Consider the following 57,671-nt stretch of genomic DNA (forward strand, 5'->3'; position numbering starts at 1 on the left):
TGTGGCACGGGCATCTTGCCCGTGGAAGGGAACAGGCAAGATGCCTGTTCCACAAGATGAAAATTCATCTTTTGTGGAAGGGAACAGGCAAGATGCCTGTTCCACAAGATGAAAATTCATTTCTTGTGGAACGGGCATCTTGCCCGTTCTTAAGAATAGTACAACATCTCAGATTCAATAAATATGGGTAGCAAAAAGACAAATAAAAGTGAACAAACCCTAGAAATTCATGCCGAAGCCATGCTGTCTGACTACATAACTGCTGTTACTTGGTCGCCGGATGGCAAAACTTTAGCAGTCTGTTCTGCGGCGGGGGAAGTGATGCTGGCGAAAGTAGGGGCAGTTAATGAATTGTCCTTGCAAACGCTACAAAGTGCTACGGAGAAATCAGCCGATTGCTTGTCTTTTTCCCGCGACAGTCAATTCCTAGCTGCTGGCGGACAAGATGGAAAAGTGCGAATTTGGCGCGTTAATTCTGGTGAATTAATTGCTGATTTGGATAACCAGCGCGTCTGGGTTGATAAGTTAGCTTGGAGTCCCAACTGCAACCAGTTAGCTTTCAGTATGGGCCGCTACGTTCAAGTCTGGAATGCTGAGGATAATGTTGTTGAAGTAACGCTGAATTTCGAGTCATCATCTATTCTCGATTTAGCATGGCATCCGATGGTTCAATATCTGGCAGTTAGCGGCTATCAAGGTGTCAAAGTTTGGCATGGTGAAGACTGGGACGAAGACCCGGAAATTTTATCAGTACCCTCTGCAACCGGTGCCGTTTCTTGGTCGCCACAAGGGGAATATTTAGCTTGCGGCAATATGGACAATACTCTAATTGTTAATGAATGGGGTAATTTTGAACCGTGGGTAATGCAGGGTTTTCCGGGGAAAGTTCGGCAGTTAGCTTGGTCGGATAAAACTAATTCCTTGGGGGCGCCTTTGTTAGCGGCTGCGAGTTCGGAAGGTATTTCAGTGTGGGAAAAACACGCTGATGAAAGTGTCGGTTGGGATTCTTGGGGGTTAGAAGTGCATGAAAATGTGGTAAATGCGATCGCCTTTCAACCTACCACATTTTTATTAGCTTCTGCCGCCGCAGACGGTCAAGTTTGTTTGTGGGAGGAAGCAGAACAATTGCTGCAAATTCTAGAAGGCGCAGAGGGCGGTTTTTCCTGTCTCGCATGGCATCCCGAAGGTCAGTTTCTCGCCGCTGGCGGCTGTGGAGGCGAATTGCTGGTTTGGTCATAAATCTATGGGCGGCAAAGGGTTCGGGCGGCGCTAAGTTCGCATAAGCACCCGTTTGACCAAAACATAAACAATTGAAAACTTTAGGACTTACCCACGGGTATCCAGAAACCGGGTTTTTCGAGGGTCTACTTCGTTGCAGACTGCATCGAGTAAAAAACCCGGTTTCTAAGCGTCGAAGTGCATCCAGGAGTGTTATCCTCTCTTTCTTGTCAAAATCCCTTGACTGGGACTGAACAGCAAAGCTACTAAAAATAACCCAAAAACAACTAATACAATTGCCGCACCTGACGGCATATTCAAATAATAGCTTAGATACATACCGCTCACGCTAGCTGTAATCCCAATAATTGCTCCTAATCCCATCATTAAATGTAGCTCTTTTACCAACAAATACGCCGTCATTCCCGGCCCGATTAATAGGGAAATTACTAACAGCGCCCCCACAGTTTGCAAACTCGCAACAATCGTCAGCGTAATCGCCGAAATCATCCCCAAATAAATCCAGTTTACAGCCAAACCGCCGGCTTGCGCTCCCAACGGGTCAAAAGTATAGAATAGCAGTTCTTTATAAAATATTTTAACCGTCGCCAAAATAATCAAAGTAATGACAAAAGTCTGTTGCACGTCAGCAGGCGCAACTGACAAGATATTCCCAAACAAAAACCCGTCTAAATCTAATTTGGTTGTCCGCAATAGGCTAATCAAGGTGACGCTAATTGCTAAGAATGTAGATAAAATTAATGCCATGATTGCATCAATTTTGAGGCGCGATTGGGACTGAATCCACGCCATAATCACGGCGCTGATAATTCCCGATATAAACGCGCCGATCGAAATATTGAAACCTAAAGAAAAAGCTACGGGCAATCCTGCTAATACTGAATGGGCAATCATGTCCACCATCATTCCCATTTGCTGTACAATTAAATAGGAACCAACAACGGCGCAGAGAATTCCTAGCAAAATGCCGACGGCGATCGCATTTCGCATGAACTCGAATTGTAGCGGCTCAATTAGAAAATTTAACATTGAATTAGGTCAATAATAGGATTTTTTTAACTACAATCAACTGCACAGGCGGGATGGCTGTGCCACATTCAATTGCACAGGCAGGATGCCCGTGCCACAATCAACTGCACAGGCGAGACGCCCGTGCCACAATCAACTGCACAGGCGAGACGCCCGTGCCACAATCAATTTTAAAGATAAATCTTTTTTTGCTTATGCTGAAACTAAACTTAAATCGTATCCATAGGCTTTTTGAATATTGGCTGCGGTGAGAACTTCTCGGCAGGAACCAGTCGCAATTAATTGCTTATTTAGCAACAATAAATTATCGTACTGTTTTAAAGTTTCGCCTAAATCGTGGCTGATTACTAGCAATGTTTTATTTTCTGCTTTTAGTTCGGCAAAAATATCGAAAATAATTTCTTCGGTTGCTTTGTCGATCGCGTTAAAAGGTTCGTCGAAGAAGAATAAATCGGCTTGTTGGGCGATCGACCTTGCTAAGAAAATCCGCTGCTGCTGTCCGCCAGACAGTTCGCCAATTTGCTGATCGCGCAAATCCCACATTCCTACCCGCAGTAAAGCAGCTTTTACCAATTCTTGCGACTGCTTCGAGGGACTGCGAAACCAACCAGTCTGGACGGTTCGCGCCATCATTACCGCATTCCACACCGTAATCGGATAATCCCAGTCAATTTGCGATCGCTGCGGCACATAAGCCACCCGCGACAACTGTTCCTTCAGCAGTCGCCCCTGATATTTCACCAAACCCCGACAGGCCGGGATCAATCCCAGCATCGCTTTCACCATCGTGCTTTTCCCCGCGCCGTTGGGGCCGAACACACCGGTTAATTGCCCCGATTCTAAATGGAAATTGACGCTGTTGAGGGCCGCAATTCCTCGATAATTGACAGCTAAGTCTTGCACTTCTAGCATAATTAGAGATTTTGAGAACGATTCTTGTTCGTAGCTACTACAATAGGATAACTCAAAAAAGTAATAACGATTATCGTTCCAAAGGTGAAAATGTTAAAGAACTGGGCTGGAAAAAGCGGCAGATTGTGCGGTCTGGCTGTTTTGGCAATTGGCTGGGGGCTGGTTGGCTGCAGTGGAGGGCAGAACGCAAGCAATGGGACGCCAGAGAGTCCGGCCGCAACTCAAACTCAAGCCAGTCCCGCCGCCAACTTGCCCAAAGTCGTCGCCACGACTGGCGTTATCTGCAACCTAACTAGAGAAATCGCTCAAAGTTCGATCGACACCACGTGTCTAATCAAGCCGGGAGACGACCCCCACGCCTATCAAACCAAGCCGGAAGACCGCAAAGCGATTGAAACGGGCAATCTGATTTTATACGGTGGCTACAACCACGAACCCAGCATCATTAAGTTAATTGAATCTAGCAGTAATTCCGCACCCAAAATTGCCGTCCACGAACTCGCCGTTCCCAAACCGCTGATGGGCAAAGACGACCACGAACACGGCGAAGAGAAAGCCCAAAACCAACCCCATGCAGAAGGCGAAAAAGTCCCTGACCCTCACGTTTGGCATAACCCTCAAAATGGCATCCGTATGGTAGAAACAATTCGGGATGAATTGATCAAAGTTTCCCCCACCAATGCTCAACTTTTTACAAAAAATGCAGCAAGCTTAACAGATGAGTTGCAAAAAATAGATACTTGGATAAAAGCTCAAATTGCGACTATTGCAGCAGAAAAACGCAAGTTAGTAACCACTCACGATGCTCTGAGTTACTATGCCGATGCTTACGGTTTGGAGATGGCTGGAGCTTTGCAGGGTGTGACGACTGAAGAACAGCCCACCGCCGCAAGAATTGCCGAATTATCCTCTGAAATTAAGACCGCAGGAGTGCCGACAATTTTTGCCGAAACTACAACTAATCCGAAGTTGATGGAGACTGTGGCGAGGGAGGCAAATGTCGAAATTTCGGACAAGGAACTTTACAGCGACGAGTTGGGCGGCCCCGGCACCGGTGCTGATACATATCAGGGAATGCTGAAAACTAATACTTGCGCGATTATTTCTGGCCTCGGTGGTAATTGTACTTCCTTTGCAGGAGAAACTGCACCAACTCCCAAACCATAGACTTTCTAAAGTTCGCCTAGCAAGCACCTTATATTTCAATAGGGTTCAGTTAAGCTTGATCCCCCCTAACCAAGGGCGGGCACGGGGGCACCGCCCCTACGAAGGGGGGGACAAGAACTTACTCAAAGTCAACCCCTACTCCCCTTCTTAAGGGGGATTTAGGGGGATCTCCGAGGAATAAATAGTTTTAACCCAAGCGTATTGCCTTACCTTTGCTGGGTACGCAGCAAAAAGCAGCGTTTGCAATCGCAGGGGTTTTCGATTGCAAACGCTGCGTTGACTGAGATGACTTTAAGGTGAATGTGGCTCCTCGGTACTGGGGGGTTTTTGGCCAATTCCCAATTGTTTCTTAGAGGATTTTAGGTCTTTCCAAAGCATCTTAATATCTTTATAGGCTTTCTCAGCGCTAATTTTCCCCCCTGTTTCCAGCGAGCAAATATAAGTTATTTTTTGAGCAAACTCCTGCAAGTTGGCATTAAACGCCAAGTTTTCTGGCGTGAAATCACCGTAGTAGCGATTGCGAGGATGTAAAAAATCTTCCCGCTCTTTCATTGCCCCCTCCTAATTAAACTTTTGGTATTCAACTTTTGGTTCGGTCTCTGCTGTTAATAGCACTATTTGTACTCAGTATCGCGGCGCTAACTTGCTTCTATTGTATTGCGTAAGTAGCAATTGTGCTTTTTCGCTCTGTATTTAGTCTATTAATGCAGTCTTAACCTTAAGTTAGCTTTATTTTAACTTTTCTTTAACCTAAAAGCAAAAAAATTGGGAAATGCGCGGTTCGCATCTCCCTTTAGAGATATTTGGCAGTGGGTGATTAACCTTTTCTGAAGCCGAATATTTATTTGTGGCACTCGCAGCCGGTGTGGCCGCAGCCTTGGCCGTTGGGGTGGCCGTCAGCGCAAGCACTGGAACAGTATGTTTTGCCGTCTTTTTCAATGGCTTCGCTGGGGCTGACCACGCACGAACATGAAGGACAGGCACATTTTGTTTGGGTGGCGGTAGTCATTTGAGCTTCTCCTGGTGGGGTTGTTTATCTCTACTAATATCTGAACACATATTCAGATATTAGTCAAGGGAATGTAAAAGTTTTGTTACAAAAGGTTTGTCGATCGCACTAAAATGAAAATCAGAATTAAAACAAGCCTTGAAAAGATGTCACCCAACTCTGCTGTTAATGGAGCGATAAGTCAGCCTTACCAACAAAACGATACACCAACGTGCGATCCATCGCACCTAGTTGACTGTTTGCGGGCCGGGGACATCCAAACACAGGTTCTCAACACCGCCAAAGCTCAGCGGATGGCTGAGTTTTTCAGTCTTTTGGGAGATGCGAACCGTCTGCGGCTGCTGTCGGTTTTGGCAAAACAAGAACTGTGCGTGTGTGACTTAGCTGCGGCGTTGAGTATGAGTGAGTCAGCAGTATCGCACCAGTTGCGGGCATTGCGGGCGATGCGGTTGGTAAGTTACCGCAAGGTTGGGAGACAAGTTTTTTATAGTTTACTCGATCGCCACGTTTTTGAACTTTACCAAGCAGTCGCCGAACACTTAGACGAAGAATAATCTTTTGGGCATTGGGCATTGGGCATGGGGCATTGGGCATTGGCCAAACAGGGCATCGGCCAAACAGGGCATTGGGCATTGGCCAAACAGGGCATTGGGCATTGGCCAAACAGGGCATTGGGCATTGGTAATGGATTTAAAATTCTGTAGGGGCGGGTTTTACCAATAATGTCGGCCTAATACCAATAATCTTGTAAACCCGCCCCCACCCAACTAGATATAGCGGTTCTCAAGCGTGGTGAGGTATGCCCTATGCCCTATGCCCTATGCCCTATGCCCATGAGTACCTCATCTTTCTGAGAAAGGCTATATCAATCTTGGACGGTGTGGCCCGTAGCAACAACCGCCTGTGTAATTGACTCTTCAGAAGCTTGAGCCTCAACCGTAACAGTCTTAGCTGCGACATCCACATTGACAGTAGCTTCGGAGTCAACAGTTTTGATGGCTTTGGTAATTGTATCACCGCAGCCGGAGCAGACGATCGAGGGAACGTTAAGTAGTATTGCCATAATAAAAGCCAAATATTGTAGATGACAGTATTGATTGTGCTTTTATTTTAATCTAATTTCGCTTTCCAAGCAAAAGTGCGTCCGCATAAATTCTGACTCTACAAAAGCCAAGTCCTGCGGCGCCGACTAATGACTAATGATATTATGTCCGAGCGAGCGATTAAAGGGGCGGGTTTTTGAGATTGTTAATTATTGGCAGATATTGTTGGTGAACCCGCCCCTACCGTATTAGGGGTAATCGACCGGACATAATATGACTAATGACTGATGACTAATAACTAATGACTAATGACTAATGACTAATGACTAATGACTAATGACTAATGACTTAGTATCTGGTATGCACCGGCCAACGGCGGCGGCTACAGGCCACAAACTCGCAACTAAATCTACCATATCTGCTAAAGAAAGAGCTTGCCGCGCATCAGAAACCGATTTTTCTGGTTGCGGGTGACACTCAATAATTAATCCGTCTGCACCGCAAGCAACCGCTGCTTTGGCTAGGGGTGCGACTAATTCTCGCTTGCCTACTGCGTGAGAAGGGTCTACTATTACTGGCAAATGAGTTAACTGTTTCAGTGCTACGACGGCACCTAAATCTAATACATTCCGGGTGTAATTGTCGAAGCTGCGGATGCCTCTTTCGCAGAGAACTACATGAGGATTTCCGTGACTGAGAATGTATTCGGCGGCCATCACAAATTCTTCGATTGTGGCTGATAAGCCGCGTTTTAGCAGGACTGGTTTTCCGGCTTGACCGATCGCCTTTAGTAACTCGAAGTTTTGCATATTCCGACTGCCTAGTTGCAGCATATCAGCATAGGTGACAACTGGATCGATTTGGGCGATCGACATTACCTCTGTCACTACGGGCAAACCGTAACGCCGGCTGACATCGGCTAAAATTTCGAGTCCCTCAATTCCCATGCCTTGGAAAGCATAGGGAGATGTGCGGGGTTTGTAGACTCCGCCTCGCAAAGCTTGCACGGATGCGGCAGAGAGTTGGCGGGCGACTGTTTCCATTTGTGCAGAACTTTCGACGGTACAGGGGCCGCCGATGATTAATAATTCTTGGCCGCCGACGGAGACTGTTTCTGAGAGTTTGACAATTGTTTGGTGTTCTGGATGAGATTTGGTTACGAGTTTGGCTTCTAACATGAGGGAATTTTCCTGGGAAATTAAGTGGGTGGTTGACAACAAAAAACCCGGAACTTTTAGGAGTTCCGGGTTGGTGCGAAAAGACAGCGCGACAATTTACCCAGAACTTTTGTTGGGCCAAAAATAAAAGCTGTTGTACCAGTTAATGAATAATGTCATTGCTGTTTTCGCTTGTACTCGATTGGTTGTTGGGAAAAGAAGTAGAAAAAACAAAACCGCAGGTGTTAGTCTGCGGTTCGCCCGGATGTTCACAGTGAATTGTAAATTCACTCCGGGCGAACTTGGCTGTACCAAAAATAAAAATAGCTGTTGGCTGTGAACTTGGCTGTGAACATAGCTGAAGTGCTGCGATTTGTGGATTAAACACAATACTATTCGATAAGCTATCACAGACTGGTAGGAATGTCAAGCATTTTTTTGCAAAATGTATGGAAACGGCAATGGCGTTTAAGTCGGCGCGGTTGTCGTTTTTTGGCTATGTCTGTTATTATATCGACATAGGGACAAAACGACAAGTCCTTATATCGACAAACGACCCTATCCGATCGCGCGGCTGTGTGTCAGGCTAGACAGATAGACAAATCGATATAGCGATATGGAAACTTTGAGTACAAGTAAAACTGTGTCCGTAAAAATCTATCTACCTGAAGAGACAAGAGCCAAGTTCAAAGCATCTTGCGCCATGCGTAGCCTCAGCATGAATGAGGTTCTGTTGGAGTACATCGAAACTTGGCTACAGGAAAACGAACCCGTTTTAGAGCCAAAGCCCCAGCCCGTCAAGACGATCGCCAAAACAGAGGAAACAGACTGATGACCAAGAATTTCAAAGGTGGTAGCCGCCACGTGATTTATCCGTGGAATCAATCCAAAATCTCAAATCTCAAATCCTCAAGCCCCCGAATTTATCTCGCGCAAGTCAATCCAAAATCCAAAATCTAAAATCTAAAATCGAATGACCGATCGACTATATCGAATAAATGGCATCCTCGAACAAAGCGCGAGGGACAAATGCTGAGAGATTCAGACAACCCAGAGAAATCTTGGGAGGATTTAGAAGCCGAACTGCTTCCTCACCGTCCTTTTTATGCCCCTGGCGAGACTGAAATTGAAAAAGACCTTTATGCTAAGCGACGATGTGCTCAGCATAAAATGAAGGCTGAAAAACGCCCCGATATTGCAGGCCGTTCTTATTACTACTGCACGGAGACAAATAATGATGACTAACTCGAACTACCGACTGCTACCTGCCAGAGATGAGTATGTCCAAGTGTCTATCTATCTCAATCGGGTGCATTTGGACGGATATACGCCCGATCGCGCGATCGCACAATTGATCGAAATGGGTTATGCTCCTACTTTGCAATATCAGTGGAATCCAAAACGAAATGAGTTTGATTTATTTGCTCTGATTCACGATCGCCCGATCGCCGATTCACTGATGGATAAACAGGCTTGTGATGCTCTCTGGGCTGCTTTTAACCAATCTTCGCTTTACGTGATTGGTTGCGAGGCGGCGCAAAATTCTAACTGGCTAGCGGCACGCAGCTTTAATGATCCGCGCCGTCACGCTACGCCGGAGGAAATCGAGCCTCTGGAAGCAAATGCTACGGCCGCTGTTTAATATTTTAGTCCTGAGCGCAACTGGCACAAAAAAGGTTTTTATACCAATTTAATGTGAAGTTGCACATATCTCGATCCCCCTCGCATCCCCCTTAAGAAGGGGAGTAGGGGTTGACTTTGATCGGAATCTTGTCCCCCCCTTAGTAGGGGCGGTGCGACCCCTACTCCCCGTGCCCGCCCTTGGCTAGGGGGGATCGGATTCTACGGGGCCTCATAAAAAATTGGTATTAGGCGATTGTTGACACGAATGACATTATTAATCCCAGCCGAAGTCTCGATCGCACAATTGGGCTAGTCTTTGGTTGTGCGATCGAAAATATGCTCTTAATTGGTCGTATACTGTGTCGCTGATGGGGGGATATTGGGTGGCGTTGTATTTTTCGTAGGTTTGTAGTTGGTGCGGCGGTAATTCTAGAAATTCTAACACGCTGTTGTATGTGCCGAAGGGATTGGTATACAAGTCTTCGCTTTTGAGGATTAAAAGTTGTGATTTGGGAAAAAGTTTCATCCAGGCTGGGAGTTGATCGGCGTATATGCCGCGGGTTAGATAACTGTGGTGTTGGTGTTCGTAACTGTAGTAGTTTGGGTTGGTTTGGAGTTTTTCTATTTCGCCTTTGAGTCTTTCGGGTTCGGAGGCGATCGCACTTTCTAATGATAGCGATTCGTAGCCTATTTTGATATAGTAATAATAGTGGGAGATGGCGCGTTCTACTGGGTTTCTCAGCAGGGCGATTATTTTTACTTTGGGACATAAATCATAAATTCGCTGGGGAACTTGGGGGTGACAGATGTAGTAGGGGCTGGCTTCTCCGGTTACTAGGTTTTCGCCTGTTTGGGGCTGGGGAAATTGGGCGTAGTACCAGTCTGGGCTTTTGTCGAAGTTCAAGTCGAAGTAATGGATTTCTTTTTGGGCGGCGGGGAGGATTTGGGGATGTTGGATTAGGTAATTGTACAGGGATGTTGTGCCGCCTTTTTGGGCGCCGATGATGATGAAGTCGGGGGGTTTGGAGGGTTGTTTCATGGGTGGGATGCTAGGTTTATATTTGGCACTTGTACTGACAGTGTTTCGGATTTGGCATTTGTACCGATAGTCCGCCGGGGGTTAAAAACCCCCGTCTCATAGCGCAAGTCCTTTGAAAAGGACTGAAGATGTATTTATATATAGCAATCCTAAATGATTATACTCGTTACCAGGCTCTGCCTGGTAACGCATATCCGGAGGCTCTGCCTCCATAGTCTGGGCCGAGGCAGAGCCTCGCTTACATCGGTTCCCAGGCAGAGCTTGGGAACCAGTTAATTTTATTGTGGGGTGGGCATCTTGCCCGCCCCTAAAAGGCTGATTGACTATGGTGCAACAGTTGAGATCGCACTTGGGGGCATTACGGCAATTCATCGCACTTGGGGGCATTACGGAAATTCATCGCCCAATTTATATTTGATCTGACATCTTGCAGCAATATCAATAAGAGGATTTTTCGTGGGATTGGGCGGGTTTATAGAACCTATTTGCAAGCTTTAAGGCTGTTGGCGAACCCGCCCCTACGGCTAATTGAGAATAGTGCAATATCTCAGTTCGATCGCGCTGACAGGCATAACCACTCGATGGGCCGATCGTGATTGTAGATTCCGGTGGTGGCAAGCGCTAGCAAGGCGAACACATCAACAAAGGCCGCCAGATAAGGGCTGGGAAATACATGGGATACGCTCGCGATCGCTGTTTTTGGGCGATCGAATTCACTCTGGGTCTGACCACTGACATTTCAATTTAACTAGATTAGAGTGGAGTAAGGAAGATCTAATCCCTGCGGGGCAAATCTTTCGCTGAAAAATATATTATCGGCGGCGATTTTGGTTGCGGGTTTGTGGGTTTTATTTTTCAGCCAAAGTACAAATTAAAATTTGTGCAAGAGGCTGATATGCAAGTTGCAAAAAATGGGAACAATATAAAGATGGGATTGTACTGTCGAGCAGTCACTACCAGCAATACCATCTCTGAAATTATTCAGGAAGGCGTCAATGTTTAAGAGCAAATTATCCAAAATTATCGTATCCCTGCTGCGGCGGATTGCTGGTGTTACCAGATCCGGGGCTAAGCGGCTGATGAGAGCAATGCTGCAAACCCTGATGGCTATGGGCCGGAGGGCGAGACTGCCGGTGGCGGGGTTTGTGCTGCCGACGGTGACGATGGTGTTGCTGGTAGTGATTTTGTTGACTGTGGCGATTACGCTGCGATCGTTCGATCGGGCGAATACGGCGCGTAACGTGCGCGTGAACCAGCAGGTGCTGGCGGCCGCGACTCCGGCGATTGATCGGGCGAAAGCGAAAATTCAGTTCCTGCTGGAGCAAACCCAGAATCGGGGTACCCCTTCTGATAAAGACTTGTACTTGCCGATCGCCAACCCCCAATCAAGTGGAAGTGCAGTTCCCGATAATTATACCTTTGGGGACGAAGAACGCCTGAGACTTAAGTATGACCTAGATGGTAGCGGTGGCATAAGTCCCGATCTTAAGGTTAACGATACTGGCTTTGATATCGAAACCAACGAATCGATAAATACTGCTTGGAGATATCCCGTCGATACAAATGGCGATGGCAAATTTGACAGTTTTACCCTCTACGGCATATTCTTCCGCACCCCCCCAAGGGGCACGCAAGCCCCTACTTTGGGGGACTTCTTAAGAAAAAGAGAGCCGTTGGAAGCAAGAAAGCCACCGCAGAGGAAACTTAAGGCTGGTTGCGAACAGGGTGGAGGTACTGTCGCTACTTTAGCGGGGGACTCAGGCTGGTACAGGATAGACGGGAAACTTAAAAAAAGTTTTTTTGTTTATACAGTTAACGTACCGATGACAGCCACAGATGCTGCTATCAATCCTACTAAGTATCAAGCATTCACAGGAAATTCTAGCATTTCAGCCCTGGAATATCAGCAAGACCAAGCTCTTATTCCGATCCCCAACAACGCGGTTGTTTATGAAAACGATCTAGACATATCGCCGGGACCTCCGTTGAATCTAAACGGGCGGATATTCACAAACAGTAATTTGCTAGTGACAGGGTTTAATGCTGCCAATAGCATAAAACTGTATCAGGTCAGCAGCCCAGATTCTTGTTTCTACGAACAAGAAGGTAGCAAAATTGTTGTGGCTGGTAATGTAGTAAATGGTTGGTCTGGTAACAACACGGTTAAGAATGCAGTGGACGTGCACCTTTTCAAACAAGGTAGCCTCCCTACGAGCGGAAAAAACGCATTCATGCTGAGTAAAAAATTAGAAATTAAGGCGGGTACGGAATCAACAAGCGATTCTAGATTGAATGTTCTTTACAACGACGAAGCCTATACAAAGCGCCTAAATTTGCTAGTAGAGGCGCAGTTGGGAAACCCCGCCAGTCCCAACCCGGAGGCTAACGATCCGTTGTCAGTGCGGCAGCGACCGCCAACCCTAGATCGCAAACAAGCGCTGACAGAATATTTTAAGCAGATGCTCCGCAAGGTTCCCTATGCGGAAGTGCCGCTTGGAGGAGACGCAACGGCGGGCTACGGTCTTCCGTGGTCAACACCAGCCGGAACCCCACCCATTCTAGAAAGCAAAGAGACCCTAAGACCCGTAGACAAATGGAGTTTGCTCAAAGATTCCGAAACCAAAATCACCCTAACTCCTAATCAGCTAGAAGCAACAGACCCCTCAAAAGAACCTGAAGAAGAACAATTTCTGGGCGATCGCGTTGTGGTAGGCAACAACCTACCAGCCAAGAGATGGGACGCCACCAAATCCGAATTTACCAGTAAGCCGGAAGAAATACCAGCAGCGAAGTGGAATTCGATCGACCCCCCAGATCCTAATTTTCCGCGCACTCGATCGTCTCAGGTGACAAAGATCGCTGATGTAGGAGCGACAGATCGCAACGGTTTTTGGGAACAAGAAGCAGCAAGAAACCCGAAAAATCCCTTGGATGGCATGGGCGGTTTGCGCGTCATTACTGGTGCAGGGGTTTACGATCGCACTAATTCATTCCTGCCACCGCCTAGCTGGATAAATCCTTCGAGTGGTGCGCTCAAAGGCGGGCAATCAGACCCTAATGCTACTTACGACGACCCAACAACAACGACCGCCACTGAGCAGTACCGTGTCGTCTGGCCCGACTCCATGCCGATGTCACCACTGGGGCCGGGGTCAGAAGTATATGATAATGTTGCCGGTAACTGGACTCGCTGGAACCCAGGTTGGTCTAGTCCTACCGATATCAGCGCAACTCTCCCATCAGCAGTGACCTCTACTACTCTACTTCCAGGTATTGTTGAGCAAGGCACTACCGCTAGGAAATTTGCCAAAGGCGATTTGCGGATGCGGGCGACGGTAGTTTATCACTATAAAAATAATCCCCCGGCCAAGGGAGAGTTGAATGACAAACCGCTGGCCTGCGTCAGCAGCTATTACGACCCTAGCAACGCTTCCACAGCGAGAAACATTTCGACGGGAAGCCTACCCGATGTCAGCGGCCAGGGAGCGCTCGCACCAGATATCGCAACACGCGCACCTGGGCTAGGAACACGGCAGACCTTTATCGGCTCCAACAACGGCATCACCTACGCCCCCCCGAAAGCGCGACCGGGTGGCGCTTCAACGCTTTCTGCTACAACAGGCTTGCTTAGTGGCGGAGAAGCCGCTTTAGATATGCAAGCTAATTTAGTCTTCCCCGACGGTCGGTTTGCTAATAAGCCTTTGAGAGATGCTCTTGTGAAAGCAGACGCAGATCGCAATTTGGCAGAAAAAGCTGCGATCGACTCAACGAATTGCGCGCTACAGATACTTAAGGGCGAGATAGCTGCCAATCCGGCACTGATTCCTCACGGGGCTATCCAAGAAGTAGCATTTTTGAATGCCAGAGAAATCAAGGCGATCGATCGCGATGACCCGGATACCAACGTTAACGAAGCCTTTACGCTGAGCAGCCCCACCACAGGTGCCCAAGCAGCAAAACTAACAGGAAATTACAACCAGCCCTTAGAAGAAAGGCAACCTTTAGAAATTCGTGCCACTCAGATAGACCTCGATGTACTGCGAAGGACTAAATTTGGAACGGACGAGTATTTACTGCCAAACAGCGGGATTATTTATGCCACTCGCGACGATGCCCTGCCCGATCGCAGTTCTCGCCCTGGTCTTGCCGCAGGTGGCATAGATGAAAGTAGTAGCGCAACAGTCAGCCCCACAGATTCCCGGCTAGACCCTACTCGCAAGCCCAACGGAATTCTACTTGTGAATGGTAAGGAGCTAGGCAGATTTCCTGGTTCCTCCGCTACTGTGGCGGATGTAGTCATGGAAAAGGGGCTGACTTTGGCATCTAATTTACCCGTTTACATCAAAAACGAATTTAACCCTCACTCCGGCGAAGAGTTTACTCAGGCCGTGGGTGATTGGAGTGCCTTTTACGATCGCACAGCCGCAAACCTCAATAAGAACTTTGCCTGTCGCCCAAACGACCCCAGATTAGGTGGTAAATGTACAACCGGCGACACCTGGCGTCCCGCAAACATACTGGCAGATGCTGTCACCCTGCTTTCAAAAAATTACCGTTTTGGCTTCCGCAACGAGGGAGATTTTGACCTGAGAAATAATGCTGGTGCTGCTGCTGTAATGCTTCGCAAACAGCAAGGATTTTACAGCAACAACTTTGTGACAAACGGACTTTCCAGCGGGGCATTCAAAGCTACGAGTGGCAATTTAGTCAACACAGGAGGCACAGCAGTTACAGACCAAAACTACGCAAACAACAGCAATCCTGTTAACAGTTCTTACTTCAACAACTTTGTTACTCCAGTGCAGCGGCGGGGGACTTTCCCAGAGTATTTAATGGAAGTTTGTACCAGAATCCCAGTTTCTGCGTGTACGGAGAGCGACTGGTATGTAAATCCGCTGGCGACATCTCCTAAGAGGGCCAATACTAGCATTACCGGTGCAGACTTTATAGCCGGAGCCGGAACAACTGCTATCCCGCCAGCACCAGAATTGCAACGCTTCCCCCGCCGTGTTGCTTTTAACAGAGCGGCTGCTGACCAGAAGCTGACTTCGAGCACTGCTCCTGTACCATTAGGGATTAGTGGCACAGGAACATCGGCTACGGTGTCTGACACAACATATCAAAACACAGCTAATTCTCTGTGGTTTGCGACGACTGCTGCGTATCCCGCTACTACAGTGACTTACGGCTCAAACAATCTTCCCTATGTGTTTAACCAGGCTAGGAAGGACGGGAGCGGTGCAGATCTGCCACAATTAGCGACAAATGACAAATGGCAGCCGCTACTAATGCCGGTTTTGCAGATCCAAACTGTGACGGCGGCGCCAGCGGCTGCTTCATCGACCCGTTTGCCAGAAGGTGCAGGTATTGTGAGGGCAACCGGGTGGATAACGACGGCTGTAAACACAACATTTAATATGGTCGTAGGCTCGAACGATACTCCTTCGCGATCGTTCGGTAATGTCGGTGACTTTAACGGAGGCCTGCAAAACTTGCCCCGCTTCTTGGAAAGCTGGAATTCCGGGGCAGTTTCCACAAACATCCAGGGTTCCTTTATTCAGTTCGGCCGGAGTGCTTACAACACCGCGCCCTATATCCCGATTCTAGATCCGGCGGCTTCGCAGCAGACAGCTTCCGGTACTAAGTTGCGGAGTCTTTTCGATTCACCGCCAATCTCACCGAGCCCAGCCCCACCCGCAGTCACTTACACTGGCGGTGTTCCAAGAGCTTTATACAGAACAGATGCCGGCGCCGGTGCCCTTCCCTTCTTCACCCCTCCTGCTCGGAATTGGGGTTATGACTTGGGCTTACTATCTCAGCCACCCGACTTGTTTACCCGAAAGTTCACGACTCCTCCCACAAAACGCACCCCGGATGAGTATTTCCAGGAAGTACCTCGCGATGATGAGTGGGTACAAACATTGTTGTGTGCTTTCCTTGATAAGGACGGGACAACGAAAGCTGTCACTGGCAATTTGCGCCCAACAGATTCATTCTGCAAATCTAAAACAGGTGCCTAACCATGAATAAACTACTAAAAGACAACAGCTACTCGCAACCCTTGTTATTCAAGGGAGCAAAGGCAGAAACAGGATTCAGCAGCCAGCCGACTGAGAGTAAATCTGGCAGTTGCGCCCAAAAACTGAAGCCACAAGATTCTGGCTACACGATTATCGAGTCATTGGTAGCGATGATTGTAGTTTCGGTGCTGATGATCGCGATCGCCCCGGTGATGGCCTACTCAGTAGCAACTCGCGTCCAAGCGCGGCGGATCGAACTGGCGGCGATGGCGGGGAGAGCTTACATTGACGCTCTGAGAGTGGGGGCGATCAGACCTAATGATGCAACAAGCCCAGTAGGTTTTCCTACCGACACTGCTGCTGCTCCTACAAGCCCCAGTGGTTTGTACTGCGTTGACACGGATGGGGGAGGTTGTGCTAGCAGCAAAGACTTTTATATTCAGGGTGTTCGTCCCCCAAATACAGGAACCACTATTCCCACAGACACAGGCTACAACCTGATTGTGCGGGTTTACCGGGCCGACGGGTTTACCGGAAAGCCGATGACAACTAAACAGCAATCAGTAGCTAATTCCGGTCTGGGCAATCCTCAAGCGCCTTTGGTGGTAATGCAATCAGAAATTCCCCCTACTACAGGAGAGGCCTCCTCCTATGGATCGTTGTGCACTCGCCTCCAAGGTGATTCTCAAAAGTGTACAAATTAAATTCCTTGTTATTAGATTAAAACCGCTCCCCCCATTTGACAAAGGAAAAGTCAAAATGAAAACTTTACTCAGGTTGCTTCTAAAAAGTCAGCACCAACGAAACCGCTCCGGGCCAACTCAAACAGAAAATGGGATGACTCTGGTCGAGCTATTAGTGGGAGCAATTATGGCGTTTTTAATCATTACGCCGATGCTCGGTTTTGTAGTCGATATGCTGAATACCGACAGGAGAGAACAAGTCAAGTCAAACACCGAACAAGACCTTCAGGCCGCCGCTGATTTCATCTCCCAAGATTTGAGTCAAGCTATTTATATTTACGATAATAATCCCGCTACTACCAGCACTCCCACCACGAATCCTACAGGCATCCCTGCTATCAAAGACCAACTTCCTAAACCTGATAATGGAACTCCGATCCTTGTATTTTGGAAGCAGCAACCGAGGAAAAATTCTGTTCCTTTTAACCCAGAAGTTGCTAAGACGGTAAAACCAAAAGATTGCGATACTAACCCTGGTAAATGCAACGACACCTATGTACTATCATTAGTTGCCTACTACCAGATTAAAGAAACTGATTCTGCTTCTATTTGGTGTCAGCCTTCAGGAGGCACTTGTCCTACCCGCATTGCTCGCTATGAAATTACGGATGGAATCAAAAACCCTGACGCGACAAGTATTGCAGACATTTACTACAGTGATACTGACACAAAAGACACTCAACGACGAGATCCAGCTTTTAATACAAGTTTTGACTTTAGTAAGCCCACGGTAAATGTGACAGATCCGACGGGACTAACAAATCCTAAATCCGGGGCAACCAAGCCAGAGGTACTGGTTAACTACATAGACCACGGTTCAGGGTCGATATTGACTCCATGCACGACTGCTCTTGGTAATCCTACCGATCCAAAAACTTCAACACCAATCGGAGAAGCCACTCTAAAAGTAACTGATACAGAAGGTAGAAATAGCTTCTACGCTTGTGTAGATACAGTGAGAAACATAGCCAGAGTTACCCTCAGAGGAAATAGCCTGCGTCGCAGTGAACCTACTAATGTTCTTTCCAGCGCCAATAATTCGGCATATTTCCCAACAGCAACCGTGCAAGTACAAGGTCTAGGTGCGCGAGGAAATTAACTTATGCCTGAAACACATTTCCGCATCGTCGCCCCCCGATAAACAATAGGAGATTACCATGAAAACGCCACCTATATTATTAAAACTTTTGCATAACTCGGCTGCCAAGCCCAGCCCTAATTTCAACAAAACTGCATCTAGAAAAGATGATGCAGGATTCACGCTTCTAGAAGTGCTCGTGATAGCGTTGATCGTAGGTATATTAAGCTCGATCGCCGCTCCAAGCTGGGTGGCATTCATCAACAGACAAAGAGTTCGCACTGTGAACGATCGAGTTTTCCAATCATTACGACTGGCACAAAGCGAAGCAAAACGAACTAAAAGCAGTGTCACAGTTACCTTTTCTGCCCCATCTGTCGATCCACCAACTGTTACGTTTACCCCCCCACTCGCTACGGGTGGTAGTACGCAGCAGTTAAATGCTGGAGGCGAAATCAAAAAAGGGCAGGTTAAAATTTCTCCTGCTAGCTGTCCTGTTGGTGCGTCGTGCAGGGCTGCTACACCACTTACTTTTAATTATAACGGTCTAGTCGATCCAGACAATTCAACCAATCCAAAATTACCTCTGGTGGTCACAGTTGCTCCTGCTGGTGGCGGTACAAAACAGTGCGTAATTGTGGAAACTCTTTTAGGAGGAATGAGAACGGCTGAAGGAAATTCTTGCACGACTGTACCTAGTTTTTAATAATAAATTTAATCTTAATCTCTAACAGCAATTCCGCATAAATGCAGAATTGCTAAAAAATATTAACTTAAATTATTTTATATTTCAAATCCTATTAAAACAGTCAAAAAATGCAGCTAGAACTAAAACAAATAATCATCCAGCCAGGAAATCAACTATTACTCAAAGACATAACCTGGCCGATGTTTGAAACCCTACTAACAGAATTGGGAGAAAGTCGCGCATCCCGACTTTCATACAGCAAAGGAACATTAGAAATCATGGTTCCCCTACCCGAACACGAAATTGGTAAAATCCTGATTGGTAACTTAGTCGAAGCACTACTCGAAGAACTTGGTATAGAATTTTGGTCTCTAGGTTCCACCACATTCAAAAATCAAAAAATGGCTCAAGGAGTAGAACCAGATACCTGTTTCTACATCCAAAACGAAGCCGCAGTCAGAGGCAAAAGCCGCATCGACTTAGAAACAGACCCACCTCCCGATTTAGCCATAGAAATCGACCTCACCTCCCGCACTCAGTTCAACAACTACGAAGCATTAGGAGTACCCGAATTGTGGCGCTACAACGGCCGCCACCTGCAAATCAGCGTACTGCAAAATGGAAAATACATACAGGGCGATCGTAGTCTCCAGTTTCCCAACTTCCCCATCACCGAGCTCATCCCCCAATACTTAGAACAAAGCAAAACAGCCGGCAGAAACGTCGCCATGAAAGCCTTTCGATATTGGGTGAAAACGCAAATTTAGCAGGGCGATGACAAATTTGCAGGTGATTATAGTAGGGGCGGGTTCACCCTAATATTCAACACAAATCCCAAATCCAATAAACCCGCCCCCACCGGACATGATATTAGGGGTAATCGACCGAAGATGATATCATGTTATGTGCGATCGAACGATTAAAAGGGCGGGTTTTCGAGATAGTCAATTATTGGCAGATATTGTTAGTGAACCCGCCCCTACCGTATGAGGGGTAATCGACCGGAGATGATATAAATCATAACTGCTTAACTAACCAAGCGATCGCCCCTTCAACATCAGCAACCTGCTCAACATCCGCAATCGGCGGCCGCTGCACCATCACCACCGGAATTCCCAGTTCCCTAGCCGCCACAATTTTCGCATAAGTAGCACCGCCCCCGCTGTTTTTACTAACAATAGTATCAATCTGATATTCTAATAATAATTGACGCTCATCTTCCAAAGAAAAAGGCCCCCTTGCTAATAACAACTTACCATTAGGAATAGGAGAATTGAGTGCCGGAGGATCGATCGCCCGCATCAAAAACCAAATAGCATCCAAACCAGCAAAAGCAGCCAATTCCTGCCTACCAATCGTCAGAAACACCCGCTGAGACAGCCCTAATAAAGCCCTTGCAGCCTCCGAGTGGCCCGCAACTTCAATCCAGCGATCGCCCTCCACCCTCTCCCAAGCTGGACGCACCAGCATCAAATAGGGCACATTACATTCAGCAGCAGCAACAGCAGCATTAGCAGAAATCCGAGCCGCAAACGGATGAGTAGCATCGATTAAGAAGTCGATCGGGCGATCGACTCCGTTGGCTGCGCGATCGAGCAAAAACGCCGCCAGCCCAGCCGCCCCACCAAACCCCCCAATTCGCACCGTACCCGTTTTTGGGGTAAAAGGCTGTTGAGTGCGTCCTGCTAGCGAAGATACCACCTCTATATCAGCAATTTGAGACGCTCTCACCGCCAGTTCCGCAGCATCCCCCGTCCCCCCCAAAATTAGCAACCGTTTTTTCACCAAATTACCCCTAACTTATCCAAGCAACGCCCGCAATTTCGGTTAATAATATGTTTAGCAAAGTTTAAACGACCAACAACAATGATTCGCTCACTTTTCACATTTTTTACAGTATTAATTGTAACCGGGTTAGTATGGTTGGGAAATATCGCCCCCGTTGCCGCACAAGTACAACCAACAGATATCACCGATCCCCAACAGGAATTAGGAGAACTCGTTCAAAAAGCTTTTGAAGCTACAAATGAAGGCAAATTTCCCGCCGCAGAAACTTTTTGGACTCAAATCATTGACAAATTTCCCTCACAAGCCGCCGCTTGGAGCAACCGAGGCAATTCTAGAGTCAGCCAAAACAAACTACAAGCCGCTATTACCGACTACGAAAGAGCGATCGAACTAGCACCCGACGCCCCCGATCCCTACCTCAACCGTGGCACCGCCCTAGAAGGTTTAGGACGTTGGGAAGAAGCGATCGCCGACTACAATCATGTACTAGAATTAGACCCCCAAGATCCAGCCGCCTACAACAACCGAGGCAACGCCGAAGCAGGTTTAGGAAAATGGGAACCAGCAATAGCCGACTACAGCAAAGCCTTTGAACTAGCCCCCGAATACGCCTTTGCCCGCGCCAACCACGCCCTCGCACTTTATCAAAACGGGCAAACCAAAGAAGCAATTCGCAACATGAAAAACATCGTCCGCAGATACCCCCAATTTGCCGACATGAGAGCCGCCCTCAGCGCCTGTCTTTGGGAAACAGGAAATCGCGGCGAAGCAGAGAGTAATTGGGTAGCAGCGATCGGCCTCGACTCCCGCTACAAAGACCTTGATTGGGTTGCCAATAACCGCCGCTGGCCGCCACTTGCAGTCAGTGCATTAGACAAATTCTTGCACTTGAGATAATCTCAAAACACCAATAAAAAATTGCGAGCATCCCGATGATTGTGGGGTATAGTTCCTAAAAGGGATGCTCCAAAGAATTGCCAAATATCATCCTAAGCTATAGCAATCCTCCCATCAGTTGTACAAATATAGCAATCCTAAATGATTCGTGTAATTCTTGTAGGGGCGGTGCCCCCGTGCCCGCCCCGATAGATAGGGGGTAGGCACGGGGGCACTACCCCTACATATTTTTACAAATGATTTAGGATTGCTATATGTAGGGGTAGTGCTACCCCTACTCCCCGTGCCTAGCCCTCACGGATCGCAGGGCTGTTTCGGGGCAACCACGGGGAGTAGGGGTCGGATTGCCCCTACGGAAAACCAGGGTTTTGTAGGGGCGGTGCTACCCCTACTCCCCGTGCCCGCCCAGCCCATAGACGAGCGGGTAGGGGTTTCAGATATCGGGGCAACCACGGGGGGATTGCCCTGTTGGGTGGCGATGAATTTTCTCCTTGGTTGTCGTTTCAGATATCGGGGCAACCACGGGGGGATTGCCCCTACAAGAGAATGAAACAGCCCTGCGACGGATCGGGGCAACCACGGGGGGTTTGCCCCTACAACAATTACACAATTCATTTAGAATCTCTATAGCAGGAAATAAACTATTGAAGAACAATTCAAACTCTTCTTGCAGGTTTCTTATTTCCTCAATATTCATCCCTTAAATCCGTTTCCTCCGTTGAATTCTCTTCTCAAAACTCGTATTCAACTTCTCCAGCAACAATCCTATCTGTCACCAATATTCTGTACAGTTCCAGTTCTTCCACAGTAACTTTTCCGTCCGCACAAATTGCTCTCTTAATGTCTTCCATTTCTTGCTTAGATATCTTGCCGTTAGCAACAGCTCGCTCGATTTGGGCTTGGAGCTTTTCTAGTTGCCGAGTTTCTTCCAGCGTAGGTTGTTTATCAGTCGATCGCGAAACTAACATAGTTGCATTCTCCTAGAGATTGACCTCTACTCTGTACTAAGCCGCCGCAGCAGATATTGTCAACTCAACGATGCAAAAATTGACAAATAAATGTAACAAAACTACATTTACTTGTCAATAGAATAAGCTGCAAAATTTTTTAACAAAATTACATTTGTTTGTCATTGGTTATTGATTATTAGTTAACTGACAACTGACAACTAACAACTGACAACTAACAACTGACAACTGACAACTGACAACTGACAACTGACAACTAACAACTGACTAATTCCCAAATCCGCGCAGCCGTCAACTCCTCAACATTCCTAAAAACCGCTGCAGCACCCGCATTTTCCAGCCCCGCAGCATAAGCCTCACAGCGCCCAGCATCATCCAAAACATGAGGCGGCAAAATTCCAGCCCCTAGCCAAACCCGATTTGGTTGCACTTCCCGCGCCTTCACAACCGTGTAAATATCCGCAACAGTATCTCCCGCATAAATCACGGGCAAATTTTTTTCTAAACCGTGCAGAGTTTCCAACTGTTCAATTGCCGCGAAAAGTCCAGCCGGATCTGGTTTTCCCGGTGCATCTTCCATCGCCACCAACACCGGGGAATTTAAACTCAATTTCCCTGACAAAACATAAGCAGCCTCATCCCGCATCGCCCCGCTAAAAAAGCCCCAAACAACTCCCCCACCCGTTAAATTTTCCAGGTAAGCCGGACTTAACAGCAGCGGTTCGTCGCAAATGTAACCAGTCCAATTTTTCTCATCAGGCCCGCGATAGCGACTTTGGAAAAAAGCCACTAATTCGTCATAGTTGACAGCGAGTTCGTTTCTCGATCGCCCAATCCCCTCAAAATAACGGCAAACTAACTCGAAAGACGCCTGCCAGTCATTATTCCACACACCCTCAGACTTCAGAGAGTCGATATCGAGAGAATTTGGGCGAAAAGCACCCGCCGTGAAATGTTCCACCGCATCCGCGATCGCCCGCCGGTAAGAACCGGACACATCCCGCACCACACCGTCAATGTCGAAGACTAAAATAACTCTGTTCACAACTTAACCATCCTTATACCTAGGGCCGGTGAAAACCAATAAGCTTGGGTGAAAACTGTTTATTCCGGGCGTGATCCCCCTCAATCCCCCTTCTTAAGGGGGACGCAAGAGTAACTTCTTGTCCCCCCCCTTCGTAGGGGCGGTGCCCCCGTGCCCGCCCTTGGCTAGGGGGGATCGGGATCGGGCCCAAGCGTATTGCGGCGAGAACCCAAATTTTATCTGTTCCCAGCCCCTGAGTGGCGCTAAAACCAGCCGCGCCACAAAACTTTTCATAGCCGATGACCAATTATCGAACAGAGTGTGCTACGCTTAGCGATTGTAGAAATTTTTAACAAGTTCGATCGGAACCCTGGAGGTTTGCTTGTCCAAGTTCATCTTAAAAGTTCTCTGGCTAGAAGAGAATGTTGCCCTCGCCGTTGACCAAGTTGTCGGCAAAGGAACTAGCCCGCTGACATCCTACTTTTTCTGGCCTCGCAAAGATGCCTGGGAAGACCTCAAAAACGAACTCGAAGCCAAACACTGGATTGCTGACAACGATCGCGTCGAAATCCTCAACCAAGCCACAGAAGTAATCAACTACTGGCAAGAGGAAGGCAGACGGCGCCCGATGACTGAAGCTCAGTCAAGGTTCCCCCAAGTAACTTTTACCGGCAGCAACTAAGCCCAGCTTGTAGTTGCTACCCATATACATTGCCTGTTATGGCTGACAAGGGGAAGGAAAGAGGGGAGAAGGCGAGAGGATTAGACGCTTTTTCCACCTCGCCGTGAAAGATAAAATTTGAATTCGCTACAGCTTATCTTGATAGTGACTCCGATTTTGGAACCTACTCGCGTTTTGGGCTTGGTCGATTTGAGATTTGAGATTTGAGATTTATCCAAAATAAAGCTCTCAAATCGGATTTTCTACAATCTAAAAAGACTAAGCAACCAAACCAAATAAATCTAAAATCGGCTTTTTTATACTCTTGAATTGTACAGTCAGCTCTCAACGGAATTCCCCCGAACCTCCAACCTAGATCCTCAAAATCCACCGATTAAATTCGTTAAATCTTGTACACGGCTTCCTTCTTCCGACTTCCATCGGACCGACATCCGTTACATCCGTTACATCCGTTACATCCGTTACAAAATCCGTTGCCGAACTTCCTTCTTCCTTCTTCGCGGAATTTATGGGCGCCGAAAGTACGATCGACCAGACCGAACAGCTACCGCTGGTAGTAAATCCCGACATTCTCCAGCAATCTATCCTCTACAAAATTAATACTCGCATCATCGCTCGCGGAGAATTAATTTTCCCCTGCGTCCCAGGAATGCTAAGTCACTATGTCAAGTCCATAGAAAAGCTATTTAGCACTCTCGACAGACCCCTGCCCGAAGACCGCAGAGACGAACTCAGCAAGCTTTTAGCCACCAAGTTAGAACAAGGCTACCGCACCTCCACAGCATCGATGCTGATCCTGCAATACGAATCAGTACAGCCGCCACAAACCGGTTTAGCCTGCAAAGTGATTGTGACTACCTCAACAGTTGGAGAACAGTACAAAAGCTGGGTAGACACCAGAGAACCTCCGCTTTTCGGTTCTCATCCCGATGCAAAATTGATGACAACGGCTGCTAAATTGGGCACACCCGATCGAGTGCGGATTTTGGACGTGGGGGCTGGTACCGGCCGCAATACCTTGCCGCTGGCGAGATTGGGCTATTCTGTAGATGCGATCGAACTAGCCCCAGCTTTTGCAGAACAATTGAAAGCGGCAGTAACAGCCGAAAACCTTCCCGTGACAGTTACTGAAGGCGATGTGCTCGACCCCTTAATGCGGATGAAACCGGCCCGCTACCAGTTGGCAGTTGCCGCCGAAGTCATCTCACATTTTCGAGACAGCGATCAAGTACGGCTTTTCCTCGCTAAAATGTGCGATTCCCTGTCTCCCGGAGGCTTGTTGCTGTTCAGCACGTTTTTAACCGTCGGCGACTACCAGCCTGATGCCCTCGTGCGACAAGTTGCCCAACTCTCCTGGTCTACTTTATTTACACCCCAAGAACTCGCCACCGCAATGGAAGGGTTGCCCTTAGTCCAAATATCCGATGAATTGGTGTTTGAGTACGAACGCCACCACCTGCCGGAAGGAGCCTGGCCCCCGACGCCTTGGTTTCCCAGTTGGGCCACCGGTCGAGATGTCTTCCCGATGGCAAACGCACGCCCGCCAATGGAATTGCGCTGGATTTTGTGTCGCCGAAGTTAAAAAAAAATCAATCATTTCTAGACGGACACAGCAATCAAAAGCTTTTATCGGCGGTCAAATTTTCCTCATATATTTTTCTTTCAACAGCTTAAACCAGGCTCGCTGTTAATATTGTGCTGCCGGCATAGAAAAATTTACAAAAATATATATTAAAATGTAAAGAGAGCGAAGTTCGATCGCCCCTGGGTGAGAAACCCAGTGTCTGATTAGATCCAACGCTTGCCAACCTTTTCTTTCTTGCGAAAAAGTGGGTGGCTAATGGCAATCGGGCTTGCATAAAACTCGATCGTCATCTCAATGGGTGCAACTAGAGTTAAGATGAATTCAACAAACCTATTCCTCGCGATAGATGACTTTTTAGGGAATAGGATTAACCAATAGATTAGCTCGCTAGTTAGCGATGCTGCTGAAAAACAAATATGCTTTTAACACATCCACTACAAGCGTTTGGAGCAATCTTCGGGCACAAACCTTCCACAAATAGATCATCCATCGACCACAAAACCAGTAAAAATTATTGGGAGGGGAATATTGAGTCCGCTGTAAACGAACAAATTGACTGGTACATCCAAGTGGAAATGCTAATGAGTAACGCTAAATCTTCCTGCACCAATGAAGAGATTACTGCTTGGCTGCGGGGATTGCTGACAATTGCTTGGGCAGACGGCAACTTTGACGAAGACGAGCAAAAAATGATTGCAAATCTAACTCAGGATGAACTACACCCGGTATCTTTTGAGGAGGGTTTTGAACCCATTACCGCAGAGGAATTAGTCGCTGTGTTAGGGAAAGACACCGCCAAAGGCGAGGATTTTTTGAGGACAGCGGTCATGGTAGCTTTGGCAGACGGTACCTACTCCCTCAGCGAAGACGAGGTAATCTCTAAGTTTTGCACAGCTTTGGGGCACAATGTAGAGGCGATCGAAGCTCTGCGACACACCATCGAAGACAGCAAGTGCGATGATCCGCAGGGGCCCAGCAGCCAAATCGTCTTTGATGCGAATGTCGCCCCCGTCGCCGGAACACCGCTTTCATCTCGGCTACCTAAACCTCACCACAAAAATGTCCTGCAGCCTGTCAAAGACTGGCTTGACGCCTGGGAAATTCACGACCCCAAAGTGGCACACTTTGTCTGTAAAATTATTCCGCCCCAGTGTCCGTTTGAGCGAGATGTCGTGTTATTTGGTCACAAAATCGTCCACATTCCGGCGATGTGCCAGATTAACCCGCTTTACGAACAGTTAGTGGGGATGCGCTTTCGAGCTCTCTGCTATTTGGCAGATGAATGTAAGGAAGATGTATCGTCCTATTGTTAGTAGTCAGTAGTCAGTGGGCAGTTGTCAGTGGGCAGTTGTCAGTTGTCAGTTGTTAGTTGTCAGTTGTCAGTTGTCAGTGGGCAGTTGTCAGTTGTCAGTGGGCAGTTGTCAGTGGGCAGTTGTCAGTTGTTAGTTGTTAGTTGTCATTCTTGTGAAATCTCGGATTAATGACTTTAACTATTAACCAATGACTACTAATTAGTCCCAAATGCAAAAACCGGGTTTTTCTAGGACAAAACATCGTTACACCAATCCGCGCCAGTAGAAAAAGCCAGTAGAAAAACCCGGTTTATTCAGTTTTTGTGGGTAAGTCTTGCTAATATCAAATCTGCTTTGATAATACTACTTGAATAAAAGTCTTGGTACTATCCTCAAGCTTATACAAATTCTTAAAAATCGCCGATTTAGGAGCCGGACACGGCATTGCCGTTTCCCAACAAATGCTCGCGTACAATCTCTGGCTCTGCACTACTTTTCAGAATTGGTAAAATTATATTTTTCTGGCAACTGTAAATAGCCACTAAACTTGGCTGTCGTCCGCCGACCCGGGCTAAAGAAAAAGAGCAATATGGTACTTGGATCTGGTATAATAATAACTACTGACTAATGACAACTAACAATTGACAATTGACAATTGACAACTGATATGATGTCCGGTCGATTACCCCTAATAAGGTAGGGGCGGGTTCACGAAAAATATTTGCCAATAATTGACAATCTCAAAAACCCGCCCTTTTAATCGCTCGATCGGACATGATATGACAACTGACAACTGACAACTGACTATTGACTACTGACTAAATTATGCAATTTATCGATCGAGCAGATATTCAAGTCGCAGCCGGCAAAGGCGGCGACGGCATGGTAGCTTTTCGCAGAGAAAAGTATGTACCGGCGGGCGGCCCCTCTGGCGGGACGGGCGGCAAAGGCGGTTCCGTGTATATGGTGGCGGTGGAAAGCCTGCAAACGCTGCTAGATTTTCAGTACAACCGGATTTTTAAAGCCGATGACGGGAAGCGGGGCGCGCCGAAAAATATGACTGGTGCCGGTGGGGACGATCGCACGATCGAAGTTCCCTGCGGTACAGTGGTTTACGACGCGGAAACTCAGGCAATCTTAGCAGATTTAGTGACGCCCGGACAGACTTTTTGCGTAGCCAAAGGCGGCAAAGGCGGTTTGGGGAATAAGTGTTTTCTGACCAATTCTAACCGCGCTCCAGATTATGCGATGCCGGGAAAAGAAGGAGAACACAAATTTTTGCGTTTGGAATTGAAGCTATTAGCTGAAGTGGGAATTCTGGGGATGCCGAATGCTGGCAAATCCACCTTAATTTCAGCTTTGTCTGCGGCTCGCCCCAAGATAGCAGATTATCCGTTTACAACTTTAGTCCCGAATTTGGGCGTAGTCAGAAAACCGACCGGCGACGGTACTGTTTTTGCTGATATTCCGGGATTAATTGAGGGGGCTCACGAAGGCGCGGGTTTGGGTTACGAGTTTTTGCGGCACATCGAACGAACTCGGTTATTGCTGCATCTGATCGATATTACCGATGAAGATCCGATCGCCAATTACGTCACAATTCAGGAAGAATTAAAGGCTTACAGGCGTGGTTTAGCCGATAAACCCCAGATTTTGGCTTTTAATAAGGTAGATGCGATCGACCTCGAAAGCGAAGAAATTGGTAATTTAATCAGCCGAATTAAAGAAATTAGCGGCGCTCCTGTTTTGTTGATTTCTGCCGTTAGTAGAGTTGGATTGGATGAATTGATGCAGCAAGTTTGGCAGAAACTCGACGAGATGAACGAGAAAGAGGCGGCAGAACAGTTAGCAGTCGCGAGTGTTTAATCGCTTTCGGGTTCCTGGAATTTCCGTGAATGGGTAGGTGTTTTTTTGAGGGGTCAAATCTTTCGGCTGTATGGCTTGTGCGGCAAGGGTTTGAGCCTCTATGCTGAAAAAAACGATCGTTTAAAAGTATCTACCGACTGCTTTAAATCGCCTACAAGCGTGACGGTTAAAGTTCCCAAAGGGGTATGGGGCAATCGCTAATGCTGTGTGGCAAAGGCGGGAAATTTATTATTAGAAGCTTTATCTTATTTTGCGGATATGAGTTGAGCAGCATTCAGGGCATTTCCTAAAAATTCGCCTTATTATCCCTCATCAACTCATATTGTAATTCCGCAACGCCCTAAATTACCATTTTTAACCAACTTTCTCCTCTAAACAGTCTTTTTTTTGTTCGAGATATGTCGATACAAATAGTCGAGGTAGTAAAAGTCCAGACCGAATTTTGTAGTCGGCAAATTCAGGATATCGTCCGAGTGAACGATCTTTTTTTATCATGTTAGGAATAAAAACACCAGCAAAAAAAGCTGCCAGAATTAAAAAAGGTAGCCAGTGCTGAACTAGCATCGCAAACGCTCCGTAGATTAGGATTTCTCCTAAGTAATTCGTATTGCGCGATCGGGCAAAAAATCCTTCAGTTATTAGTCCCGAACGGTACTTAAGGGTGTAATACTTCTGTGCATCAGCAGTATAGTGTAGAAAGACACCGATAATATTTAGGGAAATTGCTGCTGCCACTAACGGCAGAGGTGGTTGTGAGCCGCTGCTAATCAAAATAAAAGGTGCTATCCAATAGAGGCTAAGTAACACAAAGCCTAATATTCCCGTTCCGACAGAGATTTCTTGTTCCCACTGTTTATCTGGATAGATCTGGTCTTTGAGCAGCCACAACAAACCATAAGTACCGTGCAGAGCCAAATAAACCCAAGCACCAAAATTAAAATTTTGGTAAATGAACATCAGTGTCAAAACAAATGGAAAGGTGAGTCCTTTGTGCAGATTGATAAAATGCTTCAGTTTCATAGCTTTTGTTAAGATATATCTAGTAAACTCTATCTCTCTTTATATTACATTTTTTTAGATGTAACTACTTATCACGAGCAAACTTATCAACCTGCTTCTATTTTGCCTGACGGGGTAACAAGCAACTTGAAAGCGTGACCGGAGTGCCCTCATTCGTTTATTTGACAGCTCCGGCTCTCGGCTTAACAAAGAAAATTGCTCGCGATCTCAGTACCGAAAGAATGTTGCGCGGATCGCCCGCGACGAAAGCTTAATCAAGGATTTCTCTAATCGGGCGATCGCTATTTCACAAGTTCATATCGTTTCCGGTTGCATGGGAATGATAAAGTCAAGGCCAATAATTCCACATTCCCCCACTCCCCACTCCCCACTCCCCATCATTGAAAAACCCGGTTTCTGATTACCGATGAGTAAGTCCGAAGTATTGTTAAATTCCGCTTGACTCGCGGATTCGCCCGTTGTAATCGACTCTCACCCTCCCATCTTGAGAAACCGTAACAACCGTTTCTACAGTATAGACAGACGAACCAGGCTTGTTACCCTTAAAAGTAAAAGTCCAAGTTCCATCGCCATTGTCAACAAACGGCGATTCCTTAGAAGTACCGTGCATAGAAGCTTCAGCTCGATAGTTGCCTAAACCCCCATTAGCAATTTCTGCTGCTTGACGGGCTAAGTTTTTTGCCCGATTGAGTTCGATATTATTGTTAATCACTGTCACGCCGTCGGTTTCATATTCAGGAGCAGGATTAGCATTACTCAAGGTGGGGGAGACTCCAACAGCTAAAGTTGAAAGCGCTACCAGACAAGCAAGTCGAATGTTTAGTTTCATAATACAAACTGATTTATAGTTTGATAAAGTCTACAACACTTGCCCGCAAAAACCCGGTTAAATTTTCAATTTTTAATTTTCACTTGTGAATCGGCTGGCGTTTCCCCACCGTACAAATAGCGGTAACTCATCCGAGAAATCTCCCGAATCAATGTTTGAGCTGGCTTCTCCGTTTCCGGCGGATGCTTCACCATCACCGCCACTAAATAACGCTTACCGTTCGGCAAATCCACCATCCCCGCATCCGCAAGCAGTGTATCAATGTTGCCGGTTTTGTGAGCAATAACTGAACCTTCGCCTAAACCTTTCGGCAGCAAAGAATCATTTCTAGTTTGGCGCATGATTTGCAAAATGCGATCGCGCGATTTCACCGATACCAAATTACCCCGATCGATCTGGGCTATGATATTAATCAAATCCTTCGGACTGGTAGTATTAGTTCCCTCCAAATCTGGCAAATTATTACGCAGAACCGTGGTACTCAAACCCCAATTTGCAAAATGCTGATTCAAAACCTCAGCACCTCCCAACAACTCAATCATCATATTTGTCGCTGTATTGTCGCTGACAACAATCATCTTTTGGGCCACTTCCAAAGCCGAATACTTCTTGCCCGGAGATTCGTCTTGCATATCCCCAGAACCGCCGACAATGTGTTCCGACTTCAGAGTCAGCATCTGATCTAACTGCACTTTGCCCTCATCGACTGCTTGGAAAAAAGCTACTAAAATTGGCACTTTAATTGTGCTAGCTGAAGCAAAAGCAGTATCGCCATTAAAATTTAGGTAGCTTCCAGTATCTAAATCGACTAGAAATATTCCGGCTGTCAAACTAGAATTTTCTGTTGCTAAAACCTGAACTTGCGTTTTCAAAGCCGCTAATTCTTGATTCAGTTGCAGCACTTCTGGGGCTGCAGGTGCCGCAGATGCGCTATCGGCTGGGTTGTTCTGCCCTGTGCTGGTTTGTTCTTCTGTCGCTACAGTGGATGCTCGACTCACAGCATTTACCACCGACAGCAGCGTCCCGCCAATCACCGCTATCCCAACTCCCAAAATCAGCAAGCGAGTAGCATACACCAACGGCGGCACGCTCGCAGATGCTGGTCGTTTACCCGGCTTCTGGCTCGCTTGTGGGCGCGGTTTAGGCACGGGGGGTTTTTTGGCATCTGGGGGGATTACCGTGTCTGGAATGCGAACTGGGGGCGAACTGGGAAGACTTCCACGGGTGGTAGGGGGAGTGGCTGTTGGGGGCTGGTTGTTGGGATTGCTGGCGATCGCACTCACATTTTCCCGCTCCAGAGTCGGGTTCGGAAACTCGAACATATCGACAGCAGCGAGGCCTTTTTTGCGTGGTTGGCGAGTCTTCGACTGTGGAGTTTTGCTGGTTCTGGGTTTTCTGGGGTTAATTGCCGATCGAGGATCGGATAAAAAGTCTTGTGTAGTAAATTCTTCCGAAGATGTGGGAGAATTGGCTCCAATTCTGCTGCCGCGGCTTTGTTGCGGTGGCACAGTCGCAGGTTCGGGCGATCGAATTTCTGGGTTGCCGTTTTGCGGTTGGGGAGGGCGGCGGCGGCCGGAGTTGCCAGACTGACTTGCTTTGCCGGACTTAGGCTGCTTTGAGCCGGAGTTGGGAGAGGATATCGAGGATATCACCGATAATATCGATCCTTTGGGAAACCGCTCTGCCACGTCTTACTCCTTCATCACTAATGTAAAGTTCAAGTTTAAGATTTTTCAGCTTGTCAGCCAATCAATTTTAGATTTTAGATTTTAGATTTTAGATTTACCCCAGACGCTGCATGGTATCAGCAACCGGGTTTATTGCTCGCAAATTATCGCAAAGCTTAGGTTTTTAGTCAAGAAACGCTGTTATGAAGGTGACAAGTGGGTGCAGAAAAGTTCTCTGTGAAAAAAATACTCAATCTCACATCCCCAATTATCAGCATTTCTGCTAGCTATCCGTTGGATTTTCCGGTAACGCCCTATCCAGAGTATCAGAATTTGTCTCTCGTGGGTAACTTTTGATTGCCCATTCTGTTTGGCGGAGGACGCCCCGCAGCATGGCGACTTCATCCACTGTCGGATAAGCCCTGTTGTACAAACGCCGAAATTTTTCCATCCGGCTTGCTGCTGTGTGCGGCTGCAAATATCCTATTTTGAGTAACAGCGTTTCTAGTTGCTGGTAATATCCCTCTAAATTTTCCAAGGGAGCCGATTCCTTCTGGCCACTGACAACTGACAACTGACAACTGACAACTGACTTGTATAGTTCGTAACAGCAGATAGCGACGGCTTGGGCGAGATTTAGAGATGTGTAGGCATCGCTGCTGGGAATGCGGATCAGGCGTTGAGCGCGGTTTAATTCGGCATTGGTTAAGCCGCAGTCTTCTCGGCCGAAAATTAGGGCGCTGGGGGCTTCTAGGAGCCAAGGCAAGGCATCTGCGGGTTCTTCTAGTTGTGTTGGCAACGATCGACTATCATCCCCTGTAGTTGCGATCGCTCTGACACACCCAACCAAAGCAGCGGGCAAACTCTCGACTACTTTGGCCGTTTCCAATATGTCGGCGGCGCGAACAGCCATCAGTCGGGCTTCTTCCCCTAAATAATCGCATTGGGGATTTACCAAAACTAATTGGTGCAAACCCATATTTTTCATGACGCGGGCAACAGCACCGACATTTAATGGGCCGGCAGGTTCGACTAAGATTATTCGGATGTTGGCGTCGGCCGTTGCGAGCATTTTTATTTGGGGAGGTGTTTGGCAGAAATTGGTTGTTTTGTTTGTTTTGATTAAAATTTAATCACTAACTAATGTAATGTCCAAATTAGCATGGCAAAGCAACGATCGAAATCTGATTTACCGACAAAAATGTGCCCAGTGTGCGATCGACCTTTTACTTGGCGCAAAAAATGGGCGGACTGCTGGGATGAGGTCAAATACTGCTCCGAACGTTGTCGTCGCCGCCGTTTGGCGGCTCAAGATTAAGAATTTAGGGCAAGTTGCTCGATCGAAGCTAAGATTGCAAAGGAAAAATTTTAGGTTAAAAAGTATGGCATCGCAACAGGTGCAACCAAAGCTAGTTATTCACGGCGGTGCCGGCAGTTCTCTACACAGTAAAGGCGGAATTGAGGCGGTGCGGAAATCGCTTTACGATGTTTTGGAGGAAGTTTATCCGCTGCTGAAAGACGGTGCAAGTGCCGTAGATGCAGTGGTGCGGGGCTGCCAATTGTTGGAAGATGACCCGCGATTCAATGCCGGTACTGGTTCTGTAGTGCAGTCGGACGGTCAAATTCGGATGAGTGCTTCGCTGATGGACGGTTTGATGCAGCGTTTCAGCGGGGCGATTAATGTTTCTCGCGTTCAACATCCGATCGAACTTGCTCAATTTTTGCAGAATTCGGACGATCGGGTTCTCTCTGATTTTGGTTCGGCGGAATTGCTGCGAGAACTTCAATTGCCGATTTACGATCCGATGACGGATTTGCGTTTGCACGAGTGGATGCAGGAACGCCAAGGCAATTTTAGCAAAGCAATGGCTGATGTGGTTGCCGAACCGGCCGGTATGGGTACGATCGGAGTCGTAGCTTTGGATGTGCATGGACGCTTGGCTGCTGGGACTTCGACTGGTGGCAAGGGTTTTGAGCGCATTGGCCGGGTTAGCGACTCGGCGATGCCGGCGGGAAATTACGCGGCAGGGAGTGCGGCGGTAAGCTGTACGGGGATTGGCGAGCACATTATGGACGAGTGTTTGGCGGCGCGAATTGTGATTCGGGTAACGGATGGTTTGAGTTTGAAAACTGCTTTTGAGCGTTCTTTTGCTGAAGCTGACGAACGTCAACGGGATTTTGGCGCAATTGGAATTGATGCTAGCGGTGCGATCGCTTTTGGCAAAACTAGCGAGGTGATTTTGGGTGCTTTTCACAATGGTATGCAAATGGGCGATACTTTGGAAATGAGCAAGGGAACGCTGATTTTTATTGCTTAAAAGGGCGATATAAATTGTCAGTATGCGGTTCAGATACCCGACTTTTGGAATAATTCGGGTATCTCCATCGGCCTTAGTTTTATATCAAATCTGGCGACATCAGAATAAATATTACCCACACTCATGACAAGGCGCCGTCCCATTTCCATACAATTCATCTGCAGATCCTTACTCCCTTCCCGCCCAAAGAATATAGAGAGAGGTAAAATGAAAAAAAGGGAGTAAGAGAAATGAATCTGAGTCAACAATTGCCGTAGGTAAGCCTAGAGAAAAAGCAGTGGCAACGACTGTACTACAAGAATCAGCAATCCCATAGCGGTTCTCAAGCGTGGTGAGGTATGGGGGCGAGTCCTATGTCCTATGCCCTATGCCCTATGCCCTATGAGCACCTCATGTTACTGAGAAAGGCTATAGATCCAATTGTATTGCTTAAATGACTCAAGCGAAGCATCTTATAGCGATTTATTGAACAGCTTGACAGCGCGTAGCGCCCGACGACAGGCCCTACGCGCTCGGAAACCGCTTCGCATAACTAGCAACTTGCGTTATTAGTCGGTGAACGTATAGTTTTCTATTGTACAAAGATCAACTTTATATTTTATAATTTCTTCCCCATCATCAAAAACAGCTTTGATATCGTAAGTACAGACATTCTGACTGTTGCGAATAGTTATGAGTGCAGATTCTCCAGGTCTCAGTATATCTATACCAAGAATGTCTTCCCCCCAACTATCTATTCCTGTGGGATTGGTATAAAATTTTGTTATATTAGTACCCGTCTTGTTAATAATATTAAACCCCAAAGCTTCAGCTAAAACACTCTTTGCTGTCATTACGGATAGTGGTAAGGCTAAGGCCGTAGCAACCATTAAACTCTGAAGGATTTTAGCGATTGGAACTGAATAATTCATTGTCAAGGAAGGCAAGCTGTATAGATTTTTCATCATTAGAGTCTAGTGAGGGATATTAGTAAAAACCGAAGTAGCATTACTACAACATAAACAAATATACTTCCTCCTTAAGGAAGATGTCAAGAAAATTGCAGGGTGGCAAGGAGCTAGCGAAGCTGTTACCAGAGGCAAGATAGGCTAAAACCATTGCTGTAAAAGCTTTTTAGAAGAAGCAAAAAAAATTTGGGTAACTTTTTAGACATTAATTAAACCACAGTCTCAATGGGGTTCAGCCGGGATACGCGCCAAAGAGGACAGGTTGTAAAATTTTGTAAAGCAAGGCAGTTGAAACCATTGATTTGTAGAGATTTTGAACCAAAAATAGTTTCAGTGGAGCCAGAAATTCTGGAAGCGGTCTGGCGATAACTCCGTGTAGCGAATAGTGTGTTGAATATTCTTGTGTCCCAGATAAGCCTGAATAGCTATGGTGTCATGACCAATAGATCCTAGATAAAACCCACAGGCATGGCGTAACGGCGACGGATTCGTGGCGGTGCACCTCTGCCAAACGCTTCAGCAGTTCGCCGTTTTGCAGGTTCCAGAGTTTGACTGTGCCCGCGCGCGATCGTGTCAGCAGCGTTTTGCTGGCGGGACTGAAAGCCACTAGCAACACGGCTGTTGAATGTCCGAAAATCGTCTGCCGCAGTTCACCGCTGTGCAAACTCCAAATTTTCACTGTACTATCCTCAGAACCCGTTGCGAGGAATTGTCCGTCGGGACTGATAGCCGCAGACAAAATCCTGTCTGAATGGTGGAGAGTAGCTTTTAATATGGCGCCGGTTGAGGTTTTTGGCTGCGTTTTATATCCGGCTATTTCCAGCCAGTCGATCGCATCTCTCCAATTTTTTAGAGCATTTCGGGGCCGATTTGTCAATAATTCTATATATCTGTACAAAGTTTTTGACAAATCAACTTCTACACCTTTGATTTGTTTGTTGAGAAAAACCGCAATTTCGGCTGGGCTGTAGCCGCACAGCAAGCCACAGAGATGCCGCTTTTCTACGGGTGTCAGCCCTCCTGCATCCTCCCAAACAGGAAGTTCAGTTGCCGGATGATGCCGAAACCAGGGGTCGGTTTCTTCGTATTCATCGGGAAGGGCTAATTGTCTATGTCAAAACTGCATTATACAAAAAGCTCTTTCTAGAAAATTGTATCAGTGACTTCTTTAAACTTTCCCAATCGAAAGCTCTTGTAGAGTGTCGAGTTCTTAACGAGCTTTCTGCTTACGAGACGATGGAGAGTTCATCACTGACTTGAATCCTACCTTTGACCAGGGAGCGAATCAGACGATCGAGTGAGCCACGTTCTTCTTCACTGATAGACTCATCAAGGATGGCCGCCATCATGCCGTAGCGGTCAGCTTTGGTAACGCGGTGAGTATCGGTGACAGTGGCGATTAATTCGTTGATAGCGCCGGGGAGAAGATTAACTGGATACATGGGATTGTTTTGAACTCGACACCTTAATCATCTCGTGGTTTCTCCTAAGAGCAAGTGATGGTGCTGGTTTTTTTCCGTGATAATACTGAAAATCTTCGGTGAACCAAGTCCGTCTTACCAGTGATCGAAGTCACAACATTGAAACCAATGCAGCGCTGGAACAATTAGAACCCACATTCTGCCCTTTGAGCCACTGTTGACTGGGAATTCCCTCAAAATTGACGCAAACCTCATGGCTTGGTCAAAAATACCTAAATGTGAGAGTCAAAGGGCGGAATATGGGGAATCGCCCTTTTATCCAAAATCAAAATAAGTAGACAGACAAAAAATTAGTCCGCCTACCTAATCGCTAACTACAAATCACTCCCACTCGATCGTTCCCGGTGGCTTAGAAGTAATATCGTAAACCACCCGGTTGACCCCCTTAACCTCATTCACAATCCGATTCGAGATCAGTTCCAACAAATCGTAAGGAACCCGCGCCCAATCAGCCGTCATCCCGTCTTCACTCTTAATAAATCGCAAGACGATCGGGTAAGCATAAGTGCGCTGATCGCCCATCACGCCTACACTGCGAATCGGCAGCAAAACTGCAAAAGCTTGCCAAAGTTCACCGTACAATCCGTGCCGATTAATTTCTTGGCGAACAATGAAGTCAGCATCCCGCAAAATATTTAGTCTCTCTGCGGTAACTTCTCCTATGATCCGAATCGCCAATCCCGGGCCGGGGAAAGGTTGTCGGTTGACGATTTCTTCGGGAAGCCCGATCGACCGGCCGACTTTTCGCACCTCATCCTTAAACAGTTTTCGCAGCGGTTCAATCAGCTTAAATCGCAAATCTTTCGGCAAACCGCCGACGTTGTGGTGGCTTTTAATTTTAACAGCAACTCGCTCGCCACTTTTCGGGTCTACATTAGTGTCAGCCGACTCAATCACATCAGGATAAAGAGTACCTTGTGCCAGGTAGTCGAAGGGGCCTAGACGCTTCGATTCTTCTTCAAATACGTTGATAAACTCGTGACCAATCCGCTTGCGTTTTACTTCAGGATCAGTAATCCCTTCAAGTTGAGCTAAAAAGCGTTCGCGAGCATTCACATACTCAACGTCAATGTGGAATTGCTCTTTAAATAATTTTACCAACCGTTCTGGTTCATACTTCCGCATAAACCCTTGGTCGATAAACATACAGGTAAGTTGGTCGCCGATCGCCTTGTGCAGCAAGAAAGCCAAAGTAGAAGAATCTACACCACCGGATAGAGCCAGCAAAACTCGTTTCTCTCCGACTAGCTCTCGAATTTCCCGAATCGATTCCTCCACAAAAGTAGCAGTCGTCCAAGTCGGTTCGCACTCGCAAATGTGGTAAACAAAATTGCGAATTAAAGCTATTCCCCCGATCGAGTGAACTACTTCTGGGTGAAACTGAACCCCGTACAAATTTTTCTCGTGGTTAGCAACAGCAGCAGACGGAGTATTGTCCGTGTGAGCGAGGATCTCAAAACCCGTCGGCAGTTGAGTACAGGAGTCTCCGTGGCTCATCCACATCGTGCTGCCCTCTTCGACATTTGTCAGCAAGTCCGTAGGATCGTCAATAAATAGCGATGCCTTGCCGTATTCCGCTAATTTAGAGCGCTCAACCGTGCCTCCGAGCTGCTTTACCATCAACTGCATCCCGTAACACACTCCCAACACCGGTATTCCCAAATTCCAAATTTCTGGGTCGCATTGGGGTGCTTTTTCATCGTATACAGAACTCGGGCCTCCTGAAAGAATAATTCCTTTAGGATTGATAGCTTTTAACTGTTCTGCCGTAGTCCGGTAAGAAATAACTTCGGAATATACTTGAGTTTCGCGAATGCGACGAGCAATCAGTTCGGAATATTGCGAACCGAAGTCGAGAATCACGATCATCTGGCGATCGATCTTCCCCAGAGAAGAGTTTGTGAGGTCTGATTCAGTTTTTATTTGAGTAGTCACGGTTATTGCGTAATTGCTAATTGCTAATTGGGTCGAAAGTAGCGGAGGTATCTGTCGCGGTCTCAGTACAATTCTAAGGAAGGCGAGGAACCATTAGTCGCTAGGAATAAATCTTATTCATACTAGATTGCAGTCAGCGATGTTAGTCGATTAATCGGGTACAGGGCAAGCATAGATTTACTTCGAGCCTTACCCTAATTAATAGAATTATTGCTTCAGAAATAACTTCCCGAAGCAACCTAGTATAATTAAGGTCTAGGGACAAAGAATTATTACTTGTTAAATATTATCCCTGAGCGATGTTTTAAACAGAATTCAGGGATATTCACACTAGATTAACAAATTTGAGTCAAAAATGTATCTCCTATATCACTTTTAACAATAATTTTGCGATCGCGCCCGAACATGACCGAGCCCACGGGGATTTGCAAGTTAGTGTGAGTAAAAATGCAATCCGATGAGCGCAAGTCTATTTGTCGGGCGATGTCGCCGTAAATTCGATCGACCCAATTGCTCCCAAACTCGGCGTCTAAAGCCCGCAGTTGCCCAAGAGCCTCTTCGGCTGTCGCTGCGGCAAAAATTGCGGAACACGCATCGGCGGGCATTCCAGCTTTAGCACAGTAAGCTGTGAGAATTTCCCTGCGCCCGTCAGCGAGGTGGTGGTGAGTGTGAAAAATCCCCGCCGCCAATTTCATCAGTTTCCCGTGATAGCCAAACAGCAAAATTGACTGCACGCCCTGATATCCTGCTTCTACCAGCAGCGGGCCGAGCCAGTTAGCGGTTTTGACGAGCCTATCAGGATTAATCCCCAGTTGTCGCGCTAAATCCAAGCCGTTTTCGCCGATGCAAAAAACCAAACAGTCAAACAGTTCGGCTTTTTGTTGCAGTTGTTCGCGGTAAACTTCCAACTGTCCAGGGGCACTCAGCGGTTGAGAAATGCCAGTTGTACCCAGCAGCGAAAGTCCTTCTACCACGCCGAAAGCTTCGTTAGAAGTGCGGGTGGCTAGTTGGCGCCCTGACGGCAGAATCAGGGTGACAGTAATTTTTTCGGACGGTGCGAGGTCTAGGCTCAGATTCGATCGCAGCAGCCGCATTGCGTAATCATAGATCGCCGCCCCTCCACCGACTGTGTGACGCCCTATACCTTCACCGCCGAGAATCACAATCTGCTCTCCCTCTCCCCGATTCTCTCCCTCTCTCTCCCTCTCTCCCTCTTCCCAATTCCCCAATTCCACCATTGCCCAAACGGGGGTATTGCGAGTCAGATCGAGATTGTCCCCCGGATCGGAGCGAGTCACGCCTAAAGCCGTACCAGTTTTGAGTACAGACGCCTGTTCGATCGGAATTTCTGCCGTTATTTGCGGTTCCAGTAAATTTACTGATACGCTATCTAGAGACTGAATACCCTCACGCAAGCACCGCAAAGCTGCAAGTGCAGCCGCACAGGCAAATACTGGCAACGTATACCCCGATAAAGGTTGAGTTTTAGTCACGATCAAATGCAGAAATCTGTAAGTTTGCGGGCGATCGACATCACGCCTTAGCACTGATAGCCCTCAAACATTTAAGTTTAATTCTAGGGTTTGCTATTATTATCAGTTAGCGTAAATTTTGTCAAGTGATAATTTTGTCCTGCCAGTTGCCGATCGCAGCCACACTTTTGTTGAGGTGCGTTAGCGGAACTCTCCTAGAGGATCGCCAACAACCGACTCCGAAGGCTTACGGGCCGGTGCGGGCGCTTTTCACAATATTTAGCTAGCCGTAAAGGTTTGAGAGCCGAGTCGAGGATCTGGGGCGAAAATTGTTTTGGCCCTTGGGAGGAGTTGTTTGAGGCCGAACTCGAGCTATTTTTGGCAGGCGAAATGCTGCGATCGCTTCCTTGTTAAGCCCTAAAACCTACTTTTTTACAACTGGCAAATTTATCAAGGAAATTGGGTCTAAAACCCTGTCCTTCTAGGACGGCTTTAATTTCTTAAATCCCTTCCTAAAAGTCAGGAAATTTCTAGTATACTAGAGTTGTCAAGGTTAGACTCCTGCGCCCGGAGTGCATAAAAACAGTTAACGACACACTTTCAGGCGTAAACCGGGGGACAAAGAGCGGCGAAAACTCTCTAAACAGCTAGGGGCTTAACACAGTTCCTTTAACCACAGAAACAAACTATTTAGTGTTGTTAAGTAGGGTAGGGCATACCCCAACTCTAGGTAAATATCCTAGTACGCTTTTGGAGATAGACCCTCTGGGGTTGCTGTGAGTTGAACTCGTCAATTGGTATTTTGTACGGTTGAAAGGTTTAAGAAGTGCCGAAAGGACATAGCGCTTAAAGGTCAGTCGATGAATTAAGAATCCCTACGCCTTTAGGCTGGGGAGTGTCAAATCTCCCAAGCGGTTGATGTCCCAGCGATCGCTTGCCATCTATATTAATAACCATTACCCGGAAGTGCCAGTCTAGCTTTCAAGCTCACACCTTGAAGGCTGGGCTGGTTTTATCTTAAGAGGCTAGCTCAGAAATTTTGAGCATAAAGATTAAATTTTATTGACACCTGCGCGTGAAAAATAATTTAACGATCGGCCAGCCTCAAACCCTTGCCACACCAGGATTGGGCAATTCTTTAATCTACGACTAAAATCCTATTACTTATGTTTGAACCAGTTGCAGAGTTAAATGAACCTCTATCTCTTCCGACTCCTGAAATACTAGACAATCAAATATCTCAGCTCGTTTTATCTCCAAAAACAGATATCAAATTTTCCAAAAAAGACGTTCGATCGACCCTGAAAGCCTCAACTCTAGACGGCGTTTTTGCCACTATCTTCGAGTCGGCGACCACCGGCGTGCTGCTGAGCAACTTCTTGCTGCAACTCGGTGCGAGTAGCGTGGAAATAGGTATATTCTCTGCTATTCCGATGGTGGTAAATCTCCTGCAACCATTAGGAGCCTACATCGCTGATCAGACAACCAGCCGCCGCTGGTACAACCTATTTGTCTTCGGCGTTTCGCGGCTGCTGTGGCTGGTACTGGCGGTGGCAATTGTTTGGGGTTCCCAGCACGCAGATCCCCACCAACTGCTGCACTGGACACTGGTAACAGTCGTAGCAGCTAGCGTGCTGGCAGCTTTTGCCAATTCTAGCTGGTTCAGTTGGATGGCTGCTGTGGTTCCTCAGCGCTTGCGGGGACGCTATTTTGGCTTTCGCAACAGTGCTGTCAGCCTCATCACTTTGCTGGGAGTGCCGTTGATGGGATTGGGAGTGTCAACTTGGGACGGCGGTCCAATTGTGGGCTACGGTATTGTTTTATTGGTGGGTGTTTTGGCGGGAATGATTAGTTTGGGCTGTCAATCCTTCATGGTTGATGTGAATCCCCAGGTATACAAAAAAGATACACAGAGCGATCGACTTACAGAGAAAAAAGCAAAAAAAATAACAGATTTTGTGCCTTCTGTGCTGAAAGATTATAATTTTTTAATGTTTATTCTTTACTTCAGTGTGTGGACATTTGCTATTAATCTCAGCGCGCCTTTTTTTAATATCTACCTGCTGAAAGATTTAAGCTTGGATGTGAGTTTGGTAACGATTTACACCAGCTTGAGTTCCGGCGCAAATCTACTGCTGCTGATGTTTTGGGGTAAGTTGGCCGATCGCTGGGGAAATCGCCCCCTGCTAATTGCGGTTGGGCTGGTGGTGGCCCTAACGCCTTTGCTGTGGTTGGGTACGGGGAATTACCCGTTTGCGGTGTGGGTGTGGCTGCCGCTGCTGCACTTGCTGGGGGGAACGACTTTAGGGGCGATCGGGCTGTGTACTAACAATATTCAAATGGAGATAGCGTCGATCGAGCAACCTTCGACTTATTTTGCGATCGCCGCAGCGGTTGCGGGAGTAGCTGGGGCTTTGGGAACTACCGTCGGCGGCTTTCTTGCCGAACTTCCGGGCATGAGTTTGGGTTCACTGTTTGCCCTCTCGGCTGCTGTGCGGTTGGTAGGCTTGCTGCCTTTGGTTTTGGTGCGAGAACCTCGTAGCCAGTCGCTGCGGTCGATCGTCCCCACTTTTGGACGTTTCAAATTTAACCGGGGCTAGGAAATTTTCGCACAAATTTGCCGATCGAGAAACCAGAAAAGCCCACACATTGTTAAAAAAATTACGATTTCACGATCGGAATTTTGGTGTCTGGGGAAAAGTCGGATTAGTTATACCAAATCCCCTTTTTTACTCCAAGGCTGTTTCATATCAAATCCGAGTTAAAAACCCCGTTTATTTCTTAGTCTGCGGAGGCGGACTTCGTTTTTGTAGTAGCGGTTTCAACCGCCGAATCATACAGGGGGTAACAAGACCGGATTTGGTATCATTCTCATTTTTGGCGTTCCCCAAACCCTTTAAATGTAGCCTGTTTCACGTTGTTTTCCTAAATTTATCTTTAATCATTTGCTATTTTATCCTCACCTTGATTTGTCACATCTGAAGGAAACGATAACTTAATATTGATATCTATAGAAATTGTTGCATTATTATTGTCATTAAAAAAAATTAATATCAGTTATATGTATTTTAGCGTCTTTTGGTAAAGACCTACCGACAGTAGAATCACCCGATAAATCTACTTTATAACCAGCTTTATCCAACCATTGATGAACATTGCGCCAATTACCAACATCATCACTAGGAGTTTCAGGAATACCCTTAAAATATTGATAGAGAGTTTTGCACATATAAACCTCAGCCCCCCTAGCACTTTTCGACAATTGACGCGCAATATCACTAGGGCTGAAATTGCACAAAAGACCACGCAAATATAATTTTTCTGTATCAGTGAGCCCTTGGCGGGCGTTGGGGAAAATGCGGCGTTTAGCTTCGGTAAATAGTTCATAGATGCGATTCAAGTCCCAAGTTTGGGCAGCTTCGGCAAATAGATCCTTTCTAGTAGGTTTTCGTGTAACCATTTTTAGTCTTGGTGGAAATTGCTAACGTAATGGTAGCATAAATTGATAATGTTCCATAGTTGCGGATGATTATTTTTTGTTTTAAGGTAGATATTACATTGGTCTTTCATGCTTCTGGTCATATTTTTTTGTGACCGTTTCTAGTGCTTTGGGAAAATGCTAATGTAATGATAGGGTAATTTGGTAGTCTTTGTTAGCTTTAAGTTCGTTATCAACAAAACAATCCTAGCTTATCCAACAGTTGAATCATAAAAAGTATGCGAATTATATTTTTAGGCCCGAATGGCGCAGGCAAAGGCACTCAAGCTGCGATCGTAGCCAAGAACTTCGGGATTCATCACATTTCAACCGGCGAACTACTGCGCGAGGAGCGAAAAAACAAAACTGAGATAGGCCAAAAAGCACAATCTTATATAGATAAAGGATCATTAGTCCCTGATAGCATTGTGCTAGATATTGTAAAAGAACAATTAACTAAAAAAGAAGCAACACCAGGTTGGATATTAGACGGATTTCCTCGGAACGTCGCTCAAGTAGGAGCTTTAGACAAATTATTAAGGGATTTAGATCGGCCAAGTTGTGATTGTGTTATCAATTTTGATGTACCAGACTCAGTTTTAGTTCAGCGACTGAGAAAGAGGGCCATTAAGGAAAATCGTACAGATGATACTCCAGAAGTTATTCGGCGACGCATCCAAATTTTTCAGGAAGAAACTGCACCTTTAATCAACTTATATAGTGAGTGGTTGTTGCTAGAAACCATCAACGGGTTTATGTCTAAAGAGGCAGTTACATCAGCAATTAAAGAAGTTTTGTCAGAAGTAAAAAAGCCCACTAAGTCCTAATTCAAGACTTACGCATACCTAGCGTAATTCTGTCATTGTTCGCTGTGCGTCGCCATCTCAAACCCATGTTTTTCGTACTGGGTAAGTCCTTTAATTGATAAATCAAGGAGTACACAAGTTATGTCTTTTAATCAAGTTGATAGAAATATCATTCGTGGTGGCCCAGGAAGTAGCAGTGAGCTTAATTATGATATTTACGCAGAATTACTGTGTAATATGGCGATCGAGGCTACACAACCACTTTCGGAACAAGAACGACATCGTATTTTGATGCAAAATCAATATCATAAAGAAAGTGCTTTTACCATTGGTATTTTTGGTTCTTGGGGGAGCGGCAAAACCAGCCTCATGGCACGAATGAGAAGTGACTTTGAACAATTAGGAACTCGTTCTGCCCAAAAATATAAAACGGTTTGGTTTAATGCTTGGAAATATGACGATAAACAGGACATTAAAAATGCCATAATCCAGACTATTCTCAGTCAAATATGTGAAGACACAAGTATTAATGTAGAAGAGCGCAAGAATATTACAAAAGCGGCTTTAACCTATTCAGTTTGCGCTTTAAAATTAGCTGGCATTTTAGCCAGAGGATATATTAATGTTCAAACAGCAGGTCTTGTTAATACACAAGACATAGCTAAAGAATTAGAAATGTGGGCTAATCCCGATGGAAAACCTCACCTCATTAATCCTTATCAATTTATCAACAACTTTGAAAATGTCTTTAAAAATGCAGTGCAAAGTTATGTGGGTAACGATGGTAGATTGATGATATTTATTGATGATTTGGATCGTTGCTTACCAGAAAATGCTTTATCTGTCCTAGAATGCTTGAAATTGCATTTAGATCAGTCTAACTGTATCTTTGTCATTGGACTTGATAAAAGAATTATTGAGCAAGCGGTGGGACAAAGATACCCTAAAGAGCTTGGTATTACTGGTAGGGAATATATAGAAAAAATAATCAATCTTAACTTTTTTCTATCTGATAAAAATCGAGATGAAGTTAAAGATAGACTGCTTCAAGGTTCTTTAACTGCTCAGTATAGTAATGATGAAAAAATATGGGGGATGATTTCTAAAGCGACTAATTCAAATATCCGTAAAATGCAACAATTTATTACGGCTTTTTATATGATTCAAGAGATTGTAAAAAAACACAACTCGACGATTGCTGATAAGCTCGCACAACCCCGATTAACCGACGATCATCGAAGCATACTTGAAAATAAAAAAATAGACTGGAATACTGATGACAAGTATAAATTTTGCAAAATAATTTTACTTCAGTTAAATTTTCCTGATTTTTACGATCGTTTAGCTAACAATCATCAACTTATGGATCAAATATACAGTGCTTGGCAAAAGGAATGTGGAACAGATGATAGCATAGATATTGGCATAGATAATTTAATCAAGTCTACGAACAAACATCCAATATTTGCACAATTCTTAGAAAATCGAAATTTAATAGACTTTATAGTTACCTACTATAATGATGGTAAAATCACAAATAGTGATGACTGGAAAGCGATTCAAAAATTATCTCAATCTGTAACTTATATGTAATCGTTGAAAAATCATGGAAAATAGCGATGGAAGTATAGAAGATACGAAGGTCATAACCAATGATTTTTGTATCTTAAAAGATACAGATACAGTAGCAGAAGCATTAGCTTTAGTTACTCTGCAAAATGCGAGTGAAATTGTTATTGTAGATGAGGATAAAAAATTTGCGGGTATCCTAACTGACTTATCAATTTTACGATCATTACCACCGCCAGCTTTAGATGTACCTGTTAAGTTTAGAATTAAACCCCCTAAACTTCGCAAACAGTTAAATGAGGAAGTGGTTAATAGTTTAAAAAAGCAGATAAAAGAGGTATTTAAACTAGAAAAAATCCAGCCTTATACTTCTAAAAATCAGAGGCTCATTTATGCGATCGATAAATTAGTGGAATCCTATAAATCAACTTCAGCAATCAGAGTTTTACCTATTATCAATGAGGACGAAACAGTTTATGGCGTAGCTTCTCCCGAAAGCATCTTAAGTCACATTAAATCTAATCAAAAATTTTGTCAATTGAAAGCCGAACGCTTTTTAGCGTTACCGGAAGCGAGTGGTATGGAACAACCATATACTCTACTACCATCAGATACCCTAGCTCAAGCCCGATTTGCGATGAAATATTTGCCGATAGAGCATATAACTATCTGCGATCGCGATGGCAATTTGCTAGGAATGGTTGATAAAAAGCAGGTGACAACACTGACTCATCCCATGTATTTTAGTTTAATGGGTATATCTTTATCGGAAATAATGAAACCTGTAACTAAATTATGTTTGGTTGAGAAAAGTAAAACCTTGCAAGAGTGTATTAATGCTTACTTAAATTTGGAATTTAAGGAAGTAGTTATTGTTGAACAATTGCTAGGCAATATTTACCCAAAAATGGTAGTAACACCTATTGATATTTTACAATTCCGCGTACAAGTTTACCGTCAAAATTAAACAATAAAGGAGGATTTTAATCATGTCTATTAATAATATGGAAGCACGTATCGATCAGGAGTTCCCTGCACTCCAACAGAATAGACCCTTATGGTGGTTACAGCCAACTGACACAGTGGACTATTTAGACGCTATGATGGATGAATTTAAAATCAGGCACGTCCCAATTATTGAGCCTATTGATCCTAAAAGTGATGAACCAAAAGGGGAGTTAAAAACTGTCATTAGCAAGACAGACCTAGTGAAAATTTTAACTCCTCCCAACGAACTATATCCGCCAGAATTCCCTCTGACACCTCAACAAAAATTACAACTGCGAAAATTCAATCAAGAAATTAGTGCAAAATGTCTTAATGAAATTGAGGATTTTGCAAAACTTATGACGATACCTGTCAAGACTCTTTCTCTCAAAAATAGTAAAGTTAAAGATGTTTTTAAGGATTTAATGAATCCTGTAAAACCCGAAGGAGAAAATTTTACTCGACGATATCGGACTCTATGTGTATATGGAGATAATAAGCTTATCGTAGGAACAATATCCTACACCGATGTATTGCGTAAAATCAACGATCCAACAAGTCATACACAGTTCTTAAGGGCAACTATAGGTCAAAATAGCCTATTTAAGAAAAGAGAGGATCTTACTGTATTAACTGAGGATGACAATTTGTTGCGTGCCCGAAGAATTTTGAAGGAAAATTCCTTTACTCATATTCCTATCACAACAGCAGATGGTAGATTTGTGACAGGAATAGTTGATGATGTAATTGTTAATACTTTTTTACACGATATAACTTTGACTCAATACTCAAAATTGCCGTTAAAATATATTATGCTTCCGGTGAATGAGAGAAACAGCGTAAGTCCTGGAGATCGTACCTCTGAAGTGATTGAAACATTTGTTCCAGATAATTCTAAGGATAGACCTACTGCTCTTGTAGTTTGCACAAAAGACTCTGATAGTGGTAAATTTACCTTCGATGGAATAATCAGCTATACTGATATTTTTCGAGGCTTCCTAATGTTTATAAATCCAGGCTCGCCAACTCCTGAAAATCCCCAATAAACCGCAAACGAATTGACGCAAACCAACTCCAAAAATGATTGTAGGTCGTCTCACCGTCAAGCATCAGATTATTGATTATGAAAAACAATCTGATTTCAACGAAAACCTTAGATATTCTCCTTGGAACGGCTTAGCAGTTCATCGTCCAGTAGGTGCGATCAATCGGATACGCGGTGTTGTTTACCCGGTTGTAGCGAATTATCGCCTTCAAAAGCGAGGTCTTGTCCACCAAGAACCAACCGGAGAAGAAACATTTTAAGGAAATAATTTGAGGTGGGGACATCATTTAATGCCATCAGCCAGGTGTCGTCTGAGCAAATGGCAACTCAAAGAACTTAACAAGCGAAACCTTCAAAAAATCCCATCCCTTTTTAGGGGGTGGGAGTGTTGAAAATTTTTAATTCTTAGTCCTCAGTCCTTAGTCCTCATTATTCAGTAGCAATTAATCAATAACTGGGTTCCTACCCAATTATTAATTATTCTGCTAGCAACCAACTGATGACTAATGACCAACGACTGATGACTAATAACTTAAGCTTGCCGTGAGTAGTATTCCACGACTAGCAGTTCGTTAATCTGTAGAGCTATCCACTCGCGTTCGATAACGCCGTTAACTTTGCCAATTAGTTTTTGCTTATCAAATTCCAAGTGATTTGGCAAGTGAGCCAAGCCTGGGTCTTTGAGATTAGCTTCTACCATTGTGCGCGAGCGCTCTCTATTTTTCACAGCAACCACATCACCAGGCTTGCACTGATAGCTGGCGATATTGACTTCACGGTCATTGACAGTTATGTGACCGTGATTTACCAATTGTCTAGCGGACGGAATGGTTGGAGCCATTCCCATCCGAAACACAGTATTGTCCAAGCGCATTTCCAAAAATTGCAGTAACACTTGACCTGTGGAGCCCGTGACACGGCGGGCTTTGCGGACGTAACGGAGCAGTTGGCGTTCCGTCACACCGTAATTGAAACGGAGTTTTTGCTTTTCTTGCAAGCGAACCGCATACTCAGAGAGCTTTTTGCGGTTTTGACCGTGCTGTCCAGGCGGATAATCTCGTCTGGGGGTTTTGCGGGTTAGACCCGGCAACTCTTTCAGGCGACGGACGATTCTCAATCGGGGGCCTCGATATCGAGACATTTATTTTCCTCTCTAATATCTGTATGCAATATTTATGCAGACTCTATATTATATGTTGGTAACGGTCAAAATTAAAATAAAGATCGATAAAAAAACGATCGACCGCAGCGCGATCCATAATGTGCGGTAAATTCTGAAGGAAAAGCCGATCGATCGCCCCAATCAGCCAAAAAAACTCACTACTCGATCTGCCATGCACAACCGCAATTTTTCCCGCACTTCTTCCCCAAAGCCAGCACCGACAGGCTCAAAGCCTACCGCGCGCTGGATATTGGCTCTCGGCACGCAGCTAGCAGCACTAGGTTTGTTGGCAGCAGCACTGCCAATCTCACCAGCATCAGCCATTACTATTAGAATCCCTCGCTCTAGGAATCCCTATCGCGTCTGCGCCCTGGAACTAATCGAAGCCGGAGTGGGGGCAGAGGCCGCCGCCGCCGCTTGTGCTGACGCCCTCCACCCCCGTGACATATCTAAATGTGCCCTCCAAATCAACCGCAAAACCAATATTTCGGGTGTCGAAGCGCTCTCTAGCTGTCGGCGGGTGAGGCGTCCCCAAGAATTGGCTACTTGCGTAGTGAATATTAACGGCAAAACTCGAACTCAACCGGCAGATCCCCTGCTAGTGCTCGATGGATGCCGCCGCAGTTTATTGCCACAAGAGTTTGCTGAATGCGTAGTCGGTTTGAGCGGCAGGCTCGACTTTCCCACTGACAGCTTAATCGCAACTTGTCTCGATCCGAGGGGCAGCGTGAGCCAGTTGGACGGGCGCCCTGCACCTACCCCTCCTGTGGAGCTAATTTCACCGCCTGCGCCTCTCAATTAATTACTGTTAACAGTTGACTGTTGACTGTTGACTGATGACTGTTGACTGATGACTGATGTCCGATCGATTAACAATAATATCCTGGTCGGGGCGGGTTTTTGAGATTGTCCATTATTGGCAGGTATTGTTGGTGAACCCGCCCCTACAAAAATCGCGGTCGCTCGACCGGACATGATATGACTAATGACTACTTTTTTTTAATCAAATGTCAGAAATTTTTGCTCAAATTACAGTCGAAGAATTAGCTCGCCAATTAGCAGAAACCAATGCTGAGAAATTGCAGCTTGTAGATGTGCGGGAACCTTACGAAATTGAACTCGCGGCGCTGCCGGGATTTGTAGCTTTTCCGTTGAGCGAGTTTGCCGAATGGTCTGGTGAAATTGACGCTAGACTCGATCGCGACACAGAAACCCTCGTTCTGTGCCATCACGGAGTGCGATCGGCTCAAATGTGCCACTGGTTAGCCACTCAAGGATTTACTAACGTTAAAAATATCGTTGGTGGTATCGATGCTTACTCAATGGTGGTCGATCGAACCGTCCCCCGCTATTAACATCAAATCCAGTTCTTAACTATCATTTTTTTCAGAGTCCGCGCGGGCGGACTTTGTATGTGTAGAAACGAATTATATTTCCCCGGAATTAGCTAATTAACAGCAGCAAATCGAAAATTTAAAAGCGTACTCATAGTGAGCCGATCGCGCCCGTGCCTTTTCGAGTCATAAAGAGCCTCATCAGCCGCCAGTAGCAGCGTTGTCGCATCATTTTCCGGCCCCGGAACAACGCTGGCAATTCCCAAACTAATCGTTACCACAGAATTAGGTAGACCGTCAACAGTCTCCGGGTTAAAAACAATATTCAAAGCTTTCACTTTCGCTCTAATTTGTTCGGCAACAACCAGAGCAGCCGACGCATCAGTTTCCGGTAAAATCACAGCAAATTCCTCGCCCCCGTAGCGAGCAGCTACATCAGCAGGACGCTGGAGCGATCGGCGAATTGTCTGAGCTACCGCTCGCAAACACTCATCTCCTGCTTGATGTCCGTAGGTATCGTTATATATTTTGAAATAATCCAGGTCGCACAAAATCAAAGATATCGGACACCCCTCACGAGCCATCTGTTTCCATTCCGCTCGCAAGCAACTATCAAAATGCCGTCTGTTACCAATTTGAGTAAGTTCGTCCACATTCACCAAAGTTTGCAGCCTTTGATTTTCCTGCAGCAACTCCTCAAAACCAACCACCGACAACTTCTCCTCGCACAAATTTTGCCCTTGAAAATACAGGCGATATAATTCGCAAGACAAACTACAGTTATTTCCCTCTAATTTGACAAGTCCCATGCTGTCTAACTGATAAGCCATCAAAGGTTCGAGGTAAATGCTATTTTTAGCATCGACAACTTGTTGGAATGCGGAGGCGAGTTCGGGCTGCTGTTGAATGGCGATCGACTGATTTTGCAAGTAGTCGCTATAAATTCCGCTGTGAGTAGGAGCTGCTGTTAACAGTTCTGCCAACTCGGCTCGCCCCAGTTCCTCCCCAGGCTCATCCCGATCGCCCGACTGGCGATTTTGTTGCAAAATTGCCAGGTGATACAGCGCTAAATGTACTAGATAAGGATGCCCGCCTACCATGTTCATTAATTGCTCTATCGGATCGCTATTGCTCCAGTTCAGTCCGTGTCTGCACGCCAAATCTTGAACTTGTTCAGCAGTAAATTCTGATAGTTTAATCGGCATTCCTACATTAAATGGAGATTGATTAACATTCAAAGCAATATAATTTTCTCTCGAATGAATGACAACGGTGCGGAGTTTTTGCCAAGTTTTGCTAGCGCGAGCTTGTTCGTACCAAAAACGGAGCATCGAAAGAAAATCTTGAGCAATGTTGGTGCGTTCAAATACGCGATTTATTTCGTTGATAACCAAGACAATGGGACTGTCAATTTGTTTGAGCAAATAGTTGTCAAAGTAAATAGTGCAGCTTACTTTGCTGCCCATATCTTCATCCCAGAATTCATCAATATTTGGTTCGAGTTTGAGTTGCCGAGCGACATTGACACAAAACCAGCGCAAAAATTTATCTAAACTAGCAAAAACCGCTGCGTCGGCTTGCTTAAAGTCTACAGTTACTGTGCGGTATCCACGATCGACTGCCGCGTGAATTATCCGCAGCATCAGCGAACTTTTGCCCATTTTTTTGGGAGCTTTAATGCGAACAAGGCCTCCGGGTTTGCTAATTTCTGCACAGGCGAGGGCTTCGGCCCCTGAGCGCTCAATATAAAATCGAGAGTCAAGCGGTATGGGGCCGCCGGGAAATTCTAGGTCGGCAACTGTTTGGATCATCAAGTTTGGTGATTTTTGGAGTCCTGCCATAGTTCTTGCACAAGGCGATACCCTGACTGTATCTTACCTTTGTCAGGTTACGGGGTAGAGGAGCGGTGTCCGAGATCGATCTACAATCCTACAAAATCTAAGTTTTTAGGGACTTCCCGGAACTCACTTTGCTATAGTAGTGTCACTTTACCCAATCTCAAACCCTGCTTCAACACGGCTCTGCAGATCGACAAAAATTCGACGGTAGCCCAGACGCGATCGTTCTTGGCCTTTATCGGAAAAATAACTCATCGGTCGTCGGGGTCGCGCAGGAAGAGCCCCTATCTAAGGAGAAATAATCATTGTCACGCCGCTACCTGTTTACCTCTGAATCGGTCACTGAAGGCCATCCCGATAAAATCTGCGATCAAATTTCAGATACGATTTTAGACGCCTTACTGACTGAAGACCCCAAAAGCCGCGTCGCAGCCGAAGTTGTCGTCAACACCGGCTTAATGCTGCTGACGGGCGAAATTACCACTAAAGCTCAGGTAAATTACATAGAATTAGCCCGGAAAAAAATAGCCGATATTGGCTACATCCACGCTGACAACGGCTTTTCGGCCAATAGTTGCTCAGTGTTGGTGGCTCTTGATTCTCAGTCTCCCGATATTGCTCAAGGGGTGAACACAGCCCACGAAAGCCGGGAACAATCGAGTGAAGAGGAATTAGACGCCATCGGCGCTGGCGACCAAGGCTTGATGTTCGGCTTTGCTTGCAACGAAACGCCGGAATTGATGCCTCTGCCGATCAGTTTAGCGCACCGGATTTGCCGTCAACTGGCCGCAGTCCGCAAAACCGGTCAGTTATCTTACCTGCGTCCCGACGGCAAAAGCCAAGTTACGGTGATTTACGAGGACGGCAAACCTGTTGGCATAGATACGATTTTAATTTCTACCCAGCACACCGAAACGATCGGCGACATCACAGAAACGGCCGCAGTTCAAGCCAAGATCAAAGAAGACCTTTGGACTGCAGTCGTCCAACCTGTGTTTGCCGATATTAGCGTGCAGCCGGATGCAGAAACTCGCTTCCTTGTCAACCCCACCGGCAAATTTGTCGTCGGCGGGCCTCAAGGAGATTCGGGTTTGACGGGCCGCAAAATTATTGTGGATACCTACGGCGGCTATTCCCGCCACGGCGGCGGCGCTTTTTCTGGGAAAGACCCCACCAAGGTAGACCGCAGCGCGGCTTATGCTTGTCGCTACGTTGCTAAAAATATCGTAGCGGCTGGTTTGGCCCAAAAGTGCGAAGTGCAGTTGAGTTATGCGATCGGGGTTGCGCGCCCTGTTAGCATGATGATCGAAACTTTTGGCACTGGAAAAGTTGATGACGATCGCCTTTTAGAAGTTGTGAAGCAGCATTTTGAACTGCGTCCTGCGGGCATCATTCAGGCATTTAACTTGCAGAATTTGCCGGCTGAAAGAGGCGGCCGTTTCTATCAAGATGTGGCGGCTTACGGTCACTTCGGACGCACTGATTTAGACTTGCCTTGGGAGGCAACTGATAAGGCGGAACTTTTGAAAGAAGCTTTGAGCCAGAAGTTGTCGGGAGTAGCTGGATAGTACAATTTTGGGGCGTGTACGGCGCCCCTTATCCATAAATAATATCGAGTGCTACCAATCAATATAGGGTGCGTACTCCGCACCTTATTCATAAATAATATCGGGTGTTCTTCGGCGCACCTTATCCATAAATAATATCGGGTGCTACAAATTAATAACGTAGCGTGCGTACTCCGCACCTTAAGCTGTTCGGCATTTAAAGGACTTGCGTAAGGTGCGTCAGCATCTAAGGTTTTCCGTTTCAGCGTAAGGGTTCTAGCTGACGCACCCTACTAGCCTCGTTACTGATTTAAATGCTCCACAGCTTACAACAAAAAAAGAATAAATAAATGCGATTTTTCACACCTTTCCAATCTGCAATTCGCAGTTTGGTCTCTTCGTTCCAACAGCGGTTGGCGACTGGATTTTTTGCACCAAATCCATCAGGGCTGCCAAGTTCGTTAGCGGCTGACAATCCTGGTGGGATTCGCGGCGTTTGGATACCCAGCACTGACTGCAAAGTTCTCACTTCAAAACAGCGAATTGCTGAGGCAATGGACTTTCTCGCCCATACAGGATTTAATACAGTTTTTCCTGTAGTTTGGAACGGGGGTTTTACCGCTTATCCTTCTCAAATTATGCGAGAAAACTTTGGGGTGGAAATTGACTCGCGCTATCAAGGTCGCGACCCCTTAGCAGAAATATGTGTTGAGGCAAAGAGAGTTGGTTTAAAAGTGATTCCTTGGTTTGAATACGGCTTTGTGAGTTCTTACAATCTCAACGGCGGTCATTTGCTGGCGAAAAAACCTGAGTGGACGGCCCGTGATGCCAGCGGCAATTTACTTAAGAAAAATAACTTTGACTGGATGAATTCTCTTGACCCGGAAGTCCAAGACTTTGTGCTGGGGTTGATGCTGGAAGTTGCTAAGAATTATCCAGTAAACGGCGTTCAAGGAGACGATCGCATTGCGTTTCCGGTAGAAGGCGGTTACGACGAAAAAACGGTTAAACGCTATCGAGAAGAGTGCGGTATAGGAGCACCGTCGGATTGTAAAGAGCAACATTGGGTGCAGTGGCGTGCTAATATTATTACTGAGTTTGTGGCTCGTTTGCACCGAGAAGTGAAAGCTATTAATCCTGATTTATTGCTATCGATGTCGCCGAGTCCTTATGACTGGGGACTGGTGGAATATTTGCAAGATTCTAAAGCTTGGGTTGACAAAAATTTGGTGGATATGCTTCACCCCCAGTTTTATCGCCGCGATTTTAATGCTTACAAACAATTGGTCGATAAAATGATGGGTGGACAGCTTAGCGGGCAGCAAGTAAAGTGCGTGTCACCCGGTATTTTGTTGACGAATCGAGGCAGCAAATATAGCATAACTCCTGAACTGTTGTTGCAAGTAATTGCTTACAATCGGTCTTGTGGCATTCAAGGAGAAGTGATGTTTTTTTACGAAGGTTTGCGAGATAACGATAACGCTTTGGCTAAGGTTTTGAAAAAAGGGCCCTATGCTCGTTGAGAGATTGTCCCGGAATCAAGCAGTTGGCGGTTGGCTGGGTTCAACCGATTTTAGATTTTAGATTTTAGATTTTAGATTTTAGATTTTAGAATTGAAGTATTGACCCCACGGATGAATCCGGGGGCTTGTATCCTGGATGCTTGATTGTCAACCGCGCCGATCGCTATTTCCAGCCAAGTTGGTATAAACTTAGGATGTGGCACCATTCTCAGTAAGCTTTTATGAACAGGCAAGATGCCTGTTCCACAAGAAAATTCACTCTTTGTGGAACAGGCATCTTGCCTGTTGCTGACAATGGTTCAAGATGTGAGTATAAAATGATATAGCAGAGCTATGCCCGTTAATAGCACAGCGATGCCAAGCAGCAAGCGCTACTAATTGTCAAGCCTCGCGCCCAAACAAACCCGATAATTAATAATTGGGGAGTTGCAAAAATAGTGGAATAAGACATATTTTAGAAGTGGGTGCAAGCTTTTTTTTAGAAGTAGCGTTTTGTAGACGGCATATTTTTTAAAGACAGTTTAAAAGAGCAATCTCAACCGCTCGCCACAATATTAGGATAAATCAGTGACATCAGCAGCAAGCCTCATCCAACAGCTACCCGAACTCAGCGATGCTCAATTCCATCAAAAATATTTGAAACAAAAACAAGGGATGCACACCTTGGCAACTATATTGCCGCAAGTAGAACAGCAAAGTCTGGCTTTGCGGGCAGTAAAATTAGCTCTAAAAGTAAATTTAAAACTCGGCTCAAAGCTAGCAGGAACGGTAAAGCCAGAATTTCAAATAGCCACCATAAAATTAATCGACAAAATCCCCACTTCGCCGCTGCTCAAAATTCAACTGCTGGCCCTCACAAGTTCCGATATGGCAATTCCGATGTTGGTGGCCGCATTGAACCACAAAGAAAGTGCAGTGCGCCTGGAGGGGATTCGGGCGATCGCCAAAATCGGCTCCGAAGCAGCAGTAATTGAATTAGCCCGATCGCTCGAATCCAAAGATTCCCAAATCCAAGCTTGGGCGGCTTGGGCTTTAGGAGAAATTGACTCTAAACCAGCCGCCGTAGCACTGCTCAAAGCCGTCAAACACCCAGATTCCAGGGTGCGCGCCTGGGCTGTTTGGGCCTTGGGCAAAATTAACCCGAAAATAGCCGTCCCCGCGCTGCTGAAAGCCCTCAAACACCAAGACTCCGAGGTGCGCTGGCGGGCAGCCGTCAACTGCGGGAAAATCGGCGTCTCTGAGGTAGTTCCCGGGCTGCTGAATGCCCTCAGAGACGAAAATCACATCGTCCGCGCTAGGGCGGCGGCGGCTTTGGGGAAAATCGGCGATTCTGAGGCAGTACCCGGCTTAGTGGAATTGCTTCACGATGATCCCGACTCCTATGCAGTTTCTTTGAGGGCCGCCGAGGCCTTGGGACAAATTGGCACGGAAACGGCTGTGGCGGGGTTGGTGCAAGCCCTCAACCATGACGACTCAGACGTGCGCGGCAGTGCAGTTTCTGCCTTGGGAGAAATCAGCAGCGAGGTGGCTATGGTGGCCATAATCGGGTCGCTCTCGGATCGAGATATTTTCGTGCGCGGCAGGGCGGCGGTTGCCCTTGGGAACATCAATACAGAGGGAGATGCGAAATTGCCAAAAATGGTGGTCGCGGGACTGGCGAGCGCAATTGGCGACAGCGAATCTTATGTGCGGTGGAGAGTTGCTGCTGCTTTGGGGGAAATTGGGACAGAGGAAGCTGTGGCAGGTTTGGTACGGCTGCTGGGGGACGAAGCTTCTGGAGTGCGCCAAAAGGCTGTTAAATCCCTCGGTCAAATTGGCTCAACGGCTGCTATTTTGGCTCTGGAAACAGCTTTAAATCGCGAAT

General features: G+C 46.2%; 53 protein-coding genes (1 of these 53 cut by a window edge). 30 read left to right on the top strand and 23 right to left on the bottom strand.

Annotated features, from left to right (window positions below; translation table 11 throughout):
• Window positions 1-183 precede the first annotated feature (183 nt).
• Window positions 184-1,239: a WD40 repeat domain-containing protein gene (locus QT990_RS14770; RefSeq protein WP_333309164.1), complete on the top strand. Its 1,056-nt coding sequence runs from the start codon at window positions 184-186 to the stop codon at window positions 1,237-1,239.
• 192 nt (window positions 1,240-1,431) lie between these two features.
• Here the strand turns inward: QT990_RS14770 and QT990_RS14775 are convergent, their stop codons facing one another.
• Both QT990_RS14775 and QT990_RS14780 read right to left on the bottom strand, forming a co-directional pair.
• The gene (locus QT990_RS14775) at window positions 1,432-2,268 is read right to left on the bottom strand and encodes a metal ABC transporter permease (RefSeq protein ID WP_333465392.1); all 837 of its coding nucleotides are present in this window, start codon (window positions 2,266-2,268) and stop codon (window positions 1,432-1,434) included.
• 192 nt (window positions 2,269-2,460) lie between these two features.
• A complete protein-coding gene (locus QT990_RS14780; protein ID WP_333465393.1) occupies window positions 2,461-3,180 on the bottom strand; it encodes a metal ABC transporter ATP-binding protein in 720 nt (239 codons plus the stop codon).
• A gap of 90 nt (window positions 3,181-3,270) precedes the next feature.
• On the opposite strand from QT990_RS14780, the gene QT990_RS14785 reads away from it, so the two are divergent.
• The gene (locus tag QT990_RS14785; protein WP_333465394.1) at window positions 3,271-4,347 is read left to right on the top strand and encodes a metal ABC transporter solute-binding protein, Zn/Mn family; all 1,077 of its coding nucleotides are present in this window, start codon (window positions 3,271-3,273) and stop codon (window positions 4,345-4,347) included.
• A 291-nt stretch (window positions 4,348-4,638) separates the two neighbouring features.
• Here QT990_RS14785 and QT990_RS14790 read toward each other — a convergent pair whose 3' ends face one another.
• Together QT990_RS14790 and QT990_RS14795 are read right to left on the bottom strand one after the other, a co-directional pair.
• Window positions 4,639-4,899, bottom strand: a complete 261-nt coding sequence (locus QT990_RS14790) for a DUF7219 family protein (RefSeq protein WP_333143497.1) — start codon at window positions 4,897-4,899, stop codon at window positions 4,639-4,641.
• A gap of 289 nt (window positions 4,900-5,188) precedes the next feature.
• On the bottom strand, window positions 5,189-5,356 hold the full coding sequence (locus tag QT990_RS14795) for a metallothionein (RefSeq protein ID WP_333081421.1): 168 nt from the start codon (window positions 5,354-5,356) through the stop codon (window positions 5,189-5,191).
• Between the two features lie 146 nt (window positions 5,357-5,502).
• Between QT990_RS14795 and QT990_RS14800 the strand changes: the two genes are divergently transcribed.
• Complete coding sequence (locus QT990_RS14800) at window positions 5,503-5,910, top strand: metalloregulator ArsR/SmtB family transcription factor (protein WP_333143498.1); 408 nt, start codon at window positions 5,503-5,505, stop codon at window positions 5,908-5,910.
• Between the two features lie 311 nt (window positions 5,911-6,221).
• On the opposite strand, the gene QT990_RS14805 is transcribed toward QT990_RS14800, so the two are convergent.
• Entirely contained in the window at window positions 6,222-6,419 is a 198-nt protein-coding gene (locus QT990_RS14805) for a heavy-metal-associated domain-containing protein (RefSeq protein WP_333107044.1), read from the bottom strand.
• A gap of 306 nt (window positions 6,420-6,725) precedes the next feature.
• Window positions 6,726-7,598, bottom strand: coding sequence for a 3-deoxy-7-phosphoheptulonate synthase (gene aroF, locus QT990_RS14810; RefSeq protein ID WP_333143518.1), 873 nt, complete (start codon window positions 7,596-7,598; stop codon window positions 6,726-6,728).
• Window positions 7,599-8,172: 574 nt separating this feature from the next.
• On the opposite strand from aroF, the gene QT990_RS14815 reads away from it, so the two are divergent.
• The 3 genes from QT990_RS14815 (at window position 8,173) to QT990_RS14825 (ending at window position 9,198) form a co-directional block, all read left to right on the top strand.
• Window positions 8,173-8,388: a plasmid partition protein ParG gene (locus QT990_RS14815; protein ID WP_333465395.1), complete on the top strand. Its 216-nt coding sequence runs from the start codon at window positions 8,173-8,175 to the stop codon at window positions 8,386-8,388.
• 197 nt (window positions 8,389-8,585) lie between these two features.
• Entirely contained in the window at window positions 8,586-8,801 is a 216-nt protein-coding gene (locus tag QT990_RS14820; protein WP_190739384.1) for a hypothetical protein, read from the top strand.
• On the top strand, window positions 8,791-9,198 hold the full coding sequence (locus tag QT990_RS14825) for a hypothetical protein (protein ID WP_333465396.1): 408 nt from the start codon (window positions 8,791-8,793) through the stop codon (window positions 9,196-9,198). The genes QT990_RS14820 and QT990_RS14825 overlap by 11 nt, the downstream gene beginning before the upstream one ends.
• A gap of 255 nt (window positions 9,199-9,453) precedes the next feature.
• On the opposite strand, the gene QT990_RS14830 is transcribed toward QT990_RS14825, so the two are convergent.
• Entirely contained in the window at window positions 9,454-10,218 is a 765-nt protein-coding gene (locus QT990_RS14830) for a sulfotransferase domain-containing protein (protein WP_333465397.1), read from the bottom strand.
• A 995-nt stretch (window positions 10,219-11,213) separates the two neighbouring features.
• On the opposite strand from QT990_RS14830, the gene hpsA reads away from it, so the two are divergent.
• The 5 genes from hpsA (at window position 11,214) to QT990_RS14855 (ending at window position 19,514) form a co-directional block, all read left to right on the top strand.
• Window positions 11,214-16,238, top strand: coding sequence for a hormogonium polysaccharide biosynthesis protein HpsA (gene hpsA, locus QT990_RS14835; protein ID WP_333465398.1), 5,025 nt, complete (start codon window positions 11,214-11,216; stop codon window positions 16,236-16,238).
• A gap of 2 nt (window positions 16,239-16,240) precedes the next feature.
• Window positions 16,241-16,942, top strand: coding sequence for a prepilin-type N-terminal cleavage/methylation domain-containing protein (locus QT990_RS14840; protein ID WP_333465399.1), 702 nt, complete (start codon window positions 16,241-16,243; stop codon window positions 16,940-16,942).
• A gap of 55 nt (window positions 16,943-16,997) precedes the next feature.
• Complete coding sequence (gene hpsC / locus QT990_RS14845; protein WP_333308231.1) at window positions 16,998-18,080, top strand: hormogonium polysaccharide secretion pseudopilin HpsC; 1,083 nt, start codon at window positions 16,998-17,000, stop codon at window positions 18,078-18,080.
• Window positions 18,081-18,138: 58 nt separating this feature from the next.
• The gene (locus QT990_RS14850; RefSeq protein ID WP_333465400.1) at window positions 18,139-18,765 is read left to right on the top strand and encodes a prepilin-type N-terminal cleavage/methylation domain-containing protein; all 627 of its coding nucleotides are present in this window, start codon (window positions 18,139-18,141) and stop codon (window positions 18,763-18,765) included.
• Window positions 18,766-18,875: 110 nt separating this feature from the next.
• A complete protein-coding gene (locus tag QT990_RS14855; RefSeq protein ID WP_333465401.1) occupies window positions 18,876-19,514 on the top strand; it encodes a Uma2 family endonuclease in 639 nt (212 codons plus the stop codon).
• Window positions 19,515-19,764: 250 nt separating this feature from the next.
• On the opposite strand, the gene QT990_RS14860 is transcribed toward QT990_RS14855, so the two are convergent.
• Entirely contained in the window at window positions 19,765-20,532 is a 768-nt protein-coding gene (locus tag QT990_RS14860; protein ID WP_333465402.1) for a cobalt-precorrin-6A reductase, read from the bottom strand.
• 81 nt (window positions 20,533-20,613) lie between these two features.
• Between QT990_RS14860 and QT990_RS14865 the strand changes: the two genes are divergently transcribed.
• Window positions 20,614-21,432: a tetratricopeptide repeat protein gene (locus QT990_RS14865; RefSeq protein ID WP_333143510.1), complete on the top strand. Its 819-nt coding sequence runs from the start codon at window positions 20,614-20,616 to the stop codon at window positions 21,430-21,432.
• A gap of 731 nt (window positions 21,433-22,163) precedes the next feature.
• On the opposite strand, the gene QT990_RS14870 is transcribed toward QT990_RS14865, so the two are convergent.
• On the bottom strand, window positions 22,164-22,400 hold the full coding sequence (locus QT990_RS14870) for a hypothetical protein (protein ID WP_333409299.1): 237 nt from the start codon (window positions 22,398-22,400) through the stop codon (window positions 22,164-22,166).
• 256 nt (window positions 22,401-22,656) lie between these two features.
• A complete protein-coding gene (locus QT990_RS14875; RefSeq protein WP_333465403.1) occupies window positions 22,657-23,445 on the bottom strand; it encodes a TIGR01548 family HAD-type hydrolase in 789 nt (262 codons plus the stop codon).
• Between the two features lie 349 nt (window positions 23,446-23,794).
• On the opposite strand from QT990_RS14875, the gene QT990_RS14880 reads away from it, so the two are divergent.
• The 4 genes from QT990_RS14880 to obgE all read left to right on the top strand — a co-directional run bounded on the left by QT990_RS14880 (window position 23,795) and on the right by obgE (window position 28,849).
• The gene (locus QT990_RS14880) at window positions 23,795-24,106 is read left to right on the top strand and encodes a 30S ribosomal protein PSRP-3 (RefSeq protein WP_278187374.1); all 312 of its coding nucleotides are present in this window, start codon (window positions 23,795-23,797) and stop codon (window positions 24,104-24,106) included.
• A 508-nt stretch (window positions 24,107-24,614) separates the two neighbouring features.
• The gene (locus QT990_RS14885) at window positions 24,615-25,688 is read left to right on the top strand and encodes a class I SAM-dependent methyltransferase (protein ID WP_333143513.1); all 1,074 of its coding nucleotides are present in this window, start codon (window positions 24,615-24,617) and stop codon (window positions 25,686-25,688) included.
• Between the two features lie 419 nt (window positions 25,689-26,107).
• A complete protein-coding gene (locus QT990_RS14890; protein ID WP_333465404.1) occupies window positions 26,108-27,004 on the top strand; it encodes a Mo-dependent nitrogenase C-terminal domain-containing protein in 897 nt (298 codons plus the stop codon).
• 804 nt (window positions 27,005-27,808) lie between these two features.
• Window positions 27,809-28,849, top strand: a complete 1,041-nt coding sequence (gene obgE / locus QT990_RS14895; RefSeq protein ID WP_333409303.1) for a GTPase ObgE — start codon at window positions 27,809-27,811, stop codon at window positions 28,847-28,849.
• A gap of 354 nt (window positions 28,850-29,203) precedes the next feature.
• Here the strand turns inward: obgE and QT990_RS14900 are convergent, their stop codons facing one another.
• The 4 genes from QT990_RS14900 to QT990_RS14915 all read right to left on the bottom strand — a co-directional run bounded on the left by QT990_RS14900 (window position 29,204) and on the right by QT990_RS14915 (window position 33,437).
• Window positions 29,204-29,869, bottom strand: coding sequence for a DUF1295 domain-containing protein (locus QT990_RS14900; protein ID WP_333409304.1), 666 nt, complete (start codon window positions 29,867-29,869; stop codon window positions 29,204-29,206).
• Window positions 29,870-30,296: 427 nt separating this feature from the next.
• A complete protein-coding gene (locus tag QT990_RS14905; RefSeq protein ID WP_333465405.1) occupies window positions 30,297-30,698 on the bottom strand; it encodes a hypothetical protein in 402 nt (133 codons plus the stop codon).
• Window positions 30,699-30,763: 65 nt separating this feature from the next.
• Window positions 30,764-32,386, bottom strand: coding sequence for a serine hydrolase (locus QT990_RS14910; protein WP_333300423.1), 1,623 nt, complete (start codon window positions 32,384-32,386; stop codon window positions 30,764-30,766).
• A gap of 262 nt (window positions 32,387-32,648) precedes the next feature.
• Window positions 32,649-33,437: an RNA methyltransferase gene (locus QT990_RS14915; protein WP_333308237.1), complete on the bottom strand. Its 789-nt coding sequence runs from the start codon at window positions 33,435-33,437 to the stop codon at window positions 32,649-32,651.
• A 129-nt stretch (window positions 33,438-33,566) separates the two neighbouring features.
• Between QT990_RS14915 and QT990_RS14920 the strand changes: the two genes are divergently transcribed.
• Both QT990_RS14920 and QT990_RS14925 read left to right on the top strand, forming a co-directional pair.
• Window positions 33,567-33,683, top strand: coding sequence for a DUF2256 domain-containing protein (locus QT990_RS14920; RefSeq protein ID WP_445300673.1), 117 nt, complete (start codon window positions 33,567-33,569; stop codon window positions 33,681-33,683).
• A 64-nt stretch (window positions 33,684-33,747) separates the two neighbouring features.
• Window positions 33,748-34,683, top strand: coding sequence for an isoaspartyl peptidase/L-asparaginase (locus tag QT990_RS14925; protein ID WP_333308239.1), 936 nt, complete (start codon window positions 33,748-33,750; stop codon window positions 34,681-34,683).
• Between the two features lie 548 nt (window positions 34,684-35,231).
• Here QT990_RS14925 and QT990_RS14930 read toward each other — a convergent pair.
• From QT990_RS14930 to cbiD, 6 genes are all read right to left on the bottom strand, one after another.
• On the bottom strand, window positions 35,232-35,630 hold the full coding sequence (locus tag QT990_RS14930) for a hypothetical protein (protein WP_333308241.1): 399 nt from the start codon (window positions 35,628-35,630) through the stop codon (window positions 35,232-35,234).
• 330 nt (window positions 35,631-35,960) lie between these two features.
• Window positions 35,961-36,074, bottom strand: coding sequence for a hypothetical protein (locus QT990_RS14935; RefSeq protein ID WP_333308263.1), 114 nt, complete (start codon window positions 36,072-36,074; stop codon window positions 35,961-35,963).
• Window positions 36,064-36,612, bottom strand: coding sequence for a hypothetical protein (locus QT990_RS14940; protein WP_333145397.1), 549 nt, complete (start codon window positions 36,610-36,612; stop codon window positions 36,064-36,066). Before QT990_RS14940 ends, QT990_RS14935 begins: the two co-directional genes overlap by 11 nt.
• Window positions 36,613-36,856: 244 nt before the next feature.
• Window positions 36,857-37,072, bottom strand: a complete 216-nt coding sequence (locus QT990_RS14945; protein ID WP_333054638.1) for a hypothetical protein — start codon at window positions 37,070-37,072, stop codon at window positions 36,857-36,859.
• Window positions 37,073-37,432: 360 nt separating this feature from the next.
• A complete protein-coding gene (gene guaA / locus QT990_RS14950; RefSeq protein ID WP_333145396.1) occupies window positions 37,433-39,046 on the bottom strand; it encodes a glutamine-hydrolyzing GMP synthase in 1,614 nt (537 codons plus the stop codon).
• A gap of 335 nt (window positions 39,047-39,381) precedes the next feature.
• Window positions 39,382-40,539 carry a cobalt-precorrin-5B (C(1))-methyltransferase CbiD gene (gene cbiD, locus QT990_RS14955; protein ID WP_333145404.1) on the bottom strand — a complete coding sequence of 386 codons (1,158 nt, stop codon included), beginning with the start codon at window positions 40,537-40,539 and terminating at the stop codon, window positions 39,382-39,384.
• Between the two features lie 125 nt (window positions 40,540-40,664).
• Here cbiD and QT990_RS14960 point away from each other — a divergent pair, with 125 nt between their 5' ends.
• A complete protein-coding gene (locus QT990_RS14960) occupies window positions 40,665-40,805 on the top strand; it encodes a hypothetical protein (RefSeq protein ID WP_333108289.1) in 141 nt (46 codons plus the stop codon).
• 879 nt (window positions 40,806-41,684) lie between these two features.
• Window positions 41,685-43,118: an MFS transporter gene (locus QT990_RS14965; protein WP_333145395.1), complete on the top strand. Its 1,434-nt coding sequence runs from the start codon at window positions 41,685-41,687 to the stop codon at window positions 43,116-43,118.
• Between the two features lie 437 nt (window positions 43,119-43,555).
• Here QT990_RS14965 and QT990_RS14970 read toward each other — a convergent pair whose 3' ends face one another.
• Window positions 43,556-43,978, bottom strand: coding sequence for a DNA-binding response regulator (locus QT990_RS14970; protein WP_333308243.1), 423 nt, complete (start codon window positions 43,976-43,978; stop codon window positions 43,556-43,558).
• Between the two features lie 257 nt (window positions 43,979-44,235).
• Here QT990_RS14970 and QT990_RS14975 point away from each other — a divergent pair, with 257 nt between their 5' ends.
• The 5 genes from QT990_RS14975 to QT990_RS14995 all read left to right on the top strand — a co-directional run bounded on the left by QT990_RS14975 (window position 44,236) and on the right by QT990_RS14995 (window position 48,663).
• Window positions 44,236-44,823: an adenylate kinase gene (locus QT990_RS14975; RefSeq protein ID WP_333145393.1), complete on the top strand. Its 588-nt coding sequence runs from the start codon at window positions 44,236-44,238 to the stop codon at window positions 44,821-44,823.
• A gap of 120 nt (window positions 44,824-44,943) precedes the next feature.
• Window positions 44,944-46,395, top strand: a complete 1,452-nt coding sequence (locus QT990_RS14980; protein WP_333145392.1) for a P-loop NTPase fold protein — start codon at window positions 44,944-44,946, stop codon at window positions 46,393-46,395.
• A 13-nt stretch (window positions 46,396-46,408) separates the two neighbouring features.
• The gene (locus QT990_RS14985; RefSeq protein ID WP_333145391.1) at window positions 46,409-47,338 is read left to right on the top strand and encodes a CBS domain-containing protein; all 930 of its coding nucleotides are present in this window, start codon (window positions 46,409-46,411) and stop codon (window positions 47,336-47,338) included.
• Window positions 47,339-47,360: 22 nt separating this feature from the next.
• A complete protein-coding gene (locus tag QT990_RS14990) occupies window positions 47,361-48,404 on the top strand; it encodes a CBS domain-containing protein (protein WP_333145390.1) in 1,044 nt (347 codons plus the stop codon).
• 34 nt (window positions 48,405-48,438) lie between these two features.
• Complete coding sequence (locus QT990_RS14995) at window positions 48,439-48,663, top strand: hypothetical protein (RefSeq protein WP_333145388.1); 225 nt, start codon at window positions 48,439-48,441, stop codon at window positions 48,661-48,663.
• A gap of 272 nt (window positions 48,664-48,935) precedes the next feature.
• Here QT990_RS14995 and rpsD read toward each other — a convergent pair whose 3' ends face one another.
• Window positions 48,936-49,544 carry a 30S ribosomal protein S4 gene (gene rpsD, locus QT990_RS15000; RefSeq protein ID WP_193975783.1) on the bottom strand — a complete coding sequence of 203 codons (609 nt, stop codon included), beginning with the start codon at window positions 49,542-49,544 and terminating at the stop codon, window positions 48,936-48,938.
• Between the two features lie 193 nt (window positions 49,545-49,737).
• Here rpsD and QT990_RS15005 point away from each other — a divergent pair, with 193 nt between their 5' ends.
• Both QT990_RS15005 and QT990_RS15010 read left to right on the top strand, forming a co-directional pair.
• Entirely contained in the window at window positions 49,738-50,367 is a 630-nt protein-coding gene (locus QT990_RS15005) for a hypothetical protein (RefSeq protein WP_333145387.1), read from the top strand.
• A gap of 205 nt (window positions 50,368-50,572) precedes the next feature.
• Window positions 50,573-50,920 (top strand): rhodanese-like domain-containing protein, encoded by a 348-nt coding sequence (locus QT990_RS15010; RefSeq protein ID WP_333145386.1) that lies wholly within the window; start codon window positions 50,573-50,575, stop codon window positions 50,918-50,920.
• 92 nt (window positions 50,921-51,012) lie between these two features.
• Here QT990_RS15010 and QT990_RS15015 read toward each other — a convergent pair whose 3' ends face one another.
• Entirely contained in the window at window positions 51,013-52,740 is a 1,728-nt protein-coding gene (locus QT990_RS15015) for an AAA-like domain-containing protein (protein ID WP_333145384.1), read from the bottom strand.
• A 302-nt stretch (window positions 52,741-53,042) separates the two neighbouring features.
• On the opposite strand from QT990_RS15015, the gene metK reads away from it, so the two are divergent.
• The 3 genes from metK to QT990_RS15030 all read left to right on the top strand — a co-directional run.
• Complete coding sequence (gene metK, locus QT990_RS15020) at window positions 53,043-54,305, top strand: methionine adenosyltransferase (protein ID WP_333108577.1); 1,263 nt, start codon at window positions 53,043-53,045, stop codon at window positions 54,303-54,305.
• Window positions 54,306-54,634: 329 nt separating this feature from the next.
• Window positions 54,635-55,807: a family 10 glycosylhydrolase gene (locus tag QT990_RS15025; protein WP_333465406.1), complete on the top strand. Its 1,173-nt coding sequence runs from the start codon at window positions 54,635-54,637 to the stop codon at window positions 55,805-55,807.
• A gap of 567 nt (window positions 55,808-56,374) precedes the next feature.
• A protein-coding gene (locus tag QT990_RS15030) for a HEAT repeat domain-containing protein (protein ID WP_333465407.1) crosses the window boundary here: on the top strand, window positions 56,375-57,671 show its 5' portion. Its footprint extends 620 nt past the window's final position; 1,297 of the gene's 1,917 nt are visible here — the first part of the coding sequence; the start codon lies at window positions 56,375-56,377; the stop codon falls past the right edge of the window.

It is taken from the genome of Microcoleus sp. T3_B1, from assembly GCF_036700445.1.
Lineage (GTDB): Bacteria > Cyanobacteriota > Cyanobacteriia > Cyanobacteriales > Microcoleaceae > Microcoleus.

Excerpts from the sequence above, each read along its gene's own strand:
- QT990_RS14770 (WP_333309164.1), top strand. The coding sequence starts at position 184 with ATGGGTAGCAAAAAGACAAATAAAAGTGAACAAACCCTAGAAATTCAT.
- QT990_RS14775 (WP_333465392.1), bottom strand. The coding sequence starts at position 2,268 with ATGTTAAATTTTCTAATTGAGCCGCTACAATTCGAGTTCATGCGAAAT.
- QT990_RS14780 (WP_333465393.1), bottom strand. The coding sequence starts at position 3,180 with ATGCTAGAAGTGCAAGACTTAGCTGTCAATTATCGAGGAATTGCGGCC.
- QT990_RS14785 (WP_333465394.1), top strand. The coding sequence starts at position 3,271 with ATGTTAAAGAACTGGGCTGGAAAAAGCGGCAGATTGTGCGGTCTGGCT.
- QT990_RS14790 (WP_333143497.1), bottom strand. The coding sequence starts at position 4,899 with ATGAAAGAGCGGGAAGATTTTTTACATCCTCGCAATCGCTACTACGGT.
- QT990_RS14795 (WP_333081421.1), bottom strand. The coding sequence starts at position 5,356 with ATGACTACCGCCACCCAAACAAAATGTGCCTGTCCTTCATGTTCGTGC.
- QT990_RS14800 (WP_333143498.1), top strand. The coding sequence starts at position 5,503 with ATGTCACCCAACTCTGCTGTTAATGGAGCGATAAGTCAGCCTTACCAA.
- QT990_RS14805 (WP_333107044.1), bottom strand. The coding sequence starts at position 6,419 with ATGGCAATACTACTTAACGTTCCCTCGATCGTCTGCTCCGGCTGCGGT.
- QT990_RS14815 (WP_333465395.1), top strand. The coding sequence starts at position 8,173 with ATGGAAACTTTGAGTACAAGTAAAACTGTGTCCGTAAAAATCTATCTA.
- QT990_RS14820 (WP_190739384.1), top strand. The coding sequence starts at position 8,586 with ATGCTGAGAGATTCAGACAACCCAGAGAAATCTTGGGAGGATTTAGAA.
- QT990_RS14825 (WP_333465396.1), top strand. The coding sequence starts at position 8,791 with ATGATGACTAACTCGAACTACCGACTGCTACCTGCCAGAGATGAGTAT.
- QT990_RS14830 (WP_333465397.1), bottom strand. The coding sequence starts at position 10,218 with ATGAAACAACCCTCCAAACCCCCCGACTTCATCATCATCGGCGCCCAA.
- hpsA (WP_333465398.1), top strand. The coding sequence starts at position 11,214 with ATGTTTAAGAGCAAATTATCCAAAATTATCGTATCCCTGCTGCGGCGG.
- QT990_RS14840 (WP_333465399.1), top strand. The coding sequence starts at position 16,241 with ATGAATAAACTACTAAAAGACAACAGCTACTCGCAACCCTTGTTATTC.
- hpsC (WP_333308231.1), top strand. The coding sequence starts at position 16,998 with ATGAAAACTTTACTCAGGTTGCTTCTAAAAAGTCAGCACCAACGAAAC.
- QT990_RS14850 (WP_333465400.1), top strand. The coding sequence starts at position 18,139 with ATGAAAACGCCACCTATATTATTAAAACTTTTGCATAACTCGGCTGCC.
- QT990_RS14855 (WP_333465401.1), top strand. The coding sequence starts at position 18,876 with ATGCAGCTAGAACTAAAACAAATAATCATCCAGCCAGGAAATCAACTA.
- QT990_RS14865 (WP_333143510.1), top strand. The coding sequence starts at position 20,614 with ATGATTCGCTCACTTTTCACATTTTTTACAGTATTAATTGTAACCGGG.
- QT990_RS14870 (WP_333409299.1), bottom strand. The coding sequence starts at position 22,400 with ATGTTAGTTTCGCGATCGACTGATAAACAACCTACGCTGGAAGAAACT.
- QT990_RS14885 (WP_333143513.1), top strand. The coding sequence starts at position 24,615 with ATGGGCGCCGAAAGTACGATCGACCAGACCGAACAGCTACCGCTGGTA.
- QT990_RS14890 (WP_333465404.1), top strand. The coding sequence starts at position 26,108 with ATGCTTTTAACACATCCACTACAAGCGTTTGGAGCAATCTTCGGGCAC.
- obgE (WP_333409303.1), top strand. The coding sequence starts at position 27,809 with ATGCAATTTATCGATCGAGCAGATATTCAAGTCGCAGCCGGCAAAGGC.
- QT990_RS14900 (WP_333409304.1), bottom strand. The coding sequence starts at position 29,869 with ATGAAACTGAAGCATTTTATCAATCTGCACAAAGGACTCACCTTTCCA.
- QT990_RS14905 (WP_333465405.1), bottom strand. The coding sequence starts at position 30,698 with ATGAAACTAAACATTCGACTTGCTTGTCTGGTAGCGCTTTCAACTTTA.
- QT990_RS14915 (WP_333308237.1), bottom strand. The coding sequence starts at position 33,437 with ATGCTCGCAACGGCCGACGCCAACATCCGAATAATCTTAGTCGAACCT.
- QT990_RS14920 (WP_445300673.1), top strand. The coding sequence starts at position 33,567 with ATGTGCCCAGTGTGCGATCGACCTTTTACTTGGCGCAAAAAATGGGCG.
- QT990_RS14925 (WP_333308239.1), top strand. The coding sequence starts at position 33,748 with ATGGCATCGCAACAGGTGCAACCAAAGCTAGTTATTCACGGCGGTGCC.
- QT990_RS14930 (WP_333308241.1), bottom strand. The coding sequence starts at position 35,630 with ATGATGAAAAATCTATACAGCTTGCCTTCCTTGACAATGAATTATTCA.
- QT990_RS14945 (WP_333054638.1), bottom strand. The coding sequence starts at position 37,072 with ATGTATCCAGTTAATCTTCTCCCCGGCGCTATCAACGAATTAATCGCC.
- QT990_RS14965 (WP_333145395.1), top strand. The coding sequence starts at position 41,685 with ATGTTTGAACCAGTTGCAGAGTTAAATGAACCTCTATCTCTTCCGACT.
- QT990_RS14970 (WP_333308243.1), bottom strand. The coding sequence starts at position 43,978 with ATGGTTACACGAAAACCTACTAGAAAGGATCTATTTGCCGAAGCTGCC.
- QT990_RS14975 (WP_333145393.1), top strand. The coding sequence starts at position 44,236 with ATGCGAATTATATTTTTAGGCCCGAATGGCGCAGGCAAAGGCACTCAA.
- QT990_RS14980 (WP_333145392.1), top strand. The coding sequence starts at position 44,944 with ATGTCTTTTAATCAAGTTGATAGAAATATCATTCGTGGTGGCCCAGGA.
- QT990_RS14985 (WP_333145391.1), top strand. The coding sequence starts at position 46,409 with ATGGAAAATAGCGATGGAAGTATAGAAGATACGAAGGTCATAACCAAT.
- QT990_RS14990 (WP_333145390.1), top strand. The coding sequence starts at position 47,361 with ATGTCTATTAATAATATGGAAGCACGTATCGATCAGGAGTTCCCTGCA.
- QT990_RS14995 (WP_333145388.1), top strand. The coding sequence starts at position 48,439 with ATGATTGTAGGTCGTCTCACCGTCAAGCATCAGATTATTGATTATGAA.
- rpsD (WP_193975783.1), bottom strand. The coding sequence starts at position 49,544 with ATGTCTCGATATCGAGGCCCCCGATTGAGAATCGTCCGTCGCCTGAAA.
- QT990_RS15005 (WP_333145387.1), top strand. The coding sequence starts at position 49,738 with ATGCACAACCGCAATTTTTCCCGCACTTCTTCCCCAAAGCCAGCACCG.
- QT990_RS15010 (WP_333145386.1), top strand. The coding sequence starts at position 50,573 with ATGTCAGAAATTTTTGCTCAAATTACAGTCGAAGAATTAGCTCGCCAA.
- QT990_RS15015 (WP_333145384.1), bottom strand. The coding sequence starts at position 52,740 with ATGGCAGGACTCCAAAAATCACCAAACTTGATGATCCAAACAGTTGCC.
- QT990_RS15025 (WP_333465406.1), top strand. The coding sequence starts at position 54,635 with ATGCGATTTTTCACACCTTTCCAATCTGCAATTCGCAGTTTGGTCTCT.